The sequence below is a fragment of the Rhodobacterales bacterium HKCCA1288 genome (genome assembly GCA_015693905.1).
Classification (GTDB): domain Bacteria; phylum Pseudomonadota; class Alphaproteobacteria; order Rhodobacterales; family Rhodobacteraceae; genus M30B80.
In genome coordinates, this window is sequence record CP065161.1 from 2565441 (window position 1) to 2623111 (window position 57671).

General features: G+C 56.4%; 49 protein-coding genes (1 of these 49 only partly in view). 33 read left to right on the forward strand and 16 right to left on the reverse strand.

The window, feature by feature from the left end; genetic code table 11:
• Positions 1–31 precede the first annotated feature (31 nt).
• The 6 genes from I3V23_12660 (at position 32) to I3V23_12685 (ending at position 9095) form a co-directional block, all read left to right on the forward strand.
• On the forward strand, positions 32–1015 hold the full coding sequence (locus I3V23_12660) for an ABC transporter ATP-binding protein (protein ID QPI85374.1): 984 nt from the start codon (positions 32–34) through the stop codon (positions 1013–1015).
• Between the two features lie 30 nt (positions 1016–1045).
• Positions 1046–2320 (forward strand): extracellular solute-binding protein, encoded by a 1275-nt coding sequence (locus I3V23_12665; protein ID QPI85375.1) that lies wholly within the window; start codon positions 1046–1048, stop codon positions 2318–2320.
• Positions 2321–2399: 79 nt separating this feature from the next.
• Entirely contained in the window at positions 2400–3248 is an 849-nt protein-coding gene (locus tag I3V23_12670) for an ABC transporter permease (protein ID QPI85376.1), read from the forward strand.
• Position 3249: 1 nt separating this feature from the next.
• Positions 3250–4086 (forward strand): ABC transporter permease, encoded by an 837-nt coding sequence (locus tag I3V23_12675; GenBank protein QPI85377.1) that lies wholly within the window; start codon positions 3250–3252, stop codon positions 4084–4086.
• A 4-nt stretch (positions 4087–4090) separates the two neighbouring features.
• Positions 4091–4732 carry an aspartate/glutamate racemase family protein gene (locus I3V23_12680; protein ID QPI86834.1) on the forward strand — a complete coding sequence of 214 codons (642 nt, stop codon included), beginning with the start codon at positions 4091–4093 and terminating at the stop codon, positions 4730–4732.
• Between the two features lie 286 nt (positions 4733–5018).
• Positions 5019–9095: a hypothetical protein gene (locus I3V23_12685; protein ID QPI85378.1), complete on the forward strand. Its 4077-nt coding sequence runs from the start codon at positions 5019–5021 to the stop codon at positions 9093–9095.
• Positions 9096–9132: 37 nt separating this feature from the next.
• On the opposite strand, the gene I3V23_12690 is transcribed toward I3V23_12685, so the two are convergent.
• Complete coding sequence (locus tag I3V23_12690) at positions 9133–9762, reverse strand: trimeric intracellular cation channel family protein (protein ID QPI85379.1); 630 nt, start codon at positions 9760–9762, stop codon at positions 9133–9135.
• Positions 9763–9924: 162 nt separating this feature from the next.
• On the opposite strand from I3V23_12690, the gene I3V23_12695 reads away from it, so the two are divergent.
• Positions 9925–11088, forward strand: coding sequence for an NADH:flavin oxidoreductase/NADH oxidase (locus I3V23_12695; GenBank protein ID QPI85380.1), 1164 nt, complete (start codon positions 9925–9927; stop codon positions 11086–11088).
• A gap of 2 nt (positions 11089–11090) precedes the next feature.
• Here I3V23_12695 and I3V23_12700 read toward each other — a convergent pair whose 3' ends face one another.
• Positions 11091–11975 carry a DMT family transporter gene (locus tag I3V23_12700; GenBank protein ID QPI85381.1) on the reverse strand — a complete coding sequence of 295 codons (885 nt, stop codon included), beginning with the start codon at positions 11973–11975 and terminating at the stop codon, positions 11091–11093.
• A 371-nt stretch (positions 11976–12346) separates the two neighbouring features.
• On the opposite strand from I3V23_12700, the gene I3V23_12705 reads away from it, so the two are divergent.
• Positions 12347–13630 carry a DEAD/DEAH box helicase gene (locus tag I3V23_12705; GenBank protein ID QPI85382.1) on the forward strand — a complete coding sequence of 428 codons (1284 nt, stop codon included), beginning with the start codon at positions 12347–12349 and terminating at the stop codon, positions 13628–13630.
• Positions 13631–13727: 97 nt separating this feature from the next.
• Complete coding sequence (locus tag I3V23_12710; protein ID QPI85383.1) at positions 13728–14732, forward strand: Gfo/Idh/MocA family oxidoreductase; 1005 nt, start codon at positions 13728–13730, stop codon at positions 14730–14732.
• Here the strand turns inward: I3V23_12710 and I3V23_12715 are convergent.
• From I3V23_12715 to I3V23_12725, 3 genes are all read right to left on the reverse strand, one after another.
• Positions 14729–16105, reverse strand: a complete 1377-nt coding sequence (locus I3V23_12715) for an 8-oxoguanine deaminase (protein QPI85384.1) — start codon at positions 16103–16105, stop codon at positions 14729–14731. The two genes, I3V23_12710 and I3V23_12715, sit on opposite strands and share 4 nt — an antisense overlap.
• 119 nt (positions 16106–16224) lie before the next feature.
• Positions 16225–17010 (reverse strand): DUF1828 domain-containing protein, encoded by a 786-nt coding sequence (locus I3V23_12720; GenBank protein ID QPI85385.1) that lies wholly within the window; start codon positions 17008–17010, stop codon positions 16225–16227.
• Positions 17007–17495, reverse strand: a complete 489-nt coding sequence (locus I3V23_12725; protein QPI85386.1) for a hypothetical protein — start codon at positions 17493–17495, stop codon at positions 17007–17009. The genes I3V23_12720 and I3V23_12725 overlap by 4 nt, the downstream gene beginning before the upstream one ends.
• Before the next feature lie 223 nt (positions 17496–17718).
• On the opposite strand from I3V23_12725, the gene xdhA reads away from it, so the two are divergent.
• The 7 genes from xdhA to I3V23_12760 are packed head-to-tail and all read left to right on the forward strand — an operon-like array spanning position 17719 to position 26901.
• Positions 17719–19077: a xanthine dehydrogenase small subunit gene (gene xdhA, locus I3V23_12730; protein QPI86835.1), complete on the forward strand. Its 1359-nt coding sequence runs from the start codon at positions 17719–17721 to the stop codon at positions 19075–19077.
• The gene (xdhB, locus tag I3V23_12735) at positions 19074–21356 is read left to right on the forward strand and encodes a xanthine dehydrogenase molybdopterin binding subunit (GenBank protein QPI85387.1); all 2283 of its coding nucleotides are present in this window, start codon (positions 19074–19076) and stop codon (positions 21354–21356) included. Before xdhA ends, xdhB begins: the two co-directional genes overlap by 4 nt.
• Positions 21353–22276 carry a xanthine dehydrogenase accessory protein XdhC gene (gene xdhC, locus I3V23_12740; GenBank protein QPI85388.1) on the forward strand — a complete coding sequence of 308 codons (924 nt, stop codon included), beginning with the start codon at positions 21353–21355 and terminating at the stop codon, positions 22274–22276. Before xdhB ends, xdhC begins: the two co-directional genes overlap by 4 nt.
• A gap of 11 nt (positions 22277–22287) precedes the next feature.
• A complete protein-coding gene (locus I3V23_12745) occupies positions 22288–23784 on the forward strand; it encodes an ABC transporter ATP-binding protein (GenBank protein ID QPI86836.1) in 1497 nt (498 codons plus the stop codon).
• The gene (locus I3V23_12750) at positions 23777–24862 is read left to right on the forward strand and encodes an ABC transporter permease (protein ID QPI85389.1); all 1086 of its coding nucleotides are present in this window, start codon (positions 23777–23779) and stop codon (positions 24860–24862) included. Before I3V23_12745 ends, I3V23_12750 begins: the two co-directional genes overlap by 8 nt.
• Positions 24862–25767 carry an ABC transporter permease gene (locus I3V23_12755; GenBank protein ID QPI85390.1) on the forward strand — a complete coding sequence of 302 codons (906 nt, stop codon included), beginning with the start codon at positions 24862–24864 and terminating at the stop codon, positions 25765–25767. The genes I3V23_12750 and I3V23_12755 overlap by 1 nt, the downstream gene beginning before the upstream one ends.
• 51 nt (positions 25768–25818) lie before the next feature.
• Positions 25819–26901, forward strand: coding sequence for a BMP family ABC transporter substrate-binding protein (locus I3V23_12760; protein ID QPI85391.1), 1083 nt, complete (start codon positions 25819–25821; stop codon positions 26899–26901).
• A 61-nt stretch (positions 26902–26962) separates the two neighbouring features.
• Here I3V23_12760 and I3V23_12765 read toward each other — a convergent pair whose 3' ends face one another.
• The 3 genes from I3V23_12765 to I3V23_12775 form a co-directional block, all read right to left on the reverse strand.
• On the reverse strand, positions 26963–27886 hold the full coding sequence (locus I3V23_12765; protein QPI85392.1) for a 3-hydroxybutyryl-CoA dehydrogenase: 924 nt from the start codon (positions 27884–27886) through the stop codon (positions 26963–26965).
• A 343-nt stretch (positions 27887–28229) separates the two neighbouring features.
• Complete coding sequence (locus I3V23_12770) at positions 28230–29351, reverse strand: Gfo/Idh/MocA family oxidoreductase (protein QPI85393.1); 1122 nt, start codon at positions 29349–29351, stop codon at positions 28230–28232.
• Positions 29352–29360: 9 nt separating this feature from the next.
• Entirely contained in the window at positions 29361–30080 is a 720-nt protein-coding gene (locus I3V23_12775) for a GntR family transcriptional regulator (GenBank protein QPI85394.1), read from the reverse strand.
• 126 nt (positions 30081–30206) lie between these two features.
• Between I3V23_12775 and I3V23_12780 the strand changes: the two genes are divergently transcribed.
• From I3V23_12780 to I3V23_12840, 13 genes are all read left to right on the forward strand, one after another.
• Positions 30207–31361 (forward strand): LLM class flavin-dependent oxidoreductase, encoded by a 1155-nt coding sequence (locus tag I3V23_12780; protein QPI85395.1) that lies wholly within the window; start codon positions 30207–30209, stop codon positions 31359–31361.
• 17 nt (positions 31362–31378) lie between these two features.
• The gene (locus I3V23_12785) at positions 31379–32272 is read left to right on the forward strand and encodes an aldo/keto reductase (GenBank protein ID QPI86837.1); all 894 of its coding nucleotides are present in this window, start codon (positions 31379–31381) and stop codon (positions 32270–32272) included.
• On the forward strand, positions 32272–32808 hold the full coding sequence (locus tag I3V23_12790; GenBank protein ID QPI85396.1) for a flavin reductase family protein: 537 nt from the start codon (positions 32272–32274) through the stop codon (positions 32806–32808). Before I3V23_12785 ends, I3V23_12790 begins: the two co-directional genes overlap by 1 nt.
• Positions 32809–32919: 111 nt before the next feature.
• Complete coding sequence (locus I3V23_12795) at positions 32920–34146, forward strand: extracellular solute-binding protein (protein ID QPI86838.1); 1227 nt, start codon at positions 32920–32922, stop codon at positions 34144–34146.
• 23 nt (positions 34147–34169) lie between these two features.
• Positions 34170–35234, forward strand: coding sequence for a sugar ABC transporter permease (locus tag I3V23_12800; GenBank protein QPI85397.1), 1065 nt, complete (start codon positions 34170–34172; stop codon positions 35232–35234).
• Entirely contained in the window at positions 35231–36667 is a 1437-nt protein-coding gene (locus I3V23_12805) for a carbohydrate ABC transporter permease (protein QPI85398.1), read from the forward strand. The genes I3V23_12800 and I3V23_12805 overlap by 4 nt, the downstream gene beginning before the upstream one ends.
• Positions 36667–37728 (forward strand): sn-glycerol-3-phosphate ABC transporter ATP-binding protein UgpC, encoded by a 1062-nt coding sequence (gene ugpC, locus I3V23_12810; GenBank protein ID QPI85399.1) that lies wholly within the window; start codon positions 36667–36669, stop codon positions 37726–37728. Before I3V23_12805 ends, ugpC begins: the two co-directional genes overlap by 1 nt.
• Before the next feature lie 56 nt (positions 37729–37784).
• Positions 37785–38738 carry a putative sulfate exporter family transporter gene (locus I3V23_12815; GenBank protein ID QPI86839.1) on the forward strand — a complete coding sequence of 318 codons (954 nt, stop codon included), beginning with the start codon at positions 37785–37787 and terminating at the stop codon, positions 38736–38738.
• A gap of 327 nt (positions 38739–39065) precedes the next feature.
• The gene (locus tag I3V23_12820) at positions 39066–39425 is read left to right on the forward strand and encodes a roadblock/LC7 domain-containing protein (GenBank protein ID QPI85400.1); all 360 of its coding nucleotides are present in this window, start codon (positions 39066–39068) and stop codon (positions 39423–39425) included.
• A gap of 78 nt (positions 39426–39503) precedes the next feature.
• Positions 39504–41438 carry a dynamin family protein gene (locus I3V23_12825; protein ID QPI85401.1) on the forward strand — a complete coding sequence of 645 codons (1935 nt, stop codon included), beginning with the start codon at positions 39504–39506 and terminating at the stop codon, positions 41436–41438.
• Positions 41435–42400: a hypothetical protein gene (locus I3V23_12830; protein ID QPI85402.1), complete on the forward strand. Its 966-nt coding sequence runs from the start codon at positions 41435–41437 to the stop codon at positions 42398–42400. The genes I3V23_12825 and I3V23_12830 overlap by 4 nt, the downstream gene beginning before the upstream one ends.
• Before the next feature lie 12 nt (positions 42401–42412).
• The gene (locus I3V23_12835) at positions 42413–44524 is read left to right on the forward strand and encodes a dynamin family protein (protein ID QPI85403.1); all 2112 of its coding nucleotides are present in this window, start codon (positions 42413–42415) and stop codon (positions 44522–44524) included.
• On the forward strand, positions 44514–45542 hold the full coding sequence (locus I3V23_12840) for a hypothetical protein (GenBank protein ID QPI85404.1): 1029 nt from the start codon (positions 44514–44516) through the stop codon (positions 45540–45542). Before I3V23_12835 ends, I3V23_12840 begins: the two co-directional genes overlap by 11 nt.
• Here I3V23_12840 and modC read toward each other — a convergent pair whose 3' ends face one another.
• From modC to rfbC, 6 genes are read right to left on the reverse strand one after another with little or no spacing between them, the layout of a single operon-like run.
• A complete protein-coding gene (gene modC, locus I3V23_12845; protein ID QPI85405.1) occupies positions 45543–46616 on the reverse strand; it encodes a molybdenum ABC transporter ATP-binding protein in 1074 nt (357 codons plus the stop codon).
• On the reverse strand, positions 46609–47310 hold the full coding sequence (modB, locus tag I3V23_12850; GenBank protein QPI85406.1) for a molybdate ABC transporter permease subunit: 702 nt from the start codon (positions 47308–47310) through the stop codon (positions 46609–46611). Before modB ends, modC begins: the two co-directional genes overlap by 8 nt.
• Entirely contained in the window at positions 47307–48089 is a 783-nt protein-coding gene (gene modA / locus I3V23_12855) for a molybdate ABC transporter substrate-binding protein (protein QPI85407.1), read from the reverse strand. The genes modB and modA overlap by 4 nt, the downstream gene beginning before the upstream one ends.
• 42 nt (positions 48090–48131) lie before the next feature.
• Complete coding sequence (rfbD, locus tag I3V23_12860) at positions 48132–48971, reverse strand: dTDP-4-dehydrorhamnose reductase (protein ID QPI85408.1); 840 nt, start codon at positions 48969–48971, stop codon at positions 48132–48134.
• A complete protein-coding gene (rfbB, locus tag I3V23_12865; protein ID QPI85409.1) occupies positions 48968–50017 on the reverse strand; it encodes a dTDP-glucose 4,6-dehydratase in 1050 nt (349 codons plus the stop codon). Before rfbB ends, rfbD begins: the two co-directional genes overlap by 4 nt.
• Positions 50017–50580 carry a dTDP-4-dehydrorhamnose 3,5-epimerase gene (gene rfbC, locus I3V23_12870; GenBank protein ID QPI85410.1) on the reverse strand — a complete coding sequence of 188 codons (564 nt, stop codon included), beginning with the start codon at positions 50578–50580 and terminating at the stop codon, positions 50017–50019. The genes rfbB and rfbC overlap by 1 nt, the downstream gene beginning before the upstream one ends.
• Positions 50581–50757: 177 nt before the next feature.
• On the opposite strand from rfbC, the gene I3V23_12875 reads away from it, so the two are divergent.
• Positions 50758–52911 carry an esterase-like activity of phytase family protein gene (locus I3V23_12875; protein ID QPI85411.1) on the forward strand — a complete coding sequence of 718 codons (2154 nt, stop codon included), beginning with the start codon at positions 50758–50760 and terminating at the stop codon, positions 52909–52911.
• 59 nt (positions 52912–52970) lie between these two features.
• Here the strand turns inward: I3V23_12875 and I3V23_12880 are convergent, their stop codons facing one another.
• The gene (locus tag I3V23_12880) at positions 52971–53654 is read right to left on the reverse strand and encodes a DUF1045 domain-containing protein (protein ID QPI85412.1); all 684 of its coding nucleotides are present in this window, start codon (positions 53652–53654) and stop codon (positions 52971–52973) included.
• Positions 53655–53891: 237 nt separating this feature from the next.
• On the opposite strand from I3V23_12880, the gene I3V23_12885 reads away from it, so the two are divergent.
• Both I3V23_12885 and I3V23_12890 read left to right on the forward strand, forming a co-directional pair.
• Positions 53892–54155 carry a hypothetical protein gene (locus I3V23_12885; GenBank protein QPI85413.1) on the forward strand — a complete coding sequence of 88 codons (264 nt, stop codon included), beginning with the start codon at positions 53892–53894 and terminating at the stop codon, positions 54153–54155.
• On the forward strand, positions 54155–55372 hold the full coding sequence (locus tag I3V23_12890) for a hypothetical protein (protein ID QPI85414.1): 1218 nt from the start codon (positions 54155–54157) through the stop codon (positions 55370–55372). The genes I3V23_12885 and I3V23_12890 overlap by 1 nt, the downstream gene beginning before the upstream one ends.
• Here the strand turns inward: I3V23_12890 and I3V23_12895 are convergent.
• Positions 55367–56491 (reverse strand): glycosyltransferase family 4 protein, encoded by a 1125-nt coding sequence (locus tag I3V23_12895; GenBank protein QPI85415.1) that lies wholly within the window; start codon positions 56489–56491, stop codon positions 55367–55369. The genes I3V23_12890 and I3V23_12895 overlap by 6 nt on opposite strands.
• Before the next feature lie 132 nt (positions 56492–56623).
• On the opposite strand from I3V23_12895, the gene I3V23_12900 reads away from it, so the two are divergent.
• On the forward strand, positions 56624–57671 hold the 5' portion of the coding sequence (locus I3V23_12900; protein ID QPI85416.1) for a glycosyltransferase family 4 protein. 77 nt of this gene lie beyond the right edge of the window; only the first 1048 of its 1125 coding nucleotides appear in the window; its start codon is at positions 56624–56626; its stop codon lies off the right edge, out of view.

Here is a 57671-nt window from a genome sequence, read left to right on the forward strand (position 1 = left end):
CGCTTGCTGAGAAAAACAGCAAGGAAACCCCATGACGGCCCCGCTTGACCTTGAATTGATTTCTCTCACCAAACGCTATGGCGATGCGCTTGCGGTGGATGCGATTTCGCATGGCTTTAAGTCGGGGGTCTATGCATGCCTGCTGGGCCCCTCTGGCTGTGGTAAATCTTCGACATTGCGGATGATCGCGGGCCATGAAGGGGTATCAGACGGCGCAATCGTTCTTGACGGGCGCGAAGTCACCCATTTGCCACCCGCAAAACGCGGCACGGCTATGATGTTCCAAAACTATGCCCTGTTCCCGCATCTCAGTGTGCGCGACAACGTTGCCTTTAGTCTGCGGATGGCAGGAATTGATCGCGCAACCCGTCACAAGCGCGCCAATGAGATGCTTGAATTGGTCGAGATGTCTGCAATGGCCGAGCGCAAGCCTGATCAATTATCAGGTGGGCAGCAACAGCGGGTTGCCTTGGCGCGCGCCCTGATTACCCGCCCGCAAGTCTTGCTGTTGGACGAGCCGCTTTCGGCGCTTGATCCGTTCCTACGTATTCGGATGCGCGCGGAGCTTAAGCGCCTTCAGCGTGAGCTTGGGATTACCTTCATACATGTCACCCATGGCCAAGACGAGGCGCTGGCCTTGGCCGATGAGATTATCGTGATGAACAATGCCAAGATCGAACAGGCAGGATCGGCACGCGATATTTTCAATAAGCCAAAAACCGCCTTCGTTGCGCGGTTCTTGGGGGGGCATAACGTTTTGAAATTGCCCCAAGGTCAGGTTGCGCTGCGCAATGATGCAATCCAAGTCACCGCCCAAGGGGCAGGGCGCATGGATGGCCGTGTGATTGGCGTTGAATATCAAGGCGCGCATGTGGCGTTGACCGCCCTTGTGGCGGGGGATCAAGAGGCCACCGCCCTCGTGCCAGATCATCAATTCATCGAAACCCCCAAAGACCTTGGTGAGGTCATTGGGCTTACCTGGGACGACCAAAACGCACATCTGGTCTCCGCCTAAAACTGCCGTTTCAGCCAAGAGGATCACGACATGACTTCAGTTCCAAAAATTCGCTACAGCCGCCGCTCCCTCCTGAAAACAGGCGGGGCAGCTTTGGCCGCCTCTGCATTGCCCGCGCCAATGGTTTGGGGGCAATCCATTCGCGACATCACCTTGCGCCAGTTTGGCACAGGCGTCTCGAACCTCAATGAGGTGGCAACCAAGGTGAAAGAAGACCTCGGTATCACCCTTGAGATGACCGCACTCGACACCGACAGTGTGACGCAGCGCGCCGCCACCCAGCCTGACAGTTTCGACATTGCGGATATCGAATATTTCGTCTGCAAAAAGGTTTGGCCTTCGGGCAATCTTCAGGCGATGGATGCCAGCCGCATCACCAATTACGATAAGATTGTCGGCATTTTCCGCGATGGTAAGCTGACCCCAGAAAGCACCATTGCACAGGGCACCGCGCCCCATACTGTTGGCTTTGTTGAGGGGCCAGATGGCACCGAATTTGTGAACAATGAATCGGGGTGGATGACCCTGATCCCAACCATCTACAACGCAGATACGCTTGGCATTCGCCCCGATTTGATTGGTCGCCCGATTGAAAGCTGGTCTGAGTTGTTGAACTCAGAATTCGCAGGCAAGGCCTCGATCCTTGATATTTCCTCCATCGGCATCATGGATATGGCAATGGTTTGCGAGGCCATGGGGGAAATCCAATATGGCGACAAGGGCAATATGACCCGCGATGAAATCGATCGCACCATCGCCATCTTCACGGAAGCCAAACAAAATGGCCAGTTCCGCGCCTTCTGGAAAACCTTTGACGAAAGCGTCAACCTGATGGCTTCGGGCGAGGTGGTTATTCAGTCTATGTGGTCGCCCGCGATTACCGCCGTGCGTTCGCGCGGTATCCCATGCGTCTATCAGCCATTGCGCGAAGGCTATCGCAGCTGGGGTGGCGGCATTGGCCTGTCGGCCAATCTCTCGGGCATGGAGTTGGATGCCGCCTATGATTACATCAACTGGTATCTCTCGGGTTGGGTTGGCGGCTTCTTGATGCGTCAGGGCTATTATTCTGCCGTGCCTGAAACCTCCAAAGACTTCATGAGCGAAAACGAGTGGGGCTATTGGTTCGAAGGCAAAGAAAGCACCGATGACATCACCTCGCCATTTGGGGATAAATTGGCAGGTGCCGGTGAGATCCGTGATGGTGGCTCATTCTATGACCGCATGGGGGCTGTGGCCTGCTGGAACTCAGTCATGGAAGAGAACCAATACATGGTGCGCAAGTGGAATGAATTCATCGCCGCTTAAGCGATCTTGCACAACTGAGGCGGTGGCCCATGCTGCCCCCTCATACCCCAAAACCACCCCATAACCAAAGTGTTCCCAGATGACCAAACAAGTCACCGCATGGATACAAGCGGCCCCGATGGCGGCTGTTCTCTTATCCTTCCTTGTTGCGCCGATTGTCATGATTGTGATTGTCAGCTTCTGGGGCGCGACCGAATATTCAATTTACCCTGCTTTTCAATTCGACAATTATGAATTCCTGTTCGGGTCATCCGTGACCTACAGGGTCTTTCTCAATACATTCAAATATGCCTTGATCACTTGGGCCTTCACCCTCGTGATCGGGTTCACTGTTGCCTATTATCTGGCCTTTGAAATCCGCAGCCTCAAATGGCAAATTGCGCTCTTTTTGCTCTGCACCATCCCATTTTGGACATCCAATATCATCCGTATGATTTCGTGGATTCCGTTTTTGGGGCGAAATGGCCTAGCCAATTCTACACTGATCTCATGGGGTGTTATTGACGAGCCCCTTGAATGGTTGCTGTTCAGCGATTTCAGCGTGATCTTGGCCTTTGTGCATCTCTACACGCTGTTCATGGTCGTACCAATTTTCAACACGATGATGCGCATTGATCGCGCCCTGATTGAGGCAGCGCGAGATCAAGGGGCCAGCGCGTGGCAGAGTTTGACCCATGTGATCATCCCACTGTGCAAGCCTGGCATCATGATTGGCACCATTTTCGTCACCACGCTTGTGATGGGCGATTTTATCACGGTGCGCTTTATGTCGGGCAGTCAACGCGCCAATGTGGGGCGCCTGATTTCCAATGACATTAACCTGCTGCAATACCCTTCGGCCTCTGCCACGGCGGTGGTCTTGCTGATCACTGTCTTGATCGTCATCGGCCTGTTGTTGCGTCTTGTCGATATTCGAAAGGAGCTGTGAGATGGAAAAGCGCAGCCGCAGCTTTTATCTGCTCTCCGCCTTTTTTGGCCTTTTCGTTCTGTTCCTTTACGGCCCAATTTTGACCATTGGCATCCTCAGCTTTCAGGGGCCAGAGGGGGGGCTGACCTTCCCAATGCGCGGTGTGTCGCTCTATTGGTTTTACGATTTGTTCGAAGAACAGGCCGTAGGGGATATTTGGGGCAGCTTCCGCCGCTCCTTGGCCTTGGGTTTGATGGTGATGGTGACGACTGTGGTTGTCTCGGTTTTGGGCGGGCTTGCCTTTCGCAAGAAATTCGCAGGCTCCAGCTTACTGTTTTATCTCTGCATCGCCTCGCTCGTGATCCCTTCGATCCTGATTTCATTGGGTGTTGGGCTGATCTTCAACCAAATTGGCCTGCCCGTGCATTGGGCCAGTTCTGGCTTTGGCAGCCAACTGACATGGACATTGCCCTTTGGTCTTTTGATCATGTTTGCCGTCTTTAACCGTTTCGACAAAAGCTATGAGGAGGCGGCGCGTGACCAAGGTGCGACCGCGTGGCAGACATTTGCCCATGTGGTCTTGCCGATTATTGCCCCATCCTTGATTGGTGTTGCTCTGTTTGGCTTCACGCTCAGCTATGATGAATTCGCACGCACCCTTTTGACTGCAGGCAGCTACAATACCCTGCCGCTTGAAATCTTTGGGATGACCACGAATGTGACAACGCCTGTGATCTTTGCGCTTGGCACGCTGACCACGGTATTTTCCTTTTGCATAATTGGGGTGTTTTTCCTTGCTGTTTGGCTGTTCTCACGGCGCAAGGATCATTCTTCTGATGCAGGTCAGGGGATGGTTTGATCCCATGCGCGTGTTCCTGATCAACCCCAACAGCACCGAGGCGATGACGCAGACCGCCCTTGCGGCTGCACAGCGAGCGGCCCCAGATTTGGTGTTTGAGGGGTGGACATCGCATCTTGGCCCGCCCGCAATCGAAGGGCCCGAGGATGGCGCGCGCGCTGTGCCGCCTTTGCTGACGCTGATTGACCAAGCGGCCGCACAAGGGGCAGGGGCGATTATCATCGCCTGTTTTGACGATACGGGCCTTGCAGAGGCCCAAGCGCGGGTCAGTTGCCCCGTGATTGGGATCGGCCAAGCCAGCTTTGTCATGGCGCAGCTCAGAGGTGGATCAAGTGCCGTGATCACGACTGTTCCCGAGGCCATCCCCGTGATCCAAGAAAACCTCCGTGCGCAAGGATTTGCGCAGACCATCAAGGTGGTAGAGGCGGCCAACACGCCTGTTTTATCGCTGACCGAAGATCCCGAATGGGCGGCTGCGCAATTCCTAAAACTTGCGCGCAATTTGCCCCAAGGCACCCGAAGCTTGATCCTCGGCTGTTCTGGGGCCGTTTCTATCATCGAGGCTTTATCCCGCGACCTTGATCTTGTTTTGATTGATGGGGTGACAGCCGCTGCACGACTGGCCACTGTTCTGCGCCCGTCTTGATGGTCGACCAATCCGCCGAAGGCAGTCCAAGGGTCTCAATCTGACAGATTGGCATGGCCCTATTTTTGGCCTCAAAACCGTCATGCATCGCAAATGACTCGGACATTTTATCGGCATATTTTCGATGCATTTGCGGTCTGTCATTCGTTAATAAGTTATTAAATTATGCTTGAAAATTAAATATTATTGTGAAATCAAAAGAGGTGATGCGCTCTCTTTTGAGCACGATTTTTTAACTATGGGTGCCCGGTGCTGCTTCAGCACCTACAAAATGTGGTGGTTAAACATGCGCGATCTTTCCCCTGTTGATGCGGCTTTCTCGGTTGTTTCTGGGCGCAGCTCTGTGGTTCGGGTGGCCGATTATGCGCAGATGGATGGGTTCTCCGTTATAGGGGCCGATGGCGCCCTAGATGGGGTCTCTTTCGTTGTCGTGCAGCGGGGCGATGATCTTGTTGTAATTTATGCCGATGGCACCGAAGTCATCATCGAAGATTACTTCCTCAGTAATACAATCGCGGTTTTTGATACGGGCGTCACACCTGTGGAACTCGGCCCCTTGGTCGAGCCTATTGGCACAATCGGTGATGACGCGCTCTATGGCTATAGCGGCCCCGTAGATGAGGTGCGCGCGATCATCCTAGATCGGGCTGATATCGCACCGCTTGAGCCGTTCCTCAGCGATGATGACGGGGGTATTGCATCTTTTGCGGGCAATCTGGCCGGTCTTGGTTGGGGTGGATTTGCCGCAGCCGCAGTTGCCAACGCCGTGAGTGGCAGCTCTGCGCTCTTGGGCGGTTTGGCTGCTGTGACCACCGTGATTTCGGGCAAGTTCGTGGCAGGCCCGATTGTTCCCGGCAATGGTCTTGTCGTGGATGTCTATGATGCTTTGGGCAATTTGTTGCTGTCCGATGTCCCGCTCGATGCGAATGGATCCTTTTCTGTCACCTTGCCTGGCACGGTTCCAAACGTCATTGCGATTTTGCGCGATACGAATGCCGCCCCAGATTACCGTGACGAGGCGACAGGCGGCAATGTTGATTTGAACGCCAATCTCGCAGGGATTGGGGTGGGCGTTCCGCAACCAGGGGGCACCACCACGGTGTCGCTCAATATCAACCCCGTGACCACAGTGGCCGCCCGCTTGGCGGGCGTTGGGGCAAATGGAACAATCCCTCAAGGCGGCATCACGCCCGAGGCGATCACGCAAAGCCTTGCGACTGTCCAAAACAGCTTTGGGGTGTCCGATCTCAACGGGGTTCCGCCGATTGATATTTTTGATCCCGACTTTAACGACACCGATGGGAATATCAGCGATGGCGAGCGGTATGGTCAGGTTCTCGCAATGCTGTCGGGGAAGGATAAGCTCAATGGTGGCAACCAACAAACGACAATTGATGAGCTTGTAACATCCCTTCAGAATGCGGGGGGCGACAGCACGGCGCAACAATCCGCAGTGCGGACAGAGCTGCTTGAAGGCGCGCGCGAGTTTGAATTCAACAACACCAGTGGCACGCAAACAGAGGCGGATCTTCTGGGCTCGCCCAGCCTTGGGGTTGAACGCACGCCAGAGGTCGGCACAGATGGCAACACAACTGAGCCGAGTTTTGCAAACCTTCTCGAGGATGCGTTGGAGGGCACCTCCACAGGCGATGGTGCCAACCCTAATGCCGATACGATCACGGGGTTTCAAACCCTTGTGGATACCGCCGATGCGGTTCAAGCCCTCGCCGCCCTCGATACAGGCGCGGGCATTCCGCAAGCGTTGATTGATCAACTGACCGAAGAAAACCTCACCGCTTTGGGCCTGACGGGCCTCACCGCCCCATCGCCCTATCTAGACCAATTCCTTGACGCCCTGCGCGATGTGGCGACCGAAGACGCGGATACGGTTCAGGAATTGCAGGATTTATTTGATGGTGTGGTCGCGGCAAATCTCTTGCCGCCCACGATCACGACCTCGAACGCGGATACGCTGTCGGGCACGGCCGAGCCGAACAGCACGGTCACGCTGACGCTGGCTGATAACAGCACGGTTACGGCAACGGCGGATGGGTCTGGGAATTATGCCTTCTCGCCGAACCCTGTGCCAAACGGGCAGACCGCGACCCTGACCGCCACCGATGCGGCGGGGAACGTCTCGGCCCCGACCACGGTTCCTGCGGTGGATGCGACCGACCCGAACCCGCCCACGATCACGACCTCGAACGCCGATACGCTTTCTGGCACGGCCGAGCCGAACAGCACGGTCACGCTGACGCTTGCAGATAACAGCACGGTCACGGCAACGGCGGATGGGTCTGGGAATTATGCCTTCTCGCCGAACCCTGTGCCAAACGGGCAGACCGCGACCCTGACCGCCACCGATGCGGCGGGGAACGTCTCGGCCCCGACCACGGTTCCTGCGGTGGATGCGACCGACCCGAACCCGCCCACGATCACGACCTCGAACGCCGATACGCTTTCTGGCACCGCCGAGCCGAACAGCACGGTGACGCTGACGTTGGCAGATAACAGCACGGTCACGGCAACGGCGGATGGGTCTGGGAATTATGCCTTCAGCCCGAACCCTGTGCCAAACGGGCAGACCGCGACCCTGACCGCCACCGATGCGGCGGGGAACGTCTCGGCCCCGACCACGGTTCCTGCGGTGGATGCGACCGATCCCACGCTCACCATCACGACCCCTATCGAGGGGGATAATGTAGTCAGCGCGGCGGAAGATAATGATGTGGTGGTGCAAGGCACCACTGATGCCGAAGACGGGCGGGTGGTGACGGTGGTCTTCACCGATAGCCTCAACGCCACGGTGACGGCGACTGCGACTGTCACGGGCGGCAATTGGAGCCTTGCGGGGGCCGATATCTCGGGCCTTGCGGAAGGGGCGATCAGCGTTAGCGCGACTGTCTCGGATGCCGCTGGCAATGCGGCGACGCCTGCCACGGCGACAGTGACCTTGAACAACACGCCGCCCGCAGCACCCACGATCAACCAAGGCATCACCGATCAAGCCAATACCGTCAGCGGCACAGGCGAGGCGGGGGCGACCCTGACGCTTTTCAACGGCGGAACCCAGATCGGCACGACCACAGTGGCCAGCGATGGAACCTGGTCGCTGATTACGGCGGCGCCGGTCGCCGATGGCGCGGTCCTGACCGCCCGGCAGACCGATGCGCAAAACAATGAAAGCCCGCTTGCGGCCGGGGTGACCACCTTTACCGATACTGATGGGGACGGCATCCGCAACTCACTAGATACCGATGATGATGGGGATGGGATCGCTGACGCAACTGAGCAGCCGCAGACAGTCTTTACGGAAAACTTCGACAATCTGACGGGCGATGTAGAAATCACCAGCACGGGAACGCCTTGGGTATTTACCGGCATTTCCGACACCGACTCAGGCGGCGGCACGCCGAATTCCTTCTACGCCTATCAAGGAAAATTGCAGTTCTTCCGCAATCCCGCGCAGCAAACCCTCACCCAGAATTTCACGGATATGACGGGCGGCAGCAGCATCACCGTCAATATGGCGATACGCAGCAGCCTGCCCAACAGCGCCACTTTGGAAATTCTCTATGAAGGTGTTGTCTATGCCACGATTGACACGACCACGCCGAACAATGTGGTGTTCTCCAATGGTGCCAGTGGCAGTTGGGGGGGCAGCACCGATCTTGCCACATTAAGCAATCTCGTGGTCAATTTGCCTGTTTCTGTTCCCAATTCTGGCACGGTGACCCTGCGCTACACGACCACTGCGTTTGACGCGGATGATATCGACATCAGTTCGATCACCGTCAGCAAACTTCCTGTGCTCGGAGATATCGATGGCGATGGCGTTGTGAATATCCGCGACCGTGACACCGATGGCGACCGTATCTGGGACGAGTTTGAACCGACCACCGATGGCGATGGCGATGGACGCCCCGATTACCGCGACACCGATAGTAATGGCGCGGGCGTGGGCGATGACACCAGCAATGCCAGCCTGACCGCGGCGCAGATCACCGCGCTCGAGGGGGGCGGGACCTATGCCAATGGTTTCATCCTGTTGTCCGAGGCCGTGACGCTTGATTTCACGGCGATCCCTGACAGTGGGGTTTTCACCTCGGATGTTGAATATATTGACATGCGCGATGGTGCGAACGCGCAAGTGGTGATCTTGAACGAGGCCGAGGTGATCAACCTGACCGATGGGAATAATGAATTGATCCTAATCGGTGACGGCAATGACAGCGTCACCGCAACTGGGTTCGTGGGTACGGGCAAGGATCAATCCATCGATGGGCGCAGCTTCAGCATCTATGAGGCGGGCACGGCGACCCTGTTTATTGATGATGAGATTGGCACGATCACATTGACCTAAGGTTGGGGGGGCGGGGGCTTCCTCCCGCCCTCTTGCCTTAAATATCCTCAGGGTCGCGTCCAGGGGTTGAGCGATAGGCGGGCAAACGCCAGCCGAATTTTATCGTGCCGCCGCGAATGCCAAAGGCCATGACAAAGCCAACCGCCGCCGCAGCCCAAGGTTCAAGGCCCGCCTTATTCAGTGCAACATATATCGCCGCGCCAATCGCACAGGCGGCGATATAGATTTCGCGCCGCAGCAAAACCGAGGCTTCGCGCGCAAGGATGTCACGAATGATCCCGCCAAGCGTGCCTGTCAGCATGCCCATCACAATGCCGATTGTGGCGGATCCCGTCACAATCAGCCCTTTATGGGCTCCAAATACCCCATAGGCCGCCAATGCCACTGCATCCAGCCAGAGCAGAATTTTATAGCGCGACTCCACAAAAGGGGCTGTGATGTAAATGACACCTGCCGTGCCCGCACAAATCAAAAGGTAAATCGGATTGCTGATCCAAAACACGGGCACATCCAAGATCAAGTCGCGCGCTGTGCCGCCCCCGATCCCCGTGACAGCCGCTAGGAAGAGGAACCCGATAATGTCCAACTGTTTGCGCGATGCGGCCAAGGCGCCTGTGGCTGCGAATAGGCCCACGCCCACGTAATCAAGGGTTTCAATCGAGGTCATCGGCGGCACGCTCCAGATATATTTTTTGCGATCTTAACGGCTCTTGCCGCGCTTCTAAAGGAGCACGCTTTTTGGTTTGTGATGAGATCACTTTACTTTCTCAGTCAAGCGCATAAGTCAGGGGCAACCCATTTCATCCAGTCTTATCATAGGCGGTCTGCTATGCACTTTGAGAGTAAATTATTTTCGCCCGTGACCCTGCGTGGCCTCACCTTGCGCAATCGTATCGTTCTCTCGCCGCTGTGTATGTATTCCGCACAGGATGGTTTGGCCTCTGATTTTCACGCGTCCCACCTGTCGGCGTTTGCGCGCGGCGGGGTGGGATTGGTCTTTACCGAGGCGACTGCGGTCGAGCCGCGCGGACGGATCACGCCCAAATGTTTGGGAATTTGGAACGATGCACAGGTGGAGGCGTTCAAACCCATCACGCGGTTCATCACTGAGATGGGCGCGGTGCCTGCAATCCAATTGGCCCATGCGGGGCGCAAAGCCAGTAGCGCCCCCCCATGGGGCGGCGGCAAGCCTGTCGCCCCCGATGACACAACATGGGGCGAGGGGGGGTGGCAAACGGTTGCGCCCTCTGGCCTGCCTGTAGCCGATGGGTGGCCAAGCCCCAAAGCGTTGGGTGTGGAAGAGATCGCGGGGCTGATTGCGGCCTTTGCCGATGCCGCAAAACGCGCGCTGGCCGCAGGGTTCAAGGTGATCGAAATTCACGGCGCGCATGGGTATTTGATCCATAGCTTTTTGTCGCCCGCCACCAATCAGCGCAATGATGCCTATGGTGGGGATCTTGAGGGGCGGATGCGCTTTGCCTTGGAGGTCAGCCGCGCGGTGCGCGCGGTTTGGCCTGAGGAACTTCCCCTGTTTTTCCGTATCTCTGCGGTGGATACAGGGGGGTGGTCGCTTGAGGATTCCGTCACGCTGGCCAAGGCGCTTAAGGCGATTGGGGTTGATGTGATTGATTGCTCATCAGGTGGGATTGCGGGCGCGCCTGCCTTCCGCGCCAGCGATGATGGGCGGCCTTTACCTGCAGGCGGACAGCGACCTTTGGGATTTCAGGTGCCCTATGCCGAGGCGATGGAGCGCGAAGCAGGTATTGCTGCCATGGCGGTTGGACGGATCGTGGACGGGCAGCAGGCTGAGGATATCCTGCAAGAGGGGCGCGCCAGTTTCATCGCCTTGGGGCGGGAATTGATGCATGATCCGTTTTGGCCCCTTCACGCCGCCGAGGCCCTTGGCGAGGCGGATGCCTTTTCGCTCTGGCCTGAACAATATCGGTGGGCCATCGTGCGCCGTGCCGAGCTTGGACAGTATCAGGCCGGGTGACCTCAGGCCCTGCGGTCAAACAGCCCCGATGCCAACACCACGCCGGCAGCCACCAAGATCACACCGATTAATTTGATCAGGGTAACAGTTTCGCCCAAAAACAGCGCGCCCCCGATTAAGGCGAGAACGGGGGTCAACGCGCCAAAGGCGGCGGTTTGCGCCGCCCCCAATTGGCGCACCGCTATGGCATAGAGAACCAAAGCCAAGACCGCGATGAGCACGCCTTGCAACAGCGCCATGACTAGAAAATCGCGCGGGCTTACGCCCGCAAAGCTGACATTCCCTGAGAGGGCCAAAAATGGCGCCACGGCCAGGGTTCCCCAAAATAGCCCAATTACCAAACCATGCAGGGGCGTGAATCCGCTTTGTTTGAAATAGACCGAATAGATCGCCCATAAAAAAGACCCAGAGAGAAACAGGATATGCCCCCGCCATGCGCCATCTGCGCTGCCATGCAAGACCTGCCACAGCCCCACCATCAAAGCCCCGATAAAGATCACGATCAATCCGATCAGTCGTGGCTTTGAGGGCTGCTCACCCGTCATGACGACCATAACAAGCGCCGTCCAAAACGGCAGCATTCCCGGTGCCAAAACCCCCGCATCCGAGGCAGGCGCAAAGAATAGGCCCATTGAAACGATGTAGGGGAAAAGCGCACTGGCCCCTAGACCGAGCATGACTGCACCAATCACGCTTTGCCCGCGGGGGATCACGCCCAATTTCAACATCAGCGGGATTGTGACCAAAAACCCAGTGCCAAGGCGCAGAAGCAACACCTCCTCTACTGTGAAATTCGTGCTGACGGCAAACCGCGTGCCGACCAGAAACACGGCCCATATCGTGACAGTCGCCAATGCGACGAAAAGACCTTTGAGGGGAAGGGTCATTGGCGGGTGTCATCCATCATTGCAAAGGGGTTTTCCGCGCGGAAACTGCGCAACCCGACCATCGCGCGGATTGTGGCCCAAATGCAAGGGGTGGGGTGCATAGCGGCTATGCACCAATCACCGCTTGACTTCTCATCTCAGATACACGAGGTGCAAGGCCTGCACCCGCGTGATCGCGTGAGAGAGTTGTGCCCGACAGACGGGCCGAGCGGGGCATCACCACTCAGTATCCCAACACGCAGGGTTCCTGATACAGCGATAGGGTGGCGGGAAGGCCAATGTCGTTGTGAACCCGAAACGGCTGCCGATCATTTGGCGGCCAAACGGCTTTGTGCGCGCTTTGCACAGGGCTTTGTGAAAAGGATATCTCTTTGTTTGATTTCGATATGCTGGGACTTGAGCCCACATTGAACGCGGCGTTGAAGGCCGCAAACCTGTCCGAACCCACCCCGATCCAGAACCAAGCCATTCCTTTGGCCTTGGAAGGGCACGATATTATGGGTCTGGCGCAAACAGGCACAGGCAAGACGCTGGCCTTCGGTTTGCCGCTGATCAACCATTTGTTGGGCAAGCAGGGCAAGCCTGAACCAAAAACCGTCAAGGCATTGGTGCTTGCGCCAACGCGTGAATTGGTCAACCAAATCGCAGACAGCCTCAAGCCTCTGACGGCAGGGTCCAAGTTGCGGGTTCATTCTGTGGTGGGGGGGCAATCCATTCCCAAGCAGATCAACCTTCTTGCGCGCGGCACTGATATTTTGGTGGCAACACCCGGTCGCTTGATTGACCTGCTCAATCGCCGCGCGGTTGATCTCAGCCAAACGCGCCATCTGGTTTTGGACGAGGCCGATCAAATGCTTGATCTGGGCTTTATCCATGCGCTGCGCCAAATCGCGCCGCATTTGGCAACCCCGCGCCAAACCATGCTGTTCTCGGCCACCATGCCCAAGCAGATGGAAGAATTGTCGAGCGCCTATTTGAACAACCCCCGCCGTGTTCAAGTTTCGCCTCCAGGAAAAGCGGCAGATAAGATCACGCAGTCGGTGCATTTTGTTTCTAAGGGCGATAAACCCGCCAAACTGCGCGAAATCCTGAGCCGCGATTTGGACGCGCTGACGCTTGTTTTTGCGCGCACAAAACATGGTGCGGAAAAGCTGATGAAAGGCTTGGTTGAGGATGGCTATAAGGCCGCATCGATCCACGGCAACAAAAGCCAAGGTCAGCGCGATCGTGCCATCAAACAATTCCGCGCGGGTGAGATCACTGTGTTGGTCGCAACCGATGTTGCGGCCCGTGGCATCGATATCCCAGGTGTGGCTTATGTGGTCAATTATGATTTGCCAGATGTGCCTGAGAATTACGTCCATCGTATTGGCCGCACGGCCCGCGCAGGGCGCGAGGGAGAGGCAATTGCCTTTTGCGCCGCTGATGAAATGGATTTGCTGCGCCAAGTGCAAAAGCTGATGAAACTCGAAATCCCCGTGGCCAGCGGCAGCGCGCCCGAGGGGGCCGAGCAAGGTGGCGGTCGTCCCCATCGCGGCGGCCCTCGCCGTGGCTTTAAGCCAAAGGCCAATGCAGGGCATGGCGCGGCGGATGGAAAACCGCGTCATCGCCGCCGTGGCAAACCCGCCCGCGGGCCACGCCAAAAGGCAGCATAATCTTTAAAAAAGGGGGCCATGCGCCCCCTTTTTTCTTTGCACCCCCGTCCTTCGGGGTTTAGCAAAAGCACCACAGTGTTTCGTGGGAGGGGACAAGATGGTGGTGCGTGTGGCGGTCATTGGCGCAGGCGTGATGGGGGCGGATCATGCAAAGATCATCGCCCAAGATGTGCCGAATGCCTGTTTGCAACTTGTCTGCGACATGGATGGCGCGCGGGCGCGCGCCGTGGCCGATGCGACAAGTGCGGTTGATTGCACAGATGACCCCGAAGCCGCGCTGTTGCGCGAAGATATTGATGCGGTGATTATCGCCTCGCCCGATTTTACCCATGCAGCTTACACCAAGACGCTGATTGCACGCGGCAAGCGGGTTTTGTGTGAAAAGCCCCTAAGCCAAAAGATTGACGAATGTTTGGATGTGATGGCCGCCGAACAGGCGACAGGTTCGCCCCATATCATGGTTGGCTTCATGCGCCGCTATGATCGTGCCTATTTGGATATGCGCGAAGCCCTTGCCAAAGGTGTGTTGGGGCGGGCTTTGATGATGCATAACTTTCACCGCAACCTCGCCACGCCTTATCCCAGTTTCACGGGGGCCATGGCGATTACCAATTCCGCGCCGCATGAGTTTGACATCGCGCGGTATCTATTGGGGGTGGAGGTGACCACGATCACCGCCCATCAGCCTAAGCGCAGCGATGATGTTGTGGCGCCCGTGGTGATGGTTCTGGAAACCGATGATGATCAATTGATCACAGTCGAGGTCAACAACAACGCCGCCTACGGATATGATGTGCGCGCAGAATTGGTGGGCGAGCTTGGCAGTATCTCAACCAACAAAGTGGCGCATTCCCGCCTTGATGCGCGACTGAGTTCGGCGATCCGCTATGACGAGGATTGGCGCGGACATTACCATGATGCCTATGTCGCCCAAAATCGAGATTTCATGGGATTTGTGCAAACGGGTATTTTGCCAGAAGCGGCTGCCAGCACATGGGATGGCTATGCCGCCGCCCTTGTTGCGGATACAGGCGTGCGTGCCTTGCACTCAGGCGTCAAAGAGCGGGTTGAAATGATCAAAAAACCCGCCTTTTACGCTTAGGCCCGTTCCATCAAATCGCGGGTCATGGCCGCGTGATTTGCCAAGAGTTTGCTCATATCCATGCTGACCAACTGCCCCTCTGCAACAATAACCTTGCCGTTGATGATGGTGTAATTGGTCTTGCCCGAGCCGCAGAACAACAGACCTGCAAGGAGATCCCATTGCGCGCCTGCAAAATCGATGCCGCGTGTATCAAAGGCAGCAAGATCGGCGGCATAGCCCTTGGCAAGCACCCCAATATCATCGCGGCCTAGAACTGACGCGCCGCCACGGGTTGCCACCGCCAAAGCCTCGCGCGCGGTCATCGCATCGCCCCCTTTCATGACGCGCTGCAGCAGCATGGCTTGGCGCGCCTCATTGAGCATGTGGCCGCTGTCATTGGAGGCCGAGCCATCAACCCCAAGCCCCACCTTTACCCCTGCATCCAGACAGTGACGGACGGGTGCAATGCCACTGGCCAACCGCATATTCGAGCAGGGGCAATGCGCAATGCCCGTGCCTGTTCGTGCGAAGAGGTTGATCTCGCCGTCATCCAATTGAACGCAATGGGCGTGCCAAACATCGTGGCCTGTCCAACCAACCGCCTCGATATATTCACCGGGGCGCATCCCAAAGGTCGCAAGGCTATAATCGATATCCTCGACATTCTCGGCCAGATGCGTGTGCATCCCGACCCCGTAGCTGCGCGCCATAGTGGCGGTTTCGCGCATCAAATCCATGCTGACGGAGAAAGGCGAACACGGGGCCAAAGCTACCCGCCGCATCGCATAGCGGCTGGCGTCATGATGGGTTTCGATCAGGCGTTGGCAATCGGCCAGAATGGCGGGTTCGGCTTCGGTCAGACGATCTGGGGGAAGCCCCCCTTTGCTTTCGCCAATGCTCATCGAGCCGCGTGTGCCGTGAAAGCGTAAACCGATATCTTCGGCAGCGGCAAAGCTATCTTCAAGCCGTGCGCCATTGGGATAGAGATACAAATGGTCGGAGGAGGTTGTGCAGCCCGTCATCGCCAATTCCGCCATGGCCAAGGCCCCTGACCAATAAATATGATCTGGCCCGATATTGCACCAAATAGGGTAAAGGGTCTGCAACCAACCAAAAAGCGGTGCGTTTTGCGCCGCAGGCACGGCGCGGGTGAGGTTTTGGAACATATGGTGATGGGTGTTCACCATCCCAGGGATCACCACATGACCGCGCATATCAATCACGCGGTCTGCGCTTTGCGGCAGATCCGCGGTTTTTCCAACCGCCTCGATCACCCCGCCGCGTGCGAACAGCGCGCCATCGGTTATTTCATCGCCATAGGGCGCATCTGGGCGCGCCTCCATCGTGCACAGAAGATCTGCGTGTTTGATCAAAAGCGTCTCTTGCGCCATGGGCACCTCTTTTTGTGGGGTCTGCGCGACCCATGCAGAGCCATGCCTGAACTCAGGTGAACGTATGAACATTCACTCAACATCTCGCGCAGACCACCTCATTGCTCAATTAGGCGACTCTAAGCTGCTCGGCGAAGTATAGCCTCGATTTTAGAGTTTGTGCCATCTCGTCCAGCGCCTGACCAATCTACAAGGTTTAATACGTCATTGTTCATTGTGCGTTGGCGATTTTTCTTTGAAATAGAGGAGTTTATGAAGTCTTCGTATACTACAATTGGCGTCACTGTTACCAAACGCTCACGCGCAATCAACTCCGCCGCAAGAAGAGCTTCCAGCACCTTTATTTCTGCCGTGGCAACGTAAACTGCTGCTGATCTTCCACTATCGGCTGCAACAAAGATGTCTGTTATGTATCCACCTTTGTCGGGGGATATTTCGTGCTTCTCGAATACAGTATAGCCATTTGTGAAGTGCCCCCTTATTGCGTCAAGCAAGTCTTCTTTGAACAAATTTTCAGCCCTCTCTCGGGATTGAAACTCTAGGTCTTGAAGTCTGTTCATAAACGAGAGGAATTCGATTACGCCTTGGCCCGATTGGTCTTCGTCGAACCATTGGCTTGAGAACGTCACGGTGTCTTCATCAAAGTTTATCTCATGTAGCTTTGCTAGCTGACGCACCGTTTCCATTCTGGTGTCTGTCGTAAGATCACCCGCTACGTCTTCTAGGTAAAGAAAGGAAGCGCCACTATCCTCGAAACGTATTTTCGAGGCTTCTTTGCTTGCGTAAAACACTAGTGGTTCATCGCCAAGCCACGTGAAAGGGGAAGTTATTACAAACCCTTTTGGAACTTCTCGTACTCGGAAGCCGTCACAGAATGATTTGCATATTTGTTTTTGAAGGTTCATGCAAAAAGCTCACTTTGTTCAGGCTCTTGAAAGCGAAAGCGGACGGCTGCGTGTTTTACAGCATTTGATAGGTTGATGGTAAAGGCCGTTGTACACTCGATCTCCACGCCTCCGCTCGGATGGTATATCATGTGTTCTCGATCACGCAAATATCCTGTCTCTACGCGTGTCACATCGCCTTTAATGAAGTGACAGTGCCAGTTCTTGTGGGACACGTGGAGATCATGGCTACAGAGCACAGCCATTCCATCGTCTCTCTTGTGGCCGAGATAGGCATAGTATTCTTGAATACGCTCGTTGACGCGGATTAGTATAATGAAATCATTGTCTAACGCTTTGAATTCTATGATGCGCCAATACCATTCTTGACTTTGCTGCATCTTCTTTTTTCGTAGTGGAAACGAAGCTCTTGGGATCGTTCCTCTTTCCCAAGTGCCGTATGAGGTAACTTTTTTGTCAGCTTCTATGATTTCCCTCAGCAGCATTAACTTTCCATTTCTCGCTTCTATAGGCCTTAACAGTATACGTATCTATAAATATTATCTACAAGTTAAGAATCTTTACGGCAGGCGGCGCGACAAAATTCTTGCCAAACGCGAAAACCCTCGCTTTCATTGTTATTAACACAGCCGCTCAGGTCTCTACGCCGCATCGACGCCTGAGGATGTGACAGCACATGACGGGGTAAAGCGGCAGGTTAAATTCTCGATGGAGGTTTCGTTTCTTCTGAATGGAGAGGCCGTGCAGGTCTCGACCCATCCCACTGCGACATTGCTCGATTGGCTGCGCGAAGCGCGGGGTCTGACCGGCACAAAGGAAGGGTGCAACGAAGGCGATTGTGGGGCTTGCAGCGTGGTGGTTCAGGATATTGACGGGGTTCGCGCCGTTAATGCCTGCATTCTATTTTTGCCCCAGATTGATGGCAAAGCCATTCGCACCGTTGAGGGTATTGGTTCTGACACGCTGCACCCGGTCCAAGAGGCCATGATCACGCATCACGGGTCGCAATGCGGCTTTTGCACGCCCGGCTTTATTGCTTCGATGGTCGCAGGCCATGCCAATGGGCGCCGTGATCACGACACGGTTTTGGCGGGCAATTTGTGCCGTTGCACGGGCTATGCCCCGATCATCCGCGCGGCACAAGCGGCTGAAGATGGCGCGCAACCCGCATGGCTTGCGCGTGATGCAGCATGGGTGGCCACGGCACAAAAAAGCATTCATGCCCCGCAAAACAGCGATGAATTGGCCACGCTTTATGCTGCAAAACCTGACGCGTTATTGATTGCGGGGGCCACCGATATTGGCCTTTGGGTCACCAAACAGTTGCGCGATTTTGACGAGGTGATTTTTCTCAACCAATGCGCTGATCTGGCTGATGTGCAGCTGGGCCAAGATGAAATTTGCTTGGGCGCAATGGTTAGCATGGCGCGGGTGCATCAGGTGATGGCGCAGTATCACCCCAGCTATGCCGAGATGATCCGCCGCTATGGGTCAGAGCAGGTTAGAAACGCCGCCACAATCGGCGGGAATATCGCGAACGGCTCGCCCATTGGGGATAACCCGCCCGCATTGATTGCGCTTGGCGCGCGGCTGCATTTGCGCAAGGGCGATGCGCGGCGGGAGATTGCGATTGAAGATTTCTTTATCGACTACGGCCAGCAAGACCGCGCAAGCGGGGAATTTGTCGAAGCCGTCACTTTGCCGAAATCCGCGCCTGATTTGCGGTGTTATAAATTGTCAAAACGCTTTGATCAGGATATTTCCGCCGTTTGCGGTGCGTTCAATGTCGTCGTCAAAAATGGCATTATTCAAGACGCGCGTCTGGCCTTTGGCGGTATGGCAGGAACGCCCAAACTGGCCCGCGCGGCAATGGCCGCGTTGATCGACCAACCTTGGGGCGAGGCCACAATCGCGGCTGCTGCTGCAGCCTTAGTTGATGATTTCACGCCGCTCTCTGATATGCGGGCATCAGCCGCCTATCGGATGGCAGCGGCGCAAGGCATGATGTGGCGCTATTACGCCGAACGCCAAGGCACACCTGTATCTGTGCTGGAGGTGACTCCATGAGCGTTCAAGCCCCCATGGCCCATGACAGCGCGCGCCTGCACGTGACGGGCGCCGCGCGATATGTGGATGATATTCCAACCCCGCAGGGCTGCTTGCATCTGGCCTTTGCCCTGTCGCCCGTGGCGCGTGGGGTGATCCGCGGGCTGGATCTTGCCGCCATGAGGGCTGCACCAGGCGTGGTCGCGGTGCTTGTTGCGGCTGATCTGCCCTTTGCCAATGATGTCAGCCCTTCGGTGCATGACGAACCTTTATTGGCGACAGATCGGGTGCATTACATGGGGCAGCCCGTGGCCTTGGTTGTGGCAGATACTCACCTTGCAGCGCGCAAAGCTGCGCGGCTTTTGCAGATTGAGATTGAGGCAGAGCCACCGATCCTCAGCATTGAGGATGCATTGGCCGCGGAGAGTTATTTTGAGGATGGCCCGCGTGTTTGGGCCAAGGGGAACACAACTGCCGCCCTCGATCAGGCTCAGCGCCGCCTGCAAGGTGAAATCACCATGGGCGGGCAAGAGCATTTCTATCTCGAAGGTCAAGCCGCCTTGGCCCTGCCACAAGAGGGCGGGGATATGGTGATCCATAGCTCGACCCAACACCCGACTGAGATACAGCACAAAGTGGCCGATGCTTTGGGCCTGCCCATGCATGGGGTGCGGGTGGAGTGTCGGCGTATGGGGGGTGGCTTCGGCGGCAAGGAAAGCCAAGGCAACGCATTGGCCGTGGCCTGTGCCGTGGCCGCGCGTCAGATAGGGCGCGCCTGCAAAATGCGCTATGATCGCGATGATGACATGATCATCACGGGCAAACGGCATGATTTTCGAATTGCCTATGATGTGGGCTTTGATGATCAAGGCCAGATCGAAGCGGTGCGGTTCACGCAGATCACGCGGGGCGGTTGGGCGCAGGATTTAACGGCACCCGTGGCAGATCGCGCGATGTTGCACGCGGATAACGCCTATCTTTTGCCCCATGCGGAGATCACTTCGCTGCGGTTAAAGACCAATATGCAATCGGCCACGGCCTTTCGCGGGTTTGGGGGGCCTCAGGGCGTTTTGGGGATTGAACGGGTGATGGATCATATCGCCCATGATTTGGGCCTTGATCCCGCCCTTGTGCGGCGCAGAAATTACTACGCTGCCCCAAAGAGCGCCGCGCGTGCGGGGCTTGCGAACACCACCCCCTATGGGATGGAGGTGCGCGATTTTCTGCTGCATGAGATGACAGATCAATTGCTGTCTGATTGCGATTACGCGGCGCGGCGTGCAGAAATTGCCGCGTGGAATGAAACCTCGCCCATCCTGAAACGCGGCATTGCGTTTTCCCCCGTGAAATTCGGAATTTCCTTCACCCTCACCCATCTCAATCAGGCGGGTGCGCTGGTTCATGTGTATCAAGATGGGTCAATTATGATGAACCATGGCGGCACGGAAATGGGGCAGGGCTTATTCCAAAAATTGGCCCAAGTGGCGGCAAGCCGTTTTGGGGTCGGGGTGGATCAGGTAAAGATCACCGCGACCGACACGGCCAAGGTTCCTAATACTTCGGCCACCGCGGCCTCATCGGGCAGTGATCTGAACGGGATGGCCGTTCTGGCTGCTTGTGATGCCATTCGCACCCGCATGGCCGAGTTTCTGGGCCAAGGGGCAGAGGTGCGGTTTGCCGATGGCCGTGTCATGTGGGGCGACCAAAATATCAGCTTCGCCGAGGCTGTGGCGGCCTGTTATCAGGCCCGCGTGGGTCTGTCGGCTACGGGATTTTACAAAACCCCCGATCTGTCATGGGATCGCGCCGCAGGGCAGGGCAGGCCCTTCTTTTATTTTGCGCATGGTGCCGCCGTGAGTGAGGTGGTCATTGATAGATTGACGGGCGAGAACCGTATTTTGCGCGCCGATATTTTGCATGATGTGGGCGCATCGCTGAACCCCGCGCTTGATCGCGGGCAGGTTGAGGGCGGCTATGTCCAAGGGGCCGGATGGCTTATGACCGAGGAATTGGTCTGGGATGATCGGGGCCATTTGCGCACCCATGCGCCATCCACCTATAAAATTCCTGCCTGCTCAGATCGGCCCGCCATTTTTAACGTGGCGCTTGTGGATGGTGAAAACCCCGAAGCCACGATTTATCGCTCAAAGGCGGTTGGTGAGCCGCCCTTCATGCTGGGCATATCCGCCTTTCTTGCTGTGTCAGACGCGATTTCGGCCTGTGGTGGGGGCTATCCAAATCTGGATGCACCTGCAACGCCCGAGCGTATTTTGCGCGCCATCCAAGGCTTGCAACCATGAGCCTTGATTTGGCATATTTGCGCGCTTGTGCGGCACGGGGGCCGTTTGTGCGGATTTTGATCACGCGCACGGCGGGGTCTGTCCCACGCGAGGCGGGCACATCCATGATCGTTTGGGCCGAAGGTCAAGAGGGCACAATCGGCGGGGGGCGTCTTGAATGGGAGGCTGTGGCAGAGGCCCGCACGATGCTGCCGCAGGGCGGGATCGCGGCGCGGAACTATCCGCTTGGGCCAAATTTGGGTCAATGCTGCGGCGGGTTTGTCAGCGTGGTGTTCGAGGTCTTTGCGAAAGATATTCCAGATAGTTTGCCCTATGCGCGGCCGCTTGGGCCAAATGCGCGTTGGGACGCAAAAATCGCGCGCGCGGTCGCGCGTCTGCACCCATCCCATAGCCCTGCCGTTGTTGGGGATTGGCTGATCGAAACGGGGCCTGCCGCCCCGCATCAGATTTGGATCTGGGGCGCGGGTCATGTAGGGCGGGCTTTGGTGAATGTGCTTGCACCTTTGCCCGATCTGGCCCTGACTTGGGTGGATATCGCGCAGTCGAGATTTCCCGAGGTCATCCCCCCCAATGTCACGCCATTGATCGCGCAGACCCCGCAAGGGGTGGTGCGCCATGCGCCAAAGGCGGCTGATCATATCATCGTGACCCATAGCCATTCCCTCGATCTCGAACTGTGCCATGCCCTGCTTGGTCATGAGTTTGGCAGCGCAGGATTAATCGGGTCGGCCACAAAATGGGCGCGGTTTAAGGGCAGATTATCGGCGCTTGGCCATAACAGCGCACAAATTTCGCGCATATCCTGCCCAATAGGGGATATATCCTTGGGCAAACACCCGCAGGCCATTGCCTTGGGGGTTGCCACAGCCTTGCTGTCTCGGGCAGAAGAGGCGGCACATAAAAACACGGGGGCAATGTGAAGCTTCTTGAATTGCAGGGACTGACCAAAGCCTATCCGGGCGTCATCGCGAATAGCGATGTCAGCTTTGATATCGACAAGGGCCAGATCCACGCCGTGCTTGGCGAAAATGGTGCAGGCAAGTCGACCTTGGTCAAGACCATCTATGGTCTTGTGCGCCCCGATGAGGGGCAGATGCTGCTTGAGGGCGCGCCCTTTGCCCCCAGTGACCCGCGCGCTGCACGCGCCGCAGGCGTGGCGATGGTGTTTCAGCATTTCTCGCTGTTTGACGCGATGAGCGTGGCAGAGAATATTGCGCTTGGTATGGAAAACCCACCCAAGACGCAGGACCTTGCCGCGCAAATTCGGGCTGCATCTGAAAATTATGGGCTGCCACTATCGCCTGATCGAATTGTGGGCGATCTATCTGCGGGCGAGCGGCAGCGGGTCGAGATCATTCGCTGTTTGCTGCAGAATCCCAAGCTTTTGATCATGGATGAGCCAACCAGCGTCCTGACCCCGCAAGAGGTCGATATCCTGTTTGGCACATTGCGTCTCTTGGCGTCTGAAGGGACATCAATCCTCTATATCTCGCACAAACTTGAAGAAATCCGCGCTTTGTGTGAGCACGCCACTGTTTTGCGCCAAGGTAAGGTTGTGGGCACCTTCGACCCGCGCGAAATGAGCAACCGTGACATGGCCGAGATGATGGTGGGCAAGACCCTTGCCACGCCAAAGCGCGCGGCTGTCACGACTGGACAGCCCTTGTTGCAAGTGTCGGGCCTGAGCGCGCCTGCGCTGCACCAATTCGGAACAAGCCTAAAAGAGATCAGCTTTACCCTACACGCGGGCGAGGTCTTGGGGATCGGCGGTGTTGCGGGCAATGGTCAAGATGAATTGGTCGCGGCCCTGTCAGGCGAGATGCGCACACATGCTGATATGATCCAATTAGAGGGTCAGGGCATTGGCGCCGATGGGCCAAATGCCCGCCGCGCCCTTGGCCTTTGTGCCGCGCCAGAGGAACGCAATGGCCACGCCGCCGCCCCTGATATGAACCTTGTAGAAAACGCATTGATGACGGCGAAAACGCGGCTTTCTTTGTTGAAAAACGGGTTTATTGATTGGCCGCGCAGTCGGGCCTTCGCCCAAGAGGTGATCGCGCGTTTTGATGTGCGCACCCCAAGCCCCGAAACTGCCGCGCGTGCGCTATCGGGCGGGAATTTGCAGAAATTCGTAATCGGGCGCGAGATCAGCCAAAACCCGCGCGTTTTGGTGATCAACCAACCCACATGGGGCGTTGATGCAGCTGCCGCAGCCGCGATACGTCAGGCTTTGCTGGATTTGGCCAGTGCAGGATCAGCGGTGCTTGTGATCTCGCAAGACCTTGAGGAGGTTTTGGAAATCACTGACCGCTTCGCGGCATTGAACGAAGGCACCTTGTCACAAGCGGTGCCAACATCGGGGCTGACCATGGAGAAAATCGGGTTGATGCTCGGTGGTGCGCATGATCTGGAGGTGGCCCATGCTTAGGCTTGAGAAACGGCCACAGCCTTCGCGCGGGTGGACATATGGCGCGCCCGTCTTGGCGGTGATTTTGACCATCATTCTCGGCATGGGTCTGTTTGCGATTTTGGGCAAAGACCCATTGATCGCGATCAAGACGATTTTCTGGGATCCAATCTTCGGCCCCTTTGCGCATTTTTACCGCCCCGAGATTGTCAAGAAAGCTGCCCCTTTGGTGCTGATCGCCGTGGGGCTGTCCTTTGGGTTTCGGGCGGGAATTTGGAATATCGGTGCCGAAGGTCAGTATATTATCGGCGCCATTTGTGGGGCAGGGGTGGCCTTGGCCTTTTACCCGATGGAGGCGCGCTGGTTGATCTTTCCGCTGATGATCGTTGCGGGCCTCTTGGGGGGGCTTCTTTGGGCGATGATCCCTGCGATTTTACGGGTGGTGTTCAAGACCAACGAAATCCTTGTATCGCTGATGCTGGTCTATGTGGCCGAAGTTTTGATCAAGGCCTTTTCCATTGGCCTTTTGCGCAACCCCGAGGGGTTTGGCATGCCTGGTAGCCGTAATTTGCGGCAATACCCATCGGCCGCCAATTTGGATTTGATCCCCAACACAGGCTTTCATTGGGGGGCTTTAGCGGCGCTGATGGCCGTGGTGGGGGCCTATATCCTCTTCACCCGACATCAGTTTGGCTTCAACGTGCGCCTTGCAGGGCAAAGCCCGCGGGCGGCGGGATTTGCAGGGGTCAATGCTAATCGCCTTGTGATCTTATGTATGGGTATATCGGGCGCGCTTGCGGGACTTGCAGGATTGTTTGAGGTGGCTGGGCCATCGGGGCAAATCCTTGGTTCTTTCCCCGCCTTTTACGGGTTTACCGCAATTATCGTGGCCTTTTTGGGGCGCTTGCATCCTGTGGGCATTCTTTTTGCGGGGCTGATCATGGCGCTGACCTATATCGGTGGACAGGCGGCCGAGGCACAGTTGAACCTGCCTGCAGCGGCAATTTTGACCTTTCAGGGCATGTTGCTCTTTTGCCTTTTGGCTGTGGATGTGCTGACCAATTATCGTTTCAAATTCGGCCAAGGGGAGGTGCGCTGATGGATATCAATCCAATCCTGCTTTTGGCCGCGCTGATGGTGGCCTCAACGCCGATCTTGCTTGCGGCAATCGGTGAATTGGTGGTCGAGCGCGCGGGCGTCCTGAACCTTGGGGTTGAGGGGATGATGATTGTCGGTGCGGTTTGCGGCTATATTGCGGGCCATTCAAGCGGCAACCCCTATTTCGGATTTGTCGGGGCGGCCTGTGCGGGGGCAGTCGTTTCCTTGGTCTTTGCCGTCTTGACCCAATTTCTTTTGACCAATCAGGTCGCCACAGGTTTGGGCCTGACGATGTTCGGCTTGGGCCTGTCATCGCTGATCGGGCAAGATGCGGTTGGATCACCTGATTTGACGGTGGCGAAGCTGTCTTTCCCCATTTTGTCCGATATTCCGGTTTTGGGGCCGATCCTGTTTCGCCATGATCTGATGGTCTATCTGAGCATTGCCATCGTGGCGGGGGTTTGGGCGTTTTTGAAATATAGCCGTGCGGGCCTGATCCTGCGCGCTGTTGGTGAGAATCACGAAGCCGCGCATGCGCTAGGGTATAATGTGCGCCGTGTGCGCGTTCTTGCGATTGTATTTGGTGGGGCCTGTGCAGGGCTTGCAGGCGCCTATATCAGCCTTGTCCGCGTGCCCCAATGGATTGACGGGATCACGGCAGGCGCAGGCTGGATTGCTTTGGCCATTGTGGTTTTCGCCTCTTGGAAGCCATGGCGCTTGATTGCAGGTGCCTATCTTTTTGGCGGTGTTACTGTTCTTCAGCTTAATTTGCAGGCAGAAGGCTTGAAAATTCCTGTCGAATATCTGTCAATGGCCCCATACCTTGCGACCATCATCGTCCTTGTGATGATACGCGCAGGACGGGCGCCTGCCTCATTGGGCAAACCCTTTCACCCCTCGTCTTGAGGGTTTCAGCAACGACCAGAGCCTGATCTCTGGTAAACCGGGAGAGTAATTATGAAACGCAGAACACTACTTGCGACTGGTGCGGGTGCCGCCCTCGCCGCAGCAATGGGCATGCCCGCGCGCGCGCAGGACAAGACCAAAGTCGGCTTTATCTATGTTGGCCCGATCAATGATGGCGGCTGGACACAGCACCACCATCATTCCGCAATGGAAATGGTCGAGCATTTTGGCGATGCGGTTGAATTTGTCTATCAAGAGAGCGTCCCAGAAGGCCCCGATGCCGAGCGTGCGATCACCCAAATGGCTTTGGGTGGTGCGGATATTATCTTTACCACATCCTTCGGCTTCATGGATCCAACCGTGAATGTGGCGGCGAATTTCCCTGATGTGAAGTTCGAACACGCAACAGGCTATAAGCAGGCGGATAACGTGTCTGTCTATTCCGCGCGCTTCTACGAAGGTCGCGCGATCCAAGGCACATTGGCGGGTCGTGTCACCACCACCAACAAGATTGGCTATATCGCGTCTGTGCCAATTCCTGAGGTGATCCGTGGCATCAACTCGGCCTATATCCACGCCAAAAAGGTCAACCCTGATGTGGAATTCAAGATCATCTGGATCTTTGAATGGCTGAACCCCGCGAAAGAAGCAGATGCGGCCAAGGCATTGATTGAACAGGGCTGTGACGTTGTTCTGCAGCACACCGACTCGACCGCGCCGCATCAGGCCGCGCGTGAGGCAGGTGGCGTTTACACCTTTGGTCAGGCGGCCGATATGGCGGAATATGGTCCGATGCCCCGTATTTCTTCGATCATCGATAACTGGGCGCCCTATTACATCGACCGCGTGCAGGCCGTGATTGATGGCACATGGTCATCCGTGAACACATGGGATGGCATCAGCACGGGCATGGTTGGCATTGGTGAGATTTCCGATGTCGTGCCCGCAGATGTAAAGGCCGAGGCCGAGGCGCTGCGCGATGCAATCGCGGCGGGCGAATATCATCCGTTCACAGGGCCGATCAACAAGCAAGATGGCAGCCCATGGTTGGCTGAGGGCGAGACCGCGTCCGATGGCGACCTTGCGGGTATGTTCTTCTATGTCGAAGGGGTCGAGGGCGATATCCCGTCCTGATCCCAACCCTTATTGGGCGTGAAAGTGGGCGCATCTGCGCCCACTTTTTCTTTGCGGTGGGTTATAGTGCCTGATCTCCCTTTAGGCGTAGAAGCTCCACCAATGCAGCATCGCGGCGCGCGCGCAAATCTGCGCCTCCCATGCTCGCCAATTCCGCTTCGACACCTGCAACCAATTTCGCCTTGAGTGCCTCGGTCAGTTCGGGATGACCAAGGTCTTTCCATCGCGCCTCTTGCGTGGGGCCAAGATGGTCAAGATACGCGCGATAGCCGCCCGCGCCACCGCCCAAGTGATAGGTGAGATGTGGCCCCATCAAGGCCCATCTCAGACCTGGCCCATTGGCAATGGCGCGATCAATATCGGCGACATCCGCAATTCCTTCGGCCACAAGATTGACCGCTTCGCGATAGAGTGCTGCGGTCAGGCGGTTGGCGATGTGGCCTTGCACCTCGCGCTTTGCACGAATGGGCACGCGGTGCAGTGCATGATAATGCGCTTCGGCTTGATCCATTGCGTCTGGTGCGGTGAGGCGGCCTGCGACCAGTTCAACCATCGGTATCAGATGCGGCGGGTTCATTGGGTGCGCGACCAAGATGCGCTCAGGATGTTTGGCGCCCTGCTGTAGATCACTGGCCATGAGTGACGAGGTGCTTGACGCAATCACGACCTCGGGCCCGACCTGCGCCTCGATTTGACGGATCACCTCGTGCTTGACTGCGATCCGCTCTGGCGCATTCTCTTGGACAAATCTGGCCCCTTTGAGGGCCGCATAATCTGGGCTGACATCAGGCGCAGTCGGAGATTGCGCTAACCCCAATGCTGCGAGGTTCGGCCATGCATGGGCCAAGAAGGTCGCAAGATGCTGATTGCAGTCAGGATCAGGGTCGATAATGACCACCTTATGCCCCAGTGATGAGGCCAAAGCGGCCCAACTTAGACCGATCAAACCACCCCCAACAATTCCAATTTGGTCTAAATCCGACATATATGAAGCCTTTTAGGTATTTTTATTATGCGTTAACAATTTCAAATACTTGCCTTACATCCCCCGCAAGATGAAATAATGATAACTTAACCCCCTACGACATCTAGTAGTCATTGACTGTTGCGCGTGGATTTGATTACATAGCATTGCCCACAAGGAGTGATTGATCATGAAAAAACTATCTGTTGCAGTTTGCATCACAGCGCTTGTTGCTCTGTCGGCGTGCTCTTCGCAGCCCGTTGCAGCGCCAATCGAAGCGCCTGCGGCAAACAAAGTTCCAGGCTGAGGTTTGCCTCGGATTTCCCCATCACCCGCCACGAGCAGGTGATGGGGCATCTTTCAGTTACCCATTCATCGCGCGGGTAAGTTCTGAAATCTCTACAGCGCGATGTTCCTTCATCGAAATTTGTGCAGCCATTCCCATAATGACGGCCATGTAGCCATCATTCAGGCTGACTTCGGGTGCTTGGCTTTTCCCGCGCACCAAATCTAAGAATTTCTGATGCTGATAAAAGGTTGATCCATTATGGTCGCCTGCGGCCAATAGGGTCGGGTCGACAGGGATGTCGCGGGCGATAGGCCCTTTGGGGTCTCGTGGGCTTTCAATCAATTGCGGGATTGGGGCCTCGCCCAAATGATCGGGCCAGAACCGACCGGGGCCGGGCACATAGGCCTCAATCTTGCCTTTAGGGCCAGTGGCGCAGACCTCTTCTTGATAGCGGCTGCCTTCAGCGAACATGCACAGTTCGAGCAGCGCCCGCGCACCACTGGCGAAATCCACGATGACAAACCCATTATCGAGGATATCTGGCGTCTCGCCGTCATAGGCCTCGTCTCGGTGGTTCACATCCATCCCGCCCGAGGCCAACACCCGCACGGGTTCCGATTTCAAGGCGAGGCGCATCAGGTCAAAGAAATGGCAGCATTTCTCAACAAATGTTCCGCCCGTATAGCGGTTAAAGCGGTTCCAATCGCCAACCTTTTGAAGGAAAGGAAAGCGATGCTCGCGCAAAGACAGCATCTTGATCCCGCCTGTGGCCCCTTCGGCGGCCTCAAGGAAGGCGGTGATTGGCGGCATATAACGATATTCCATCGCGACCCAAATAGGCGCGGGATAGCTGTCACGGATCTCGCGCAGGCTGTCTTGTTGCGCGGGATCCGTAAAGAGCGGCTTTTCCACGAGGACGGGCAGGGGGCGATGTTTTGCGAGATATGTTAACTGCTCGACATGGCGGAAATTCGGGCTGGCGATCAGGTAACAGTCGAGATCAGGATGGGCCACCAGTGCCTCAAGGCTATCGTAAAGCGTGGCCTTCGGTGCAAGGGCCAGTGATTTCGCAGCCATACCCGCATCGGGCTCGAAAATCGCGGCCACCTCCGCCCCGTCTAGCAGGGCGATATTTTGCAGATGTTCTTGGCCCATCATACCGCAACCGATGATGCCGTAGCGTGTGATTTGAGACATTTGTCCTCTCTACTTTAGACGCTGCACATAATGTGCACGCGTGTGGTCAATCCAATTTCGGGAATATTCAATGATGCCCTGACCGTCTGCATGGCTGTAACGCTCGACAAAGGGGGCGGGGCTTGTGGCTGGGCGCGCGAACTCGGGCGGCGCCCAATCGGGGATGGGGGCGATGCTGACATAATCCTCAGCCTGAAGAATCCGCAGGCCCAATTGCACACGATAGGTCAGATACAACGAATCAGACAGCTTTTCGGCCTCCAATCGGCCCGCAGCCCCGTCTAGCCAGATCTCCTCCACCGCCACTGGCAGAGAATTGAGGAACCTCAAACGGCGGATTCGCGTGGCATGCGAGGCCGTGCCAAAACTGGGCAGATCGGCGGGTTTCGCAATATAGTCCACCGCCAGAACTTGCGCGCTTGGCAGCCCGCCGCCTGTGCGAAGTTCGAGGCGAAACATCGAGTAAATCGAACTGATCTGCGCGCTTGATTGCACGTAATTTCCAGAACCCTGCACGCGGCGCAAAAGACCTTTTTCTTCTAGAATATCTAGGGATTTTCGCAATGTGCGCACCGTAGTTTGATACTGCGCAGCCAGCGTGCGTTCGGGCGGCAGGCGGCTGCCATCGGGCAGACGTCCCGCTGCGATTTCGCGGATCAAGACCTCGCTTAATTGTATGTAAAGCGGCAGCGCCGATGAGGCGGGTCTGCGGTCGATTTGATCGCGCATCGAAGCGGCCTTTCGAAAAAATTGATACACTATTGATCCAGATCAAGGACACGGCTAATTTCGGGGAAAGTCAAGCGGCAGCGATGACGATTTAGATCAACGCGCCGTAGGGAGGGGAGAAGAGATTTGAGCGTGGTTCCCATCACATCTGCCGATCTAGATGCCGCCGAAGTGTCGTGGTTTGCTGCGCTTTGCTCGGATGATTATCAATTCTTGGGCGTGCCAGATGGGGCGTTGCGCTCATCTTTTGCGCATTGCTCGGATATTGTGAAAACCGCTGAAAACCACGGCTTTCGCAATGTGCTGTGCCCCTCGTCCTATCAGGTGGGACAAGATACGCTCAGCTTCGTTGCAGGCTGTGCGCCGATCACCTCCAAGATTAACCTGCTAGCGGCTGTGCGCTGTGGCGAGATGCAGCCCATTATGTTGGCGCGCACCATCGCGACACTCGATCACATGCTGGAAGGCCGCCTGACTGTTAACATCATCTCTTCGGATTTTCCTGGTGAGGTGGCCGACAGTTCATTTCGCTATCAGCGTTCGCGCGAGGTTGTGGAAATCCTGAAACAGGCATGGACGCAGGACGAGATCAATTACAAAGGCGAAGTTTATAACTTTGAAGGCCTGACCACAGATCCCGCGCGCCCCTATCAAAAGGGCGGGCCGCTGCTGTATTTTGGGGGCTACTCGCCTGATGCGCTTGAGCTTTGCGGTCAGCATTGTGACGTCTATCTCATGTGGCCTGAACGCGAGGAAGAGTTGCGCGGACGGATGCAGGCCGTGAATGCCGTGGCCGAACGTTATAACCGCACGCTTGATTACGGTCTGCGCGTCCATGTGATTGTGCGCGACACCGAGGCCGAAGCGCGCGAATATGCCGAATATATCGTTTCAAAACTTGACAAGGATCAGGGGGACGCGATCCGCAATCGCGCGCTTGATGCCAAATCCCTTGGGGTGAGCCACCAGTCGAAAAACCGCGAGATTGCGGATGATGCGGGGTATATTGAACCCCATCTTTGGACGGGTGTTGGTCGCGCGCGGTCTGGCTGTGGGGCGGCGCTTGTTGGCTCTACCGATCAGGTTTTGTCACGGCTTGAGGATTACCAAAAAATGGGCATCCGCGCCTTTATTCTTTCGGGGTATCCGCACAAAGACGAGGCAGAGCATTTTGGCAGTCGCGTGTTACCGCAGATGAAAACTTGCTCTTTGCCCCATGAATATGGCCGCGTGCCCGCTACATTGCCGAATACACCCCTAGGCGGAGGCGTTCGCAAATGACCAAAACACCCCCCACCATGCCCCGCGTCCAAATCGCCGAGGGCCTGAGTTTTAGCCGTCTTGTCTACGGGATGTGGCGGCTTGGCGATGACACGGATACCTCCACCGATCATGTCATCGCAAAAATCGAAACCTGCCTTGCCCAAGGGATAACAACCTTTGATCAGGCGGATATTTATGGCGCTTACACCGCTGAGGCCATTTTGGGTGCAGCATTGCGCGCGCGGCCCGATCTGCGGGCCAAAATGGAAATCGTCACAAAATGCGATATCGTGGCCCCGATTGGCCGCTATTCTGACGCGCCTGTGAAATATTACGACACATCCGCAGCTCATATCACGCAATCTGTTGATACCTCATTGCGCGAGATGGGGATTGATCAGATTGATCTGTTACTCATCCACCGCCCCGATCCTTTGATGGATCACCACGAGACGGGGGCCTGCCTTGATGGATTGATCAAATCGGGCAAGATCCGCGCAGCGGGTGTGTCGAATTTCCGCCCTTGGGATTGGGAGTTGCTGCAATCTGCGATGAGCGCGAAATTGGTGACCAACCAAATTGAGCTGTCGCTGTCTCATATCGCGCCCTTCACAAATGGGGATTTGAGTTTCCATCAACGCCACGCACAGCCCGTCATGGCGTGGTCGCCTTTGGGGGGTGGTGCGCTGATGACGACACGCGAGGGGCTGTTAGCCACGCGTCTTGACGCCATTGCGGCAGAGCAGGGCGTGGATCGTGCGGCTGTTGCTGTGGCGTTCCTCTTGGCCCATCCTTCGACAATCTTGCCTGTGCTTGGCACCAATGCGTTGCCGCGCATTGCCACTATTTCAGACGCGCTGCGCGTGCGTCTTGATCGGCGCGATTGGTTCTCGCTTTACGAGGCCGCACTTGGTCACGAGGTCGCCTGATGGATCAGAAGATGCGCCGCCACCCCCTCAGCAGCTTTGTGCCTGACCCTGCAAACCCGCGCGCCTTTCGCACTGCGCTTGGGTGTTTTGCAACGGGTGTGACCATTGTCACAGTCGCAAGCGATGAGGGGCCGGTGGCCATCACGGCGAATAGTTTTACATCCGTGTCGCTCGATCCTGCATTGGTCTTGTGGTCGATTGATCGCGCTTCGCGCCGTTACCCCTATTTCGGTGCGGCCCCTGCCTATGCCATTCATGTTTTGGGGGCGGATCAAGAAGATCTTTGCTGGCGCATCGCGCGCGATGCAAAGGGGCTTGGGCCTGATGATTTTGATATGAATGCCGAAGGTGTGCCCGTGCTGCATGACTGTCTTGCGCGGTTTGAATGCACAGCTTGGGCCAATTACGCGGGCGGTGACCATGATATCATGGTCGGCCAAGTGCAGCGTGCGGGCTATCGCGATTTGGGTGGGTCGCTGGGATTTTTCCGCGGCAAGCTTGGCACGTTCACCGTGAGGGAGACAGAGCCCGCATAACTAAGTTACCCCGATCAAAAGGGGGAAAGTGAGACGACCAAAACCAACGGGAATGTTTAAGGGAGGAATTACATGACCGCTAAGTTTACCAGCACTGCACTTGCAGCACTTATGGTTGCAAGCGCAGCCCCCGCTTTCGCGGATGAAATTACGTTTTTGTGCTATCAAGACGGCAATGAATGCGATGTGATCGGCGAAATGCTGCCCGAATTCACCGCTGCCACAGGCCATACTGTTAACATGGAAACCGTTGCCTATGACGTGATCCGTGATCAGTTGGAAAACCAGTTGCAAACGGATGCGGCCCCTGATGTCGCGCGCGTGACCAATTTGGGCGGCTTGAACCAGTATTACCTTGATCTCGCGCCCTATGTCGATCGTGGCGCATGGGAAGCCGCCTATGGCGCGACCCTGCCGTGGTTCCGCGCACCAGGTGCGGGGGATGATGGGATTTACGGGTGGATGACCCAGCTGACTGTGACAGGCCCCTATGTCAACGTCTCGCTCTTTGAAGATGCAGGCGTGGATATGCCAGGGGATGGCGCAACATGGGACGATTGGGCAACGGCCTTGGCCGAAGTTCAGGCCGTAACAGGCGTGACTGCAGGCTTGGCAATGGATCGCACGGCGCATCGTATGGCGGGCCCTGCGTTTTCCTATGGCGCGCGCTTCTTTGATGATGCGGGCAACCCGATCCTCGTGGATGAAGGGTTCCGTGACTTTGCAGAAACATTTGTGGGTTGGCACGCCTCAGGCCTGATGCCTGCCGAAGGTTGGCCTGCGGGTGAGGGCACGCAATACCGCAACGCTGCACCGCTGTTCCAATCGGGCGAAGCTGTGATGCACATGTCGGGCTCGTGGATGATCAATTCCTACTCGGAAAACATCACCGATTTCGAATGGCGCGCGGTTCCAGCGCCATGTGGCGTAGGTGGCTGTGGCGCAATGCCAGGGGGTGCCGCGATCACGGCGTTCAAATCGACCGATGCACCTGAAGCAGCTGCGGCCTTTATCGATTTCCTCGCCTCTGAGGAAAATGCAGCCCGCTTTGCATCTGCAACCCGCAACATCACCGCGCATCAGGGCCTTCAGGCTTCGGGTGTTGATTATGGTGATGCATCCCCCGCGGTTGCGGCTGCGCTGTCTGTCTTTGCGGCAAATGCTGGCAAGGCAGCAGAAACGACACCACAGGCTTACACCTTCCAAGGTTACGCCAAGAATTTCGTAATCTATGGTGTTGTGCCTGACTACCTGACCAAAGCGATCACAGGCGAAATGAGCCTTGATGATGCTTTGGCCGCGATTGATGCGGATGTTGCCGCACAAATTGCCCAGTAAGTGAACCAAAGGACGACCCTGCAATGATTGACGCCTTCATCGCCGCATTTGCAGGGTCACCTTGGCCGCTCTATCTGGCCCTCTACTTGGCCGTGGGGTGGGTGTTGATCCGCCCCACTGGCCCAATTACGGGGCAATTGGCCTCGATTATGGGATGGCCGATTGAGATGACACAGCGCCTCGCAGGCGCGACTGGTCTGCCCTATTTGTTCCTTTTGCCCAATATGTTGGTCTTTGGCCTGTTCACCTTTGCCCCGATGTTTATCAATTTGGGGTTCGCGGTGACCGAAGGCCAATCCATTCTCTTTGATGAGCGTGCCTTTGCAGGTCTTGATAACCTGCGCCGTCTTGTGGCCGAAACACAGATTGACACCGGCGCCGCCAATCTTGAGGACGACAAATTTTTCTCGGCCGTCTACGACACGGCGATCTTCGTGATTTTCCAAGTGCCCGTTATGATCCTTGTTGCGCTGTTATCTGCGCTTGCGCTGAACCGCCAAATCATCGCGCGCGGCTTTTGGCGGGCGGTGTTTTTCTACCCTGTGATGTTGTCGCCCGTGGTGGTCGGCTTTTTGTGGAGTTTGATCCTCAAGCGTCAAGGCGTGTTGAGCCAAAGCCTGATCATGTGGGGCTGGATTGAGGAGCCGATCCAATGGCTGACCGATCCGTCATGGACGATGTTTTGGTCTGTCTTTGTCTACACTTGGGCGCATCTTGGCTTCTATATGCTGATCCTGCTTGCAGGGCTGCAGGCAATCCCGCGCGATGTGTACGAGGCCGCTGAAATGGATGGCACATCCGCCTTTCGGCAATTGACCCGCATCACCATCCCGCTGCTTGCGCCGACCCTGTTGGTGGTCACGGTTCTGTCGCTGATCAAAGCCTTTCAAGCATTTGAGGAACTCTATGCCATGTCGGTGCGGTGGTCTTCGCTTGTAGCCTATATTTTTGAAACATCAGGTCTGCGGGGGCAGGCCACAGCCAATGGTCTGGGGGTTGCGGCGATGGCATCGCTGATTGTGGCTGCGGTTTTGATTATGCTGTCGTTGTTGCAGGTTTGGCTCTCATCGCGGGGGGCGCGGCAATGAGTGGGGCATGGGCATTTCTGACCCGCAAGGCAGGCGGGCCACGTGCGAATTGGTTGGATTACCTCACCTATGCCTATCTCTTGCTTGGCGTGATTGTGATCCTCGTGCCTGTGCTGTGGCTGGGGCTGAATTCGTTGAAATCTTCGGCGCAGTTGGAACGCCAAGACCTATCGCTTTTGCCTGCCCGTTATAAACAGGTGGCGCGCGCCACAGTCACAGGGCCAGAGGGTAAGCGCATTTTCTACATCAGTGATCTGCCCTATTGGGTTTTGGATTGGTCGGATCTGCCCGATACGCAAAAGGCACGACACGATTTATCCGCCTTCTTGGCAGGGTATGAGGGGGATGCGCATTATGCCTTGCGGGCGCATTTGGGCCTTTTGCCTGAGATGACGCGTGACTTGGTTGCACGGGAAAACCTGCCTGATTGGATTTTGCGCTACGTGTCCATGTCGGCGCAGGCACGCAGTGAATATGATGTTGCGGCCATCATCGCGGGGCTTGGCCCCGAAGATCAGCGACTTCTGTCGGAATTTTTATCGCTTGATCCTTACGAGCCATCTGCCATTTCCGTTCAGATTTTGGCCCGCGCCCCTGATCCAGTTACAGGCATTGAGACACTGTTTGGGGTGTCGCGCATCAACCCCACGCGCGACACAACGCCCGCGCGCTATGTTGATAACCGCAGCGCGGAGGTGGTTCAGCTTGCCACGGCCACCATTCGCACAGAGCGCAGCTTTGCCCCCAGTTGGGAAAACTACACCGATCCCCTTTTGGGGCGTGCCTTTGGCGTAAACGTGAATTTTGCGACCTGCTTTACCAATTCGGTTTTGGTCACGGCCATAGCCACGGCTCTGACCTTGCTCATCAATTCGATGGCGGCCTTTGCGTTGGCGAAATATAAATTCCGTGGCCAAGTTTTGTTCTTTGTGATCATCTTGGCCACGCTGATGGTGCCCCCCACCATTACGCTTGTGGGCTTGTTCAAGGCAATCAATGCCACGGGCCTGTCAGGGTCGATCTGGGGCGTTATCATTCCAGGGGCGGCCACCCCAACGGGGGTGTTTTTGCTTCGCCAATATATGCTGTCGATCCCCGATGAGTTGATCGAGGCAGCGCGCATGGATGCGGCGAGCGAATGGAAGGTCTATTGGCGTATCATTTTGCCTTTGGCCTTGCCCGCGATTGCGGCCTTGGCGATCCTATCGGTGATCTGGCGTTGGAATGATCTGATCTTGCCGATGGTGGCCATCGCGACCACCAAAGAGGCCTATACAATTCAACTTTGCCTGCTTGAATTCCGTGGCGAGCATCTCAGCCAAGAGCATTTCCGCCTCGCTATGACCATGGTCAGCCTCGTGCCTGCGACCTTGGTCTTTGTGTTCTTGCAGAAATACATCACCACGGGCATTGCCAATACGGGATTGAAATAGTGAGTGACCTACAGCTGAAATCAGTGATCAAGCGCTACGGCTCGGTCGAAGTGATCCATGGCATTGATCTTGAGATCAAGTCAGGCGAGTTTTGCGTCTTTGTTGGCCCATCTGGCTGCGGAAAATCCACGCTGCTGCGGATGATTTCGGGGCTTGAGGGGATCACGGGCGGGGATGTCGTGATCGATGGGGCCGTGGTCAACCATGTGCCCGCGGCACAGCGTGAATTGGCGATGGTGTTTCAATCCTATGCGCTTTACCCGCATATGTCGGTGCGCGGAAACCTGTCTTTCGGGCTTGAGAACCTCAAAATGCCGAAAGCCGAAATTTCCCGCCGCGTGGAGGAGGCCGCGCGTATGCTCCGCATTGAGGCGTATCTGAACCGCCGTCCTGGTCAATTGTCAGGCGGTCAGCGTCAGCGGGTTGCCATTGGCCGCGCGGTTGTGCGCGAGCCAAAGATTTTCCTTTTTGACGAGCCGCTGTCCAATCTTGACGCTGAGCTGCGCGTGACGATGCGCCGCGAGATTGGCAACCTCCATCGCCGCCTTGGGAACACGATGATCTATGTGACCCATGATCAGGTCGAGGCGATGACAATGGCCGATAAAATCGCGGTTTTGCGCGATGGCAGGCTGGAACAATTCGGAACCCCATTAGAACTGTTCAACAATCCAGATAATCGCTTTGTTGCGGGCTTTATTGGGTCGCCTGCGATGAATTTCCTGAAGGGCGAAATCGCCGAAGGTGGGGTGGCTTTGGCCGCTGGGGGGCACATTCCCCTTGGGCCGCGCAGCGGTGTCGGTCAAGGCGATGCAATCGAATTGGGCATCCGCCCACGTGACATTAGCATTGCCAAAACAGGCGGCGTGAAGGGCGAAGTAACCGAAGTCGAACAATTGGGCAGCGAAAGCTATATCTTCGTCACCCTGCCGTCAGAGGAGCCGCTGGTGATCCACCAAGCGGGTCAGACTGATATCGCCATTGGCCAAACAGTTGCCGTCAAACTTGCCCCTGAGGCCGTTCACATCTTCCGTGCCGATACAGGGCGCGTGTGTCGGTGACCCTGCGCAACGCTGACATCCTCTCTGGCCTTCAGCGCATTGGGCCAGGGTTGCTGATGGCGCTTTTGGTGGCGATGGCTGCGCAATTCCTGTCGGATCATTACGGCGCGCCTGTGATGCTGATGGCGATTTTGCTCGGCATCCCATTTCATTTCCTCTCGCAAGAGCCGCGTATGGCCGCAGGCATTCAATTTGCAGGCCGCACCGTTCTGCGCATTGGGGTGGCGCTGCTTGGCCTTCGCATCAGCGCGCAATTGTTGGAAGGCATTGGCGTGGCCGAAGCGATCATGCTGGCGATGGCGGTCGTCACCACGATTGGCGCGGGAATTTGGCTGGCCCCGCGGTTTGGCAGATCGGGCTATTTTGGGTTTCTCGCGGGTGGCTCTGTTGCCATTTGTGGCGCCTCTGCGGCGCTTGCCATTTCAGCGTTACTGCCAAAACGGCATGTGGCCGAAGATGATGTCACCTTTACTGTGGTGGGGGTAACGGTTCTCTCAAGTGTCGCGATGATCATCTATCCGATGATCGTCACCTCGCTTGGTCTGTCGACCCATATGGCAGGGATATTCTTAGGCGGCACCATTCACGATGTGGCCCAAGTTGTGGGGGCGGGCTATTCCATCTCGGATGAGACGGGGGATCTTTCCACCTTGGTCAAATTGTTTCGCGTGATGATGTTGGCCCCCGTGATTTTGGTGGCGTCTATGATCCTGCGCAAAGCTCATCTTGAGGCGGGCGAGGGCGGGAACGCCCCGCCACTCATCCCTGCGTTCGTGGCGGGGTTCATCGCATTGGCCGTTCTGGGCACGATGCAGCTTGTGCCGCCGATGATCACAGAGGGCGTTAACCTTGTCTCGCGAAGCTGCCTTGTGGTGGCCGTTGCTGCCGTTGGGATGAAAACCTCGTTGCAGGCATTTGCATCAGTTGGGCGCAGCGCCTTGGCGTTGTTGATCACCCTAACGCTGCTAATTGCAGCTTTGGTTGCCATTGGCCTCGCGGTCTTGGCCTAGGCCTGACGTGCTGTCAGATTCCGATTCTCAGATCCGAGAGAGTGTCTGTGCATCTTGCGCGGTGCCCCCAACAGATTGTGACAAAAATCGCGCCACTGCGCCCGATGCGCGCCAATTGTTTCCAGTTTTGGGGCTTTGCCCAAGTTTTTTATAAATATTTTCAAATAATTGGCGGGTATGTCTTAAGTTCTGCGCAATTTTTAGAAATTTTTTAATTGTGGCGGGTGTTTCTACAATCCTGTCCCATCTTGGCCAAATTCCCCCCCTAAACCTGTGACCATTACGAGCATTCCTTGCATCAGCAAGGCTAAAACAGGACTGGGAACAATGTCGAAAACCGATATTTCAAAGCTAAGCGAGATTGCGGGCTTTATTGGGGCCTGCCTTGTCGACAGCGAGACAGGAATGATGTTGGCCGCCGTTGGCGGTGGCGCGAAATTTGACCTAGAGGCGGCAGGCGCTGCCAATACCGAGGTGGTGCGGGCAAAATTGGCCGCAATGGAGCAGATCGGTCTGAATGATCAGATCGAAGATATGCTCATCACCTTGGGCACCCAATACCATCTCATCCGCCCGCTCAAGGATAGCCCAAGTGTCTTTCTATATGTGGCCTTGGAAAAGAAATCGGCAAATCTGGGTATGGCGCGTCTCAATGTGAAGGCGGTGGAAAGTGGTTTGGCCATCTAAGGCCTATGGTGGGCGCATCTGACAGATGCGCCACGCATTTTGGTTTCGCAATGGTAGAGATGAAGACGGGTTTAGGTGATGGAGCGCGATAGCACCCCAAGATTGGATCGAACGGCCTTTCAGGCGCTGCAAGCCCAATGGGACTTGATCAGCCAGTTTGACTCTGTGTTCCATTCGATTCTAGAGCCAGATGTTGAATTCGTGCGCGACACGATCGACCGCTGCCTTGAGAAAATCGCGGCTTTCGAGCCAAATGTGAGCATTATCGGTCAGGTTAAGGCGGGTAAATCCACGCTTCTAAACGCGATGGTGGGCAAGCCCGATTTTCTACCTGTGGATGTGAATCCATGGACATCGGTGATCACGGGGCTGCATTTTAACTGCCGCCGCCGCCCGCCGCAAACCCGCGCGCTGTTCCGCTTTTTTGATCAATATGAATGGGATCGTCTCATTGAGACGGGCGGAAAACTGGGCGAGATGGCCAATCGCGCAGGATATGCGCAAGAGGCCGAAGATGTGCGTCTTCAGGTGCTTGAGATGCGCGCTGCAACAGAAGCGCGGCTTGGGGGCGCGTTTCAACGTCTGCTCGGTCAAAGCCACGCTTTCGCCGAATTTGATCAAGATATGATCAATCGCTACATCTGCTATGGCGATCCCGATGATCTGGGCGATGGCGGACAGGATGGATTTTACGCCGATATCACCAAATCGGCGGATCTTTATATCGAAGATCCAAATTTCCCGACCAATCTTTGCTTTCGCGACACGCCGGGGGTCAATGACACTTTCATGATGCGTGAACAAACCACGCTGAACGCGATTGGTGAAAGCCGCGCTTGTATCGTGGTTCTGTCGGCACATCAGGCCCTCAGCACAATGGATATGGCCCTGTTGCGGATCATCTGCGCGATTGATGCACGTGAGGTCGTCATTTTTGTAAACCGCATGGATGAATTGGCCGACCCATTGGCCGAAGAGACAAAAATACGCGCAAGCATCACCAAGACCCTTGAGCGTTTCGGACTTGGGACAGGGATCGAGATCCTGTTTGGGTCGGGATATTGGGCCCAAGCCGCGCGTTCGGCGCAGCCGCAAAATATGTTACCTGCTGCCCAGAAATCGCTGCGGGCTTGGGCCGATGCTGCGGGACGTAGTATCACAAATGAGGCCGATTTGCGCCGCGTGGCCTATGAGGCAAGCGGTCTGCATCAGTTGTTATCCGCCGTGGCGGGGCGTATTGCAGATGGCCCTGGCGCAAGGATGGTTGAGGAATTGCGCGCCGAGGCGCGCAATATCGTCTCGATGATGGAGACTGTGCAAACCATTGGTGCAAAATCGGGCGCGGATCATGATGTTGCCGCGATCAAGCAGCGCCTTGACCGCATCAGGGATACAGCACTCAGTCGCCATCAGCAAAACTTAGAACAGACCCGCGAAGACCTCGAAGCGCGCCTGCGCCGCGCGCAAGAGGCCTTTGTCGAAAGCGCGCTTTCTGCCTTGTCCTCTCATGTTGCGATTTACGGCGAAGCTGAAACATGGACGCATGAGCCAATGAGCCTGCGGATGTCGATGCGATCGGCCTATTTATCAGCATGCAAAAGCCTTGATCGCAAGGCGCAAGCCCTACTGGTCGAGGGGGCCGCGGCAGTGCAGGACATTTTGGATGTCGATCTGGCCGTGGTCGGTGTGGATTTGCCCGATGATCAGGTCTTTTTTCCCATCATTCGCCCGCCTTCCAGCTTGTCTGCCACGCTTTCGCTTGATCTCAGTCAAGCCTGGTGGCAGCGGTTTTGGAAATTTGGCGCGGCCGCACGATTGCGCAAGAAATATGCGGATGTGATTTTGGCCGAAACAGACCCGCTGATTGAGCAGGTTTTAACGCAGCATTTTGATCAGCGCGCGGCAGAAGTGTTGGAGGTGATCCAAGATTATCTCAATGATCGTGCGCGCTATATCACTGCGATTTTGGATCAAAAAACGCCTGCAACCAAGCAGACGAGGGATGTGGCATGATGCAAGAAACACGCAAACCGCGCCTTCTAGTGGCGGGTGAATTTAGCGCAGGCAAAACCCAATTGATCAACGGGTTGCTTGGGGTTGATTTGCTGCCTGCAAACGTGACCTCAACCTCTTTGCCGCCCATTTGGCTAAGTGCCGATCACGCGGCCGATCTTGTTATCGGCGCAGATGGGACAAGGCAGCCGCTTGGCGATTTGAGCCATGTCCCTGTCGAGGGGACGTTATGCTGTCAGATGCGCTATGCAGCCCCCATTCTGGACTATGTGGATTTAATTGATACGCCCGGAAATTCTGATCCAAATATTGATGCGGCCTCATGGATGCGAATGCTAGATGCGGCCGATATGGTGATCTGGTGCACCAATGCGGTGCAAGCATGGCGTCAATCCGAAAAGGCGGTCTGGCAACATATGCCCGCGCGTTTGCGCGCTAACGCCACCTTGGTGGTCACCCATGCAGATAGATTGCAGGATAGCAAAACGGCAGATCGCCTGATGCGCCGCGTCTTGCGCGAGGCTGAGGGGTTCTTTGACCATCACATTCTTGCCTCTTTGATGGTTGAAAGTGATTTGGATTTTATCGCCAATCATGTGGTCAACCAATCTGAAACCATCGCGCGCACGGGCAGCGAGCTTACGATCCGCGCAGCAGCCCATCCTTCAGTGGCACCAAGCGCGGCAGCGGCACCGCGCCGCGTGATGGTGCGTGCTGTGCGCCAGTTGCGCACCGCCCCCCCTGAGCCCGCGGGCGACCCAGCGACCAATGTGGTGCCGCTGTTTGAGGGCAGTTCCCCAAAAACGCGGGCCGAAGAAATTTGGGCTGAGTTGGTCAAAAGCAGCCCCCCCGTATCGCCAGAGGACTGGCAAGCGATGATGTCAAAATATATGCGCGCCGTGGATGCGGAGCTTGGGCCAATGGCCGATGGCACCCCGCCGCGTCATCTGAGCATCACATAATCGGGGGTGGGTATGGAAATTGCGCCACTTCAACGCCAAGAAATCGATCTGTTGGATCGCATGCTGGCCCATTTATGTGATGGGGTAGGGCGTGAGAACCGTGGCAATTTGATTGCATTGCGTGATCAACTGGCGGCATGGGCCGCGCGTATCTCTGTCATCGGTCAGGTTAAAGCGGGCAAATCCACCTTTCTCAATGCGTTTTTGCATGAGCGTGATTTTCTGCCTTCGGATGTGAACCCGTGGACATCGGTGGTCACAAATATTCGGATCAATATTCCTCATGACCCGCGTGTTGGCGCCATGTTTGAGTTTTTTTCCGAGGCTGACTGGGATGAAATTATCAATGGCACATCAGAGCTGCGCGATTTGACCGAACGGCTGTTGCCCGGATTTGATTCAGCCGTGCTGCGCCGCCAAGCCGAGGAGATGCGCGCACGCGCGCAGAGGCGCTTGGGTAAATATTACCCCATGCTTTTGGGGCAATCGCACAGCTATGAATTTCTCAACGCTGATTTGATGAAACGCTATGTCTGTGCAGGCCAAGAAGAGGACACAGGCGATGCGCAAGGGCGCTACGCATTGATCACCAAAGTGGCCAATGCCTATATGCGCCGTCCTGAATTCAAAGTGCCTGTGATCCTGACGGATACGCCAGGTGTGAATGATCCTTTTTTGGTGCGCGATGAATTCACCTGCCGCAGCCTGGATCAATCGGATATTTTCATCGTGGTGCTATCTGCGCACCAACCCTTGACCTCGGTGGATCTGGCTTTGATCCGTTTGCTTGGGCAACAACGCACCAAAGAGGTATTGATTTTTATCAATCGCATGGATGAGTTGGACGATTATGCAACCGAAGTGCCACGCGTCATCGAAGATGTCTCGACACGGCTGCGGATCGCGGTGCCCGAGATTAAATTTACGATTTTGGCAGGCAGCGCCTTTATGGCCGAGATGGCCACGCGCAATGATGCTGAGGCCGCCGAGATCCGCGCGGCCCTCGATACGCCTCAATTGCACGCCTATGTGCGGCATATTGCGGGCTATGTCCCCCAGGACCAGATTGATCGCTTATTGATCGCTTCTGGCCTCGATACGGTCAAAGAGGCCTTGTCGGAAATCATCGACAGCGGTATTGGCGCGCACGGGTTGTCGCGCATTTGCGAAGATACACGGGCCGAGATTGCCACGCTTGGCTATGCCATGAAACGCGAGCGAGAGTCGGTCGCCCACCAATTGCACGGGTTACAACGCAGCAATGCAGACAGTGTGGTGCGCAGCCTCGAAGTAGAGATCACCCAATTAAGCGCGGTTGAGCGTGACGTGATGGGTTTGATCGAAGCGACAGATGGGGTTTTGACAGGGCATCTTGATCAGTCATGGGCCAGCTTCGAGGCGGATTTGGGTCAGGCCATCCAATTGTTTTTACAAGAACAATATCGCGCTTTGAATGATCAGATTTTGCGCGAAACTGTTGCTGACAAAACATTCGGGGGGTTGCGGGTTGACCTTACGCATTTGCATCAAGCCTTTGAGAAATGTTTTGCGCAGCATTTTGAAAAATCGCGCGCCGGCATCGATCTGGTGTTGGAGAAATGCCTGCAGGCCTGCAAGCAGATCATCAGCAGCGCGCTTGATGATGTGATCTCGGGCGTGGGCCTTGATGATTTGCCGCATGACCATTTCACCTCGGCGGTTACCTTCTCCAAAAAGGAATTATTGGTGCCATTGGTCAGTGACCGCGGCTGGGCCTTTTGGCGTCAGGGCACAATCAACGCCGAGAAATCACGCGCGGCATTTTACACGATTTTCACCGCGGAACTTCGACCTGTTGTTCAGAAGATGGTGCGGGTTTTCAACGAGGCACAGGTGGAACGTGCGAGCAGTGGCACGGATCGCATCCGTGCGCTGAGCCGTATGGTTGAGGTGGCTGTGGCCGAGCGGCAGCGCCGTCTGCGCCGCGACCGCCGTCAAATTGATGCCCTTGGCCATGATCACGGCCAAGCCGCAATTTTGTACGACCGTTTGCAAAGTCAAATGGAAATTTTGGAACGCCGTTTGCAGATCCTATCGGTGGCGCAATCGGCCTTGTCACGAGTGAACTTGTCCCATGCAGCCTAATTATCTTATCGAACCCAATAACGTCACCCAATTCCCGAAAAACCCAAATGTCACATCCGCATTGCGTGTTGTGATTTTGGGCGAGGGAAAGGCAGGAAAATCTGCGCTGATCAACGCGGTGGCGCGCGGGGTTGTCATAACGCAGCCTTCTGAGGGAGAGGGGCCTGTAACCCTGCGCCACGGCGTGGCACGCGCCGCGCATGACATCAGCCATGACTTGGCGCATTTGCAAGATATTGAGTTTACGGAAATTGCCTGCGACCATGAGCGCCCGTTAACCCCGCCCGAACAAGATATGATTGCGGGTGCCGATCTGATCATTTGGGTCACCATCGCATCGCAGGCGTGGCGCTTGAGCGAACAGGTGATCTGCGACCGCCTGCGCGAGAGTGTAAGCTGCCCGATGATTTTGGCGGTAAGCCGCGCAGATAAATTGCGCAGTCAAACCGATATTGAGAAAATCGCAGGCCGTTTGCATCGGGATACGGGTGGAAGATTTGAGGATATTGTCTTTATTTCGGCCAGCCCCGCCGCGATTGAGGCCAGTGCGACAGATGCCCATGCGTGGAAGGCCACGGCGGGCCAGAAGCTGCATGGTTTGCTGATGCGCGCCACCAAGGTAAAGCTGCGCGAAGCCCCGCGTGCGCGCCCCGTTTCCACATGGATTGATGATCTGACCCAGAAGCTAGAGCGCGTTTCTGCACGGCTTCAGCGTTTGGTTGTGACAGGGGTGATCTTGCATGAAACAGGTCAGGTCATTTCGCCTCAACAAGGCCACCCTGATTTGATGAAGCTGTCTCAAATGTGCGGTCTGTGGTCTGAGGCCCAAGCCCGTCTGGCCGAACGTCAAGGGGCGGAGCGATCGGATATTTTGTCAGAGGTGAGCATGGAAGGCTATTACCTCATTCACCATACTGACCGCCACCGCCGGCGCACTGTGTTCTTGTTTTGCGGGGCGGATTTGCAGACCCGTATTTTGGCGCGCACCTTGTTCATGCCGATCTCAAAGGCGGCATGATCAGCCAATATCTTCGCGCGCGACCGATAGGGTTTTAAGGATGGCATAGACCGCCCGCCCTTCGTTCAGGCTCAATAGATGGGCCGAGCGGCGGGTCACACGGGCCAAGATCCGCCCCAATTTCGTGTCGACTGCGACCAAAACGGCGGGGCCATCGCCGCTGCGCATACTGTGAATTGTGCCTTCGATGACGTTGAGCGCCGATAGGCCTTGTGGTTTTTGGGTGGCCAAAATCACTTCATGTGCGGCAATACGCAGTTGTAATTTTCGCCCCAAATCGCCGCTCAAACGCGGCACAAAAAGTGCCACATCGGCGTTACGTAATTCGCTGACCCCATCCGCGTGATGCGCCGTCAGCGTGGCCTCAATAACGGCCCCCGCTTCGCGTGACCCTGCAGGCAGGCTATGGGGGTCAGAAAAGACCTCGCTTGGGCGCCCTTGCGCCTGTATCCGCCCCGCCTCAATCATGATCACTTCTGTCGCTAATCGCGCAACCTCGGTGGGGGCGTGACTGACATAAAGAATGGGAATGTCCATTTCATCGCGCAGACGTTCAAAATAGGGCAGGATTTCTTGTTTGCGCGCCTCATCAAGGGCTGCCAGTGGCTCATCCGCCAAAAGGATACGGGGGGCTGCCAACAACGCGCGCCCGATTGCCACGCGTTGCTTCTCGCCGCCTGATAGCATCGCAGGTCGCCGCTGCAGCAACGGCCCGATCCCCAACATCTCGACAATATCCGCGAAATTCGGGGCAGGGCGCGCGCCGCGATAGCGCATCCCATAACGAAGATTTTGCGCAACGCTTAGATGCGGAAAGAGGCGCGCCTCTTGAAAAATATAGCCCGCTTGGCGCTCATGCGCGGCAAGGTTTATCCCGCGCGCAGCGTCAAACAGATCCATATCCCCCACGCGGATATAGCCGTCATCAGGCGTGATAAGACCCGCGACTGCATTGATCACGGTGGTTTTGCCCGCGCCCGAGCGACCAAAAAGGGCGGTGATCCCGCGGGCGGCTTGGAAGTTGAGATCAAGTGAAAACGCACCGATCTGGTGACGAAGCCTCAGATCAAGCATCACGTCCCCCGATACGTTTGGACAAAGCCCGCGCCAGAATTTCTGACAAAACGAGGGCAAGAATAGCGATAAAGATCGACACGGCCACTAAGATCAGCGCGCCCTGTTCCCCGTCTGGTTGCTGCAAAAATGTGTAAATCGCCGAAGGGATTGTGCGGGTTTGATTTGGAATATTCGAAACGAAGGTGATGGTGGCGCCAAATTCCCCCATCGCCTTTGCAAACCCCAAAATCGCGCCAGCCAGAACCCCTGGCAGGCTCAGAGGCAAGGTGAGGGTGGCAAAGACCGCCCAAGGCGGCGCGCCTAGGCTGCGGGCTGCATCCTCTAGTTTGGGGTCAACCGCCTCAAGGGATAGGCGCATCGCACGCACCATCAGCGGAAAGGCCATGACCGCCGCGGCAAGGGCTGCCCCCGTCCAATGAAAGGCAAAGCCCAGACCTAGTGCAGCCAAGGCCTGCCCCACGGGGGCCTGCGCGCCAAAGACCAAAAGCAGCACATATCCCGTCACCACAGGCGGCAAGATCAGGGGCAGATGAACCGCTGCATTCAAGATTTGCTTTCCAAAAAAGTTACAGCGCGCCAACAGATAGGCAACCCAAAGTGCAAAAGGCAGGCTGGCCAAAGTGGCCCAAAAACTGACCTTGAGGGACAGCGCGATTGCGGCCCATTCTGCGGGGCCGAGAAGATCACTCATTTCTCAGCCTCCGCCAGTGTCTCAAATCCATTTGCCGTGAAAATCATCGCCGCGTCACGCCCGCGCAGATAGGCGAGAAAAGCCGCGGCCGCAGGTTTCATCTCCGCGCCAAGCGCGGCAACAGGGTAGCGGATTGGGTCGTGACTGTCTGCGGGGAAGGTGCCAATGATATGCACCTGCGTGCTGATCATAGCATCGCTGCGATAGACCACCCCAAGGGGGGTTGCCCCCGCTGCAACTTGGGCAAGGGCGCTGCGCACATTGTCGAATTGCGCGACCCGATCCGCGACTGTGTCCCAAAGGTCGAGATGGGTGAGTGCGGCGTGGCCATAAATCCCCGCAGGCACGGCATCAACAAGGGCCATGGCCAGATAACCGCCGTCCAGTAAATCGGTCAAATTGATCTCTGGCGTGATAATCTGACCCGATTGATCCAGACCTTCCCCATGCGCCACAAGAACCAGTTGATTGCCCAAGAGATCAAACCGAGCATCGGGCGCAATCAATCCCGCTTGGGCGATGCGATCCATCCAGTCGGTATTGGCTGAAATAAAAATATCGGCAGGCGCGCCCTGTTCAATCTGACGGGCCAGTGTTGAGGATCCTGCATAAACCATGCTGACCTCAGTATCGCTTGCGGCCTCAAATTTCTGTTCGATTTCATCTAGGGCTGTCGCAAGGCTAGAGGCCGCGAACACCAATATCTCTTCAGCCCGTGTCAAAGTCGGGCTAAGGCACAGCATCAGGGCTAAAAATATAGGACGGATAGGGGCGTTCATAGGGGCAGAGTTTCCGCGACCAATGCCGCTTGTGCAAGGGCCTTATGCGCTCTTGATGACCTCTGCCAAATAGTCGCGCCACCTTGGTCGGGCGATGCCGAAGGCGTTTTGGGTTGTCTCGCAATCAAGACGACTGTTGAGGGGGCGTGTTGCAGGCGTGGGATAATCCCGTGAGGGGATGGGGGTGATGGTCACCTGATCGCCGCTTTGTGCGAAAATTTCAGCGGCGAAATCGGCCCAAGAGAGATCAGGGGTGCCGCTGAAATGATAAATCCCTGCCAAGTCAGGCTGCTTGCGCAGGATATCCCCCATTTGCAGCAGGGCCTCGGCAATGGCGCGCGCAGGCGTGGGGCCGCCAATTTGATCGTTGACGATGGATAGCGCCGTGCGGCCCTGCGCCAATCGCACCATGGTTTTGACGAAATTGCCGCCATAGGGAGAAAATACCCAAGAGCAGCGCAATATCGCCGCCACGCCCCCTGCGGTCAGAACCGCCACCTCGCCTGCCCGTTTGCTGTCTCCATAGACCGAAAGGGGCGCGCAGGGGTGATCTGGCGCAAAGGCTGCATCCCCTTGCCCGTCAAACACGTAATCGGTCGAGATGTGCAAAAACACCGCCCCGATTTCTGCAGCCGCCTTGGCCATCGCGGCAGGGGCATCGCGGTTTACGGCAAAGGCGGTTTCAGGGTCGGCCTCAGCCGCATCCACCGCCGTGTAGGCGGCGGCATTGATCACCACCGCAGGTTTATGCGCGAAAATTGCAGCAGCACAGGCGGCGGGGTTGGTCAAATCAGCACCCGCGCGATCAAGAAAAATCGCGTCAGGCGAAAGATCGGCCAAAGCGCGGGCCACTTGCCCCGTTTTGCCGAAAATCAGGATCATGCTTTACGCCCCAAACGCTGGCCCACCCCATCGCGAGATTGCAGCGCGCGCCACCATGCCTCGTTGTCCAGATACCAGCGCACTGTCTGTTCAAGCCCCGCTTCTAGTGTGGTGTTGGGCCGCCACGACAGTTCGGTCGCAATGCGGGTGGGATCAATCGCATAGCGCGCGTCATGTCCGGGGCGGTCAGGGACAAAACGGATTTGATCCCGATAGCTGCCTTGCGTTTTGGGGCGCAGACGATCAAGGATATCACAGAGTGTTTCGACCAATTCGAGATTGCTGCGCTCATTCTCGCCGCCAATGGCATAGCTGCGGCCAATTTGCCCGCGGGTGATGATCAGCAACAGCGCCTCTGCGTGATCCTCGACAAACAGCCAATCGCGCTTATGCGCGCCATTCCCGTAGATCGGTAAATCTTTGCCAGAAATCGCGTTGATGATGATCACGGGGATCAGTTTTTCAGGGAAATGAAAGGGGCCGTAATTGTTGGAACAATTACTCAGCACCACTGGCAAACCATAGGTTTCGTGCCATGCACGCACCAGATGGTCGGAGCTGGCCTTTGACGCGGAATAGGGGCTGCGCGGGTCATAGGCGGTGGTTTCCGTGAATTTCACGCGTGGATCATCGGGCAAGCTGCCAAAGACCTCATCCGTGCTGATGTGATGGAAGCGAAAGGTTTCGGGTCGCCCTTCCGCGTCCCAATAATGGCGCGCGGCTTCTAGCAGATTGAAGGTGCCAAGGATGTTGGTTTCAATAAAGGTGGCGGGGCCATCAATGCTGCGATCTACATGGCTTTCTGCGGCCAGATGCATCACGGCATCTGGGCGATATTCGGCCAAAATTTTATCAAGTGCCGCGCGGTCGCGGATATCCGCCTGCACAAAGCGATAGCGGGGGTTGTCGGCCACGGGCGCGAGATTGTCGAGGCAAGCCGCATAGGTCAGCGCGTCAAGGTTGAGCACCTCATGCCCTTGTGCAATGGCCAAGCGCACCACTGCCGATCCAATAAACCCCGCCCCGCCTGTAACCACCAATCGCATCAGTCTGCCCCCCCGTGAAATGGGCTGTCTAAATCTGACAGGGGCAGGGCGGCGCGGTCTTTTTCAGACAACACCGCATCTGCCAAATCCAAGGGCCATTCAATCTCGCAGGATTGCCAATGCACCGCCCCCTCATGGTCGGGCGCATAGGGTGCGGTGCATTTATAGATGATTTCGGTGTCAGGGGTCAGCGTCATGAACCCATGCGCAAAGCCCTCGGGTATCCAGAGCTGTTTGCCATTCTCAAAGCTTAATTCGACCCCGAACCAGTTTCCATAAGTCGGGGAGGTGCGTCTGATATCCACGGCAACATCAAACAGAGCGCCGCGCCCGCAGCGCACAAGTTTGCCCTGAGCAAAAGGGGGCGCTTGGAAATGCAGGCCGCGCACCGTGCCGCGTGCGGCAGAGAAAGAGTGATTGTCTTGCACGAAGGCAGGCAAATTTACCCCGTGATCTACAAGGGTGGCCGGGTTCCATGTCTCGCAGAAAAAGCCGCGCGCATCGCCAAAGCGGCGCGGTGTTATGACCAAAAGTCCCGCGAGGGGGGATGTCTCTATCTGCATGATGCTGCCTCGGGCCAATTCCCTTTGGCTATATATCGGCCCGCGCCCCCTGACAAGAAACCCCGCCCTTAGGCCCCCCTGATTGTTTCATGGGTTTGTTACCTTTTTGTTGCGTGGCCGTAACGCAGATGGGGCAGGTGGGGCGGCGTAGTCTGTTTTACCTGAGGGGGATACCTGATGAAGCTGCGCATGCTTTTGGCCACAACAGGCCTTGCTTTGCTTGCAGGGCCTGCACTGGCCCAAGATATGAATTTTAACCGCATCGCGTCTTTTCCAGTTGCCGCGAATACGCCCGATGCCGAAGAAACCTCGGCCGAGATTATCGCGGCCACGGGCGATGGCATGACATTGGTCTATTCCGATAGCCCTGCAGGTGTGATCGGTTTTGTCGACATCACCGATCCTGCGAACCCTGTTGCCGCAGGCGTATTCGCGCTGCCAAGTGGCGAGCCAACAGCCGTATCCGCGCTTGGAAACACGGTGTTTGTCGCGGAAAACACATCGGAAAGCTATACCAGCCCGTCAGGCGTTTTGCATGCGATTGATGCAGGGAGCCGTGACGTTCTCGCCTCTTGTGATCTGGGCGGGCAGCCCGACAGCACGGCTGTTGCCCCCGATGGCAGCTTCATCACTGTTGCGATTGAGAACGAACGTGACGAGGATCTAGGCGATGGCCGCGTGCCGCAAATGCCTGCGGGTCATTTGGTGATCCAACCCTTGGGCGAAAATGGCGCGATGGATTGCGCGGCGCAGATCCGTGTTGATCTGACAGGCCTTGCTGATATTGCCCCAGAAGACCCTGAACCAGAATTCGTTGATGTGAACGCCAATGGCGACATCGTTGTGACGATGCAGGAAAACAATCACATGGTTGTGGTTTCTGCTGCAGGTGAGGTGCTCAGCCATTTCTCGGCGGGTGAGGTGACGCTGAACGGTGTGGACACCGAGGAAGAAGGCGCGCTGATCTTTGATCAGACCATCACAGTCCCGCGCGAGCCTGATGGGGTGCAGTGGATCGATACAGACCATTTCGCGATCGCAAATGAAGGCGATATGGATGGTGGCAGCCGCGGCTTTACCGTGTTCAACCGCGATGGCACCGAAGTTTTTGAGGCAGGCACGGCTTTTGAATACGCGATTGTGGAAATCGGCCATTACCCCGAAGAGCGCTCTGGCAACAAAGGTGTCGAGCCCGAAGGGATGGAATTTGCAACATTTGGCGGCGTGCCAATGATGTTCCTCTTGTCCGAACGTTCCTCTATCGTGGGCGTCTATGATATGTCGAACCCTGCTCAGCCTGCATTGGCACAGCTTCTGCCCTCTGGCATTTCCCCTGAGGGTGCGATTGCGATCCCCTCGCGCAATATTTTGGCCACGGCCAATGAATATGACGCGCGGGGTGATAGCGGCGCGCCTGCCCATGTAATGATCTATGAATATCAAAACGCCCCCGCCGTATATCCGCATCTGACGAGCGCAGGTATGGATGAGTTGACAGGGTGGGGTGCGATCTCGGGGCAGGTCATGGCTGAAGATGGCACGCTCTATGCGGTGTCTGACAGCTTCTATGCCATGCAGCCAACCATCTTCCACATCGATGTTAGCCAAACCCCTGCGCGCATTGTCGATGCAATTCGCGTCACCCGCGAGGGTCAGCCTGCGCAGTTGATGGATATGGAAGGCATTGCACTTGATGGTGAGGGCGGTTTCTGGGTTGCCTCAGAAGGGCGCAGCGACCGCTTGGTGCCGCACGCGATCTATCACATTGGGGCCGATGGCGCGATTGAGGATTACATCGCCCTGCCAAATGAATTGCTGGCCGTGGAACAGCGTTTCGGGTTTGAGGGGATCACCCTTGTTGACGATATGCTGTATATGGCCGTGCAGCGTGAATGGCGCGATGATCCTGAAAACCATGTTAAGGTTCTGGGCTATAACCTCGAAACCGAAGCGTGGAGCGTGGCGCATTACCCGCTGACCGAAGCATCTACGGGTTGGGTGGGTCTCTCGGAAATCGTTGCGCATGGTGACGACCTCTATTTCATCGAGCGTGACAATCAACTGGGTGACGCAGCGGTGACCAAGCTGATCACCCGCGTCTCAATGGATCAGATGGCGGGGATGGTCGCGCTGGGCGAAACGCCACCCGTTCTGACCAAAGAGATTGTTGTCGATCTGCTGCCTTACCTGACCTCGACAGGCGGCTTTGTCTTGGACAAGGTCGAAGGTCTTGCAATCGCTGAAGATGGCACAATGTGGGTGTCCACCGACAATGATGGTGTGGACGACCATTCTGGCGAAACGATGCTGTTCGCGATCTCGGCGCAGTAACCATCGGTGGTTTGACTGAGCGAAAAACGCCCCTCGCAAAGTGATTTGCGGGGGGTTTCTTATGCCAGATTGTGGCTTTCGATATGATGAAACTGCCCTGTCTCATCCTCGCCCATAAGGGCCAATGAGGCGACCTCAAAAGGCTGGGGGATCACAGGCGCGAAATGCGCATGTAGACGGGACACCAGATCATTGGCCTCGGATTGTGGCAGGCGGCCTGACAAGGTCAGATGAAAGCGGAATTCCTCCATCACATAGGGATAGCCCCATGCGACCAACATCTCTTCTTGGCGGGGGGTAAGGTTGGCTGATCTACGCTTGGCCAATTCCGCCTCGGATGCAGGCGCGCGAAACGGATCCAACCCTTTGACCATCGTTGCGGCCAGTTCTTGGAGCGCGGGATTATGACTTGCTGGGACAGCGGCGACAAAGCCCCCCAAACGGCGGATTTCCAAAACGGGGATTTCAACCCGCGATGTTGTTTGGCACAATTCCCGGAACCTTGCCGCAAGGTCATGGGCGCTTTGACCCTTGGCCAGTTTGAAAGGTGGCTTGATCGTTGCGTGAAACCCGTATTTGCGGGGGGTGTCGGTGATTTGTGCGATGGGCCGCGATAGGCCCGCAAGCTCGGGATGCGTGCGCACAGCGCCTTGGCGGCTGCACCAGCCCAACCAATCCGCGCCAAGGCGATAAAACCCGCCATCGGGCAGAAAATATACCGCATATCGGCTATAGTCGGACATTCTGCGTCCCCCCTTTTGGCTTGGGGTCGGCCTAGGTTCTGCGTCTTGATTTGGCAATGATTAATTAACCAATAAGGTCTATCCTTTGGTTGTGGCAGATGGTGGACAACGCCCCCCTTTGGGTCGCTGCCCCAAACACCGCTGCCCTTGGCCGAGTTTCACTTACCCGAACGGGGGATCGGTCGCACATATCATGGTTTAATCCCGCTCCTTCGCTCGCATAGCAAAGGATAGATTATGGATATTTTCCATGGACGCGCGTTAAGCCCTGCAGGCCCCGCCACCGATATTATGCCCGTAACGCCCAATGATGCGGCTGATCTTGCGATCACCGCTTCGGCGCTTTTCATTGAAATTGGGGGCATCATTGAAATTGTCACCGTGCGCGGTGAGACGCGCAGTGTGACAGTTGGGGATATGATGCTGCTGCCTGTTGGCGTGCGCCGCGTTCTGGCAACGGGCACAACGGCACAGGGTATCCATGCCCTTGTGGTGGCCTGATGATGGCATTGCAATTAGACGTTTCCCTGACCAGCGCGGCGTTTCGACGTCGCGTTTTGCCATGGTGGTTGGTCTATCGGTCTGTTGACGGACGGATGCCTGACTTGATCCTTGATTATACAAATGATGCATATGGCTTGGGCGGTCAAAAGATTGCCCAACCCATAGCGCAGGCGCGGCTTGGCCCATCTGTGGTTGATGGGCGGGCGGCTGGGCTGTTGGTTGAGCCACAGCGGAGCAATCTTGTGGCGCGCTCTGTCGCGCGGCCGACATGGGGGCCCGTGGGCCCTGTGACCTTGACCGCTCTTGATGAAGCGCGCGCAGGGGTGTTTCCAGGGCTGCTGATCACCTCTGGCGGGGCAAGTTGGCATCGCGCGGCCCCAGGCAATATGACCTTCGAGGCTGGGCAATCCTATGCCATGACCCTTTGGTATGGGCAGCCCTCAGCCGCAATGATGAAGGCCACGCTTTATAGCACCGCCACCACCCCACCAAGCAATCTTGAGTTGCAAGGCGCGGCGGGTCAGTTGGCTGCTGTGGTGCAAAACGGGGGGCAGATCACAGATATTCGTAACGATCAGATTACCGATGGCCTCTATCGCATGCGCTGCCGCTTTTCTCTGAGCCAGACTGTGACCACAACATGGGGCTTTGGGTCTGGCACCGCCACGGCGGGGGAGAGCGTGACAATCTATGGTTTGCAAATCGAGGAAGGCGCGGATGCCACAGGCTATATCCTCAGCGATGGTGTCGCCGTTTCGCGGGGTGCGGATCGGTATACACTCGCGGCAACGGGGTGGGGCGGTCTCGAGGGGGGCACGCTTGCCCTGCGCGCCACGCCCATGGGGGCGGGCGCTGCGGTCTTTGCCTCTGTCACAGACCTGTCTGGGGAAAAGATCACCGCCTTGTGCCGCGCTGATGGCGAAATTGTCCTGCGGTATGGTGCGCTGGGCAGCGTGGAGGAGATGCCAACGGGCATGAACGCGCTCAGGGATCAGGCGGTGGCAATTGCGCTGTCATGGAGTGGCACGGCTCTGCGCCTAACGCTGGGCGGGTCGCCCGTTCAGACCGCTGCACCCATTGCATTTGGGGCGCTCTCGGAATTACGCCTCTATGATGATGATATCATCGCCGCGCCTGCGCCTGTGCAAATTGGGCGTCTGTTGCATTATCCAATGCCCGTATCGGACGCTGCCTTGCAGGCCCTGTCTTCATGAATGGGCGGCCTTTGCCTGTTTGCAGGCAAGGGCCGCCTCATAGCAGTGCATCATCAATTCAAGGTTCTGTGCAGCGGTAAATCTTGCGTCAAATTGGGCGCGCGCCGCATGACTGAGCCGCGACCAATCCATGGCCTCGAATTGTAAGACAGCGTTTGCCAAAGCTTCACCCTTGAGCGGGTTAAACGAAAATGTGGCGAATTCTTGCGGCAATAACTCGCCCGCCACGCCGATATTGCTTGCAAGAACGGGGGTTCCCTTCGCAAGCGCCTCAAGTAAGATCATTGGGCAGCCCTCATACCATTTTGACGGAAAGAGCAGCGCGCGTGCACGACCAAGGATCTCTTGGGTTTGCGCATAGGGCAGGGCGCCATGAAGGCGGATATGGGGGGCTGCATGCGCGGCACACCATTCGGCCTCTGGCCCGTTGCCGATGATGTTTAGCGGATGATGCGGCATCTTATTCCATGCCGCAATCAAGCGCGCGATGCCTTTTTCTTGCGAGAGCCTGCCAATAAAAACATAGCCCATATCACGGGCATCTTTAGGCACGGTTGGCACGGGGCAGTGGGGCAGGAAGTTCGGCTTCACGAAGAGGTTCTCTTCAGGCAGCCCGCCTTTGACAAACAGCGTTTTGCCAAATTCCGTGAGCGCAATGAAACGATCAACCGACCTGATCCATTCAGGATTGTCTGTCGCAGCGCCGATCATCCGATTGACCGCCAAACTGCCCAGATACGACCCGCGATAGCATTTGTGTCTGATTGCGGGCAGACGGCTTGGGCCGAGGCACTCCTCGCAAATCTTTCCACCCCGCATCAAAAGGGCCGAGGCACAGAGCAAGCGGTAATTGTGCAAGCTTTGCACAACCGCAGCCCCTGATCTTGCCGCTGCAACATGGGCGGCAGGTGTAAGGCGCGGGAAGAAGTTATGAATATGCACAATATCAGGCCGCAATGTTCGGCACATTTGCAGCACCCGCTGATATTGGGCCTGCGACCCTGAAATGGCATAGGCCGTTCGCACTCTGTCGAATGGGCTGGTGATGTCATCATTGCTGATTTGGTCGAGAACCACCTCGTGCCCCGCGTCATGCAACAGGTTGTGTTCATGCCTCACCACAACATCTTCGCCGCCCTTTTGTTGATAGCTGTTGTGTAAAATCAGGATTTTCGTTGTTGCGCGGCGCATTGCGACCTATGGTCGAAAGTTGGAAGGGGTTCCAAAACTATCTGATTGTATTGGCCATTCATGTCAAATTTTGAAAGACGATCTGTCGTCTTTTTTACACTTGTGTTGACGCATTACCGCGTGGCCTTTCACAGGGCGCTGCGCGCGCATCTGGCTGCGCGGGGTGTGTGCTATGATCTGGTCTACAGCCCCGCCACAGGGCCAGAGGCGCAAAAAGCGGATGTTGTTGATCTGGAATGGGCCAGATGTCAGCCTGCATGGTCTATGCCCTTTGTGCCGGCTTTGCGCTATCAATCCCTGTGGCACTGGCGCAAGGCAGGTTTGGTCATTGTGGGCCAAGAGAACCGAAACCTAACCGCCTATGCGGCCATTTTGGGCGCGCGGCTGTTTGGGTATCGCGTGGCTTATTTCGGGCATGGGCGAAACTTCCAAGCCAAAAACCCAAATAGCCTGGCCGAACGATGGAAGCGGTTCTGGGCCACCAAGGTGGATTGGTGGTTCACCTATACTAATGGCTGCGCTGATTTGATTGCGGGCTATGGTTTCCCGCGCGCCAAAATCACCGTGTTCAACAATGCCATTGACCTGTCGCAAATTGCGGAGGAACGCGCCGCGTTAGATCCCGCGAAAATCATCGCGCTGCGGGCGCGCCTTTGCCACGGCAGCGAGAATGTCGCGGTCTTTGTGGGGGGACTCTATGCGCAGAAAAGATTGTCGTTCTTGATCCACGCGCTTGATCTTTTGCGCTGGGATATTCCTGATTTGCAAGTCTTATTCATCGGTGCGGGGCCAGAGGCGCATATCATTCAAGAGGCCGCCGAGACGCGCGATTGGTTGCACGCCCTTGGCCCAAAATTCGGGGCCGAAAAAACCCTTTATGTCAGCCTTGGAAAGGTTTGGCTGATGCCGGGTTTGGTGGGTCTGGGGGTTTTGGACAGTTTCGCCTACGAAACCCCGATGGTCACCACCCAATTGCCGTATCACAGCCCCGAGATTGATTATCTGCAAGATGGGGTCAATGGCGTGATCGTCAGGGACAGCGATAACCCGCAGGCCTATGCCGATGCCGTGCATCGTGTCTTGAGTGATCTGCAATATCGCGACACCC

What these genes read in the sequence shown, in the direction of transcription:
- xdhB (QPI85387.1), top strand. Translation starts at nt 19,074, where the DNA reads ATGAGCGTTCAAGCCCCCATGGCCCATGACAGCGCGCGCCTGCACGTG.
- I3V23_12800 (QPI85397.1), top strand. Translation starts at nt 34,170, where the DNA reads ATGATTGACGCCTTCATCGCCGCATTTGCAGGGTCACCTTGGCCGCTC.
- I3V23_12715 (QPI85384.1), bottom strand. Translation starts at nt 16,105, where the DNA reads ATGGCGCAAGAGACGCTTTTGATCAAACACGCAGATCTTCTGTGCACG.
- I3V23_12720 (QPI85385.1), bottom strand. Translation starts at nt 17,010, where the DNA reads ATGAACCTTCAAAAACAAATATGCAAATCATTCTGTGACGGCTTCCGA.
- I3V23_12790 (QPI85396.1), top strand. Translation starts at nt 32,272, where the DNA reads ATGGATCAGAAGATGCGCCGCCACCCCCTCAGCAGCTTTGTGCCTGAC.
- I3V23_12785 (QPI86837.1), top strand. Translation starts at nt 31,379, where the DNA reads ATGCCCCGCGTCCAAATCGCCGAGGGCCTGAGTTTTAGCCGTCTTGTC.
- I3V23_12820 (QPI85400.1), top strand. Translation starts at nt 39,066, where the DNA reads ATGTCGAAAACCGATATTTCAAAGCTAAGCGAGATTGCGGGCTTTATT.
- I3V23_12665 (QPI85375.1), top strand. Translation starts at nt 1,046, where the DNA reads ATGACTTCAGTTCCAAAAATTCGCTACAGCCGCCGCTCCCTCCTGAAA.
- I3V23_12830 (QPI85402.1), top strand. Translation starts at nt 41,435, where the DNA reads ATGATGCAAGAAACACGCAAACCGCGCCTTCTAGTGGCGGGTGAATTT.
- I3V23_12700 (QPI85381.1), bottom strand. Translation starts at nt 11,975, where the DNA reads ATGACCCTTCCCCTCAAAGGTCTTTTCGTCGCATTGGCGACTGTCACG.
- I3V23_12805 (QPI85398.1), top strand. Translation starts at nt 35,231, where the DNA reads ATGAGTGGGGCATGGGCATTTCTGACCCGCAAGGCAGGCGGGCCACGT.
- I3V23_12685 (QPI85378.1), top strand. Translation starts at nt 5,019, where the DNA reads ATGCGCGATCTTTCCCCTGTTGATGCGGCTTTCTCGGTTGTTTCTGGG.
- I3V23_12695 (QPI85380.1), top strand. Translation starts at nt 9,925, where the DNA reads ATGCACTTTGAGAGTAAATTATTTTCGCCCGTGACCCTGCGTGGCCTC.
- I3V23_12765 (QPI85392.1), bottom strand. Translation starts at nt 27,886, where the DNA reads ATGTCGGATTTAGACCAAATTGGAATTGTTGGGGGTGGTTTGATCGGT.
- modC (QPI85405.1), bottom strand. Translation starts at nt 46,616, where the DNA reads ATGCTTGATCTGAGGCTTCGTCACCAGATCGGTGCGTTTTCACTTGAT.
- I3V23_12690 (QPI85379.1), bottom strand. Translation starts at nt 9,762, where the DNA reads ATGACCTCGATTGAAACCCTTGATTACGTGGGCGTGGGCCTATTCGCA.
- I3V23_12815 (QPI86839.1), top strand. Translation starts at nt 37,785, where the DNA reads ATGGCGCTTTTGGTGGCGATGGCTGCGCAATTCCTGTCGGATCATTAC.
- I3V23_12760 (QPI85391.1), top strand. Translation starts at nt 25,819, where the DNA reads ATGAAACGCAGAACACTACTTGCGACTGGTGCGGGTGCCGCCCTCGCC.
- rfbB (QPI85409.1), bottom strand. Translation starts at nt 50,017, where the DNA reads ATGCGATTGGTGGTTACAGGCGGGGCGGGGTTTATTGGATCGGCAGTG.
- I3V23_12725 (QPI85386.1), bottom strand. Translation starts at nt 17,495, where the DNA reads ATGCTGCTGAGGGAAATCATAGAAGCTGACAAAAAAGTTACCTCATAC.
- I3V23_12890 (QPI85414.1), top strand. Translation starts at nt 54,155, where the DNA reads ATGATGGCATTGCAATTAGACGTTTCCCTGACCAGCGCGGCGTTTCGA.
- rfbC (QPI85410.1), bottom strand. Translation starts at nt 50,580, where the DNA reads ATGCAGATAGAGACATCCCCCCTCGCGGGACTTTTGGTCATAACACCG.
- I3V23_12835 (QPI85403.1), top strand. Translation starts at nt 42,413, where the DNA reads ATGGAAATTGCGCCACTTCAACGCCAAGAAATCGATCTGTTGGATCGC.
- I3V23_12795 (QPI86838.1), top strand. Translation starts at nt 32,920, where the DNA reads ATGGTTGCAAGCGCAGCCCCCGCTTTCGCGGATGAAATTACGTTTTTG.
- I3V23_12775 (QPI85394.1), bottom strand. Translation starts at nt 30,080, where the DNA reads ATGCGCGATCAAATCGACCGCAGACCCGCCTCATCGGCGCTGCCGCTT.
- I3V23_12880 (QPI85412.1), bottom strand. Translation starts at nt 53,654, where the DNA reads ATGTCCGACTATAGCCGATATGCGGTATATTTTCTGCCCGATGGCGGG.
- rfbD (QPI85408.1), bottom strand. Translation starts at nt 48,971, where the DNA reads ATGATCCTGATTTTCGGCAAAACGGGGCAAGTGGCCCGCGCTTTGGCC.
- I3V23_12885 (QPI85413.1), top strand. Translation starts at nt 53,892, where the DNA reads ATGGATATTTTCCATGGACGCGCGTTAAGCCCTGCAGGCCCCGCCACC.
- I3V23_12840 (QPI85404.1), top strand. Translation starts at nt 44,514, where the DNA reads ATGCAGCCTAATTATCTTATCGAACCCAATAACGTCACCCAATTCCCG.
- I3V23_12755 (QPI85390.1), top strand. Translation starts at nt 24,862, where the DNA reads ATGGATATCAATCCAATCCTGCTTTTGGCCGCGCTGATGGTGGCCTCA.
- I3V23_12875 (QPI85411.1), top strand. Translation starts at nt 50,758, where the DNA reads ATGAAGCTGCGCATGCTTTTGGCCACAACAGGCCTTGCTTTGCTTGCA.
- I3V23_12825 (QPI85401.1), top strand. Translation starts at nt 39,504, where the DNA reads ATGGAGCGCGATAGCACCCCAAGATTGGATCGAACGGCCTTTCAGGCG.
- I3V23_12670 (QPI85376.1), top strand. Translation starts at nt 2,400, where the DNA reads ATGACCAAACAAGTCACCGCATGGATACAAGCGGCCCCGATGGCGGCT.
- modA (QPI85407.1), bottom strand. Translation starts at nt 48,089, where the DNA reads ATGAACGCCCCTATCCGTCCTATATTTTTAGCCCTGATGCTGTGCCTT.
- xdhA (QPI86835.1), top strand. Translation starts at nt 17,719, where the DNA reads ATGGAGGTTTCGTTTCTTCTGAATGGAGAGGCCGTGCAGGTCTCGACC.
- I3V23_12770 (QPI85393.1), bottom strand. Translation starts at nt 29,351, where the DNA reads ATGTCTCAAATCACACGCTACGGCATCATCGGTTGCGGTATGATGGGC.
- I3V23_12680 (QPI86834.1), top strand. Translation starts at nt 4,091, where the DNA reads ATGCGCGTGTTCCTGATCAACCCCAACAGCACCGAGGCGATGACGCAG.
- I3V23_12675 (QPI85377.1), top strand. Translation starts at nt 3,250, where the DNA reads ATGGAAAAGCGCAGCCGCAGCTTTTATCTGCTCTCCGCCTTTTTTGGC.
- modB (QPI85406.1), bottom strand. Translation starts at nt 47,310, where the DNA reads ATGAGTGATCTTCTCGGCCCCGCAGAATGGGCCGCAATCGCGCTGTCC.
- I3V23_12710 (QPI85383.1), top strand. Translation starts at nt 13,728, where the DNA reads ATGGTGGTGCGTGTGGCGGTCATTGGCGCAGGCGTGATGGGGGCGGAT.
- xdhC (QPI85388.1), top strand. Translation starts at nt 21,353, where the DNA reads ATGAGCCTTGATTTGGCATATTTGCGCGCTTGTGCGGCACGGGGGCCG.
- I3V23_12750 (QPI85389.1), top strand. Translation starts at nt 23,777, where the DNA reads ATGCTTAGGCTTGAGAAACGGCCACAGCCTTCGCGCGGGTGGACATAT.
- I3V23_12660 (QPI85374.1), top strand. Translation starts at nt 32, where the DNA reads ATGACGGCCCCGCTTGACCTTGAATTGATTTCTCTCACCAAACGCTAT.